Raw genomic sequence first — 56818 nt, 5'->3', positions numbered from 1 at the left:
GCCTTCTCGGCCTTCTACCGCTACCTGCGCGAGGATTTCGGCGCCGATGCGGTGCTGCATTTCGGCACCCACGGCGCACTCGAATTCATGCCGGGCAAGCAGACCGGCCTGTCCGATGCCTGCTGGCCGGAGCGCCTGATCGGAGCCCTGCCGAACCTCTACCTCTACGCCGCCAACAACCCCTCCGAGGGCATGATCGCCAAGCGCCGCTCGGCCGCGACCCTGGTGAGCTACCTGACCCCGAGCCTCGCCCAGGCCGGCCTCTATCGCGGGCTGATCGACCTCAAGGCCTCGATCGAGCGCTGGCGCTCCCTGGAGCCCGAGGCGGAAGCCGAGCGCAAGGATCTCGCCGAGCTGATCCAGAGCCAGGCCGGCGCCCTCGACCTCGTCCCGGCGGAGCCGATCTGGGCCGACGATTTGGCGCCGAAGGTGCTCTCCCTCGGCCTCGCCGTGTCCGAACTCGAACACACCCTGATCCCGCACGGTATGCACGTGGTCGGGCAGGGCACGCCGCCCGAGGAGCGGATCGACCTTCTGCTCGCCCTGGCGGAGGCCTCCCATGGCCTCATTCCGGAGCGGGCCGGAATCGCGTCGCTCGTCTCCGGCGAGTCGATCGATGCGGCTTTGGCTGCCGCCGGCCTGCCCCTCGACGAGACCCATCGGGCTGCCTTCGCTTCCTTGCGCGAGACGGACGGGCTGCTCGCCGAGGACTACGAGATCCCGGCCTTGCTGCGGGCCCTCGACGGCCGCTTCATCGCGCCGGTGGCCGGCGGCGACCTCCTGCGCAACCCCGCGGTGCTGCCGACCGGCCGCAACCTCCACGGCTTCGATCCCTACCGCCTGCCCTCCGCCTTTGCGGTGGCCGACGGCACCCGCCAGGTCGCCAGGCTCCTCGCCCGCTACCGCGACGAGGGCGCGCCGGTCCCCGAGAGCATCGCGCTCGTCCTGTGGGGCACCGACAACCTCAAGAGCGAGGGCGGCCCGATCGCCCAGGCTCTCGCGCTGATCGGCGCCGCGCCGCGCTTCGACGGCTACGGCCGCCTCTGCGGCGCCAGCCTGATCCCCCTGGAGACGCTCGGCCGTCCGCGCATCGACGTGGTCGTGACCCTCTCGGGCATCTTTCGCGATCTCCTGCCCTTGCAAACGAAGCTTCTCGCCGAAGCCTCCTATCTCGCCGCGATCGCGGACGAGCCGGCTGAGCAGAACTTCGTCCGCAAGCACACCCTCGCGCACATGGTCGAGCACGGCATCGACATCGAGACGGCGGCGCTCCGGGTCTTCTCGAACGCCGAGGGCACCTACGGCGCCAACGTCAACAGCCTCGTCGAATCCGGCCGCTGGGAGGACGAGGACGAGATCTCCGAGACCTTCTCGCGCCGCAAGTCCTTCGCGTATGGCCGCAACGGCAAGCCGGCGGCGCAGCGGGCCCTGATGGCGAGCGTGCTCGCCAAGGTCGACCTGGCCTACCAGAACCTCGACTCGGTCGAGGTCGGCGTCACATCCGTCGACCATTACTTCGACGGTCTGGGCGGAATGGGCCGGGCGGTGGCGAAAGCCAAGGGCGAGGCCGTGCCGATCTTCATCAGCGACCAGACCCGCGGCGAGGGCAAGGTCCGCTCCCTCGAGGAGCAGGTCTCGCTCGAGACCCGCACCCGCATGCTCAACCCGAAATGGACCGAGGGCATGCTGGGCCACGGCTACGAGGGCGTGCGCCAGATCGAGGCGCATCTCACCAACACCATGGGCTGGTCGGCGACCTCCAACGCCGTCGCGCCCTGGGTCTACCAGCGCATCACCGAGACCTACGTCCTCGACCCCGAGATGCGGGAACGGATGGCGGCCCTCAACCCCACGGCGTCGGCCAAGGTCGCGCAGCGGCTCATCGAAGCGCACCAGCGCGGCTTTTGGACCCCCGATGCGGAGACGCGAGACGCGCTCGACCGTGCCGAGGAGGAACTCGAAGACCGTGTCGAAGGCATCACAACAGGAGTGGCCGCATGAACATCGCGATCCGGAATCCCATCGCGAGTCGCCAGCCGGAAGGCAGCGTCCAGGTCGAGCTCGACCCCACCCTCAAGATCGGAACCGCCAAGGTCTTCGCCGTTTACGGCAAGGGTGGCATCGGCAAGTCGACGACCTCGTCGAACCTGTCGGTGGCCTTCTCGAAGCTCGGCAAGCGCGTGCTGCAGATCGGCTGCGATCCGAAGCACGATTCGACCTTCACGCTGACGAAGCGCCTCGCGCCCACCGTCATCGATGCCCTGGAGGCGGTGCAGTTTCACTCCGAGGAGCTGCGCGTCGAGGACTTCGTGGCCGAAGGCTATAACGGCGTCATGTGCGTCGAGGCCGGCGGCCCCCCCGCAGGAACCGGGTGCGGCGGCTACGTCGTCGGCCAGACGGTGAAGCTCCTCAAGGAGCATCACCTTCTCGAGGACACCGACGTCGTCATCTTCGACGTCCTCGGCGACGTCGTCTGCGGCGGCTTCGCCTCGCCGCTCCAGCACGCCGACCAGGCGCTGATCGTCACCGCCAACGACTTCGACTCGATCTTCGCGATGAACCGCATCGTCGCCGCGATCCACTCGAAATCGAAGAACTATCCGGTCCGGCTCGGTGGCGTCATCGCCAACCGCTCGGCCAAGACCGACGAGATCGATCGCTTCAACGCGGCCGTCGGCCTGGAGCGGATCGCCCACTTCCCCGACCTCGACGTGGTCCGGCGCTCGCGCCTCAAGAAGTCGACCCTGTTCGAGATGGAGCCGACGCCGGAGCTGATCGCGGTGACGGACGAGTACATGCGCCTCGCCGCCCATCTTTGGGCCGGCGGCAAGCCGCTCTCGGCGATGCCGATGAAGGACCGCGACCTGTTCGAATTCCTCGGCTTCGATTGAGCGGAGACGACACCATGACCACCGCCTCCTACGCCGAGCGGCGCACGCAGCTCACCACCTATTTCGACCGCACCGCGGCCGATGCCTGGGCGCGGCTCACCTCCGACGCCCCGGTCTCCAAGATCCGCGCCACTGTGCGGGCCGGGCGCGACACGATGCGCTCGACCCTGCTGTCCTGGCTGCCCGCCGACCTCACCGGCCTGCGCATCTTGGACGCCGGCTGCGGCACCGGCGCGCTCAGCATCGAGGCGGCCCAGCGCGGCGCCGAGGTGGTGGCGATCGACGTCTCCCCGACCCTGGTCGGCCTCGCCAAGGAGCGGGCCGACGCGATCCTGGGACCGGGCCGCGTCGATTTCCGGGTCGGCGACATGCTCGATCCCTGGCTCGGCCGCTTCGACCACATCGTCGCGATGGATTCGCTGATCCACTACAACGCCGCCGACATCGCGCGGGCGCTCGCCGAGCTCGGCCTGCGCACCGACGGCTCGGTGGTGTTCACGGTGGCGCCGCGCACCGCGCTCCTCACGGTGATGCACGCGGCGGGCAAGCTCTTCCCAAAGGCCGACCGGGCGCCCGCGATCGTGCCCATCACCGAGGGCGCGCTGCGCCGGCGGATCGGCCAGGAGGCCGTCCTGAACGGCTTCACGGTCGGGCGGACGCACCGGGTCAATAGCGGCTTCTACCTGTCGAACGCGATCGAGCTGAAGCGTGTCACCCCTTCCTGGCCGAAGGGAGGAGAGCGCGCGCAATGAGCATCGGCGCTCCCATCACCCGTGCCCTGATGCGGCTCGGCCCCGGCATCCTGCCCTTCGCGGACGCGGCGACTGCCGAGTTGCCGATGGGCCGGCTCCTGCGTCTGGCCCTCTTCCAGGTGACCGTCGGCATGGCCGCGGTGCTGCTCATCGGCACGCTCAACCGGGTGATGATCGTCGAGCTCGACGTGCCGGCCTGGATCGTCGCCGTGATGCTGTCGCTGCCGCTCGTCTTCGCACCCTTGCGGGCGCTCGTCGGCTTCAAGTCCGACACCCATCGCTCGATGCTCGGCTGGCGGCGGGTTCCCTACATCTGGTTCGGAACGCTGCTGCAATTCGGCGGCCTCGCGATCATGCCGTTCTCGCTGCTGATCCTGTCGGGCGACACCACCGGACCGGCCTGGCCGGGCCATGTGGCGGCGGCGCTCGCTTTCGTCATGGTCGGAGCGGGGCTCCACACCACGCAGACGGTGGGCCTCGCCCTCGCCACCGACCTCGCCCCCGCCCATGCCCGTCCCAAGGTGGTCGCGCTCCTTTGCGCCATGCTGCTCGTCGGGATGGTGGTGAGCGCCGTCGTCTTCGGCCTTGCCCTCGCCAATTTCTCGCCCGTGCGGCTGATCCAGGTGATCCAGGGCGCGGCCCTCGTCACCCTGGTGCTCAACGGCATCGCCCTGTGGAAGCAGGAGCCGCGCGATCCCTCGCGGACGGCGAGGTCCGCGCCGCGCCCGGCCTTCTCGGAATCCTGGGCGGCCTATGCGGGCAGCGGCCTCGCCCGCCGTCGCCTCGTGGCCACCGGGCTCGGCACTGCCGCCTTCTCGATGCAGGACATCCTCCTCGAACCCTATGGCGGCCAGATCCTGCGCCTGCCGGTCGCGGCGACCACGGCGCTCACCGCGCTGCTGGCCCTGGGCGGCGGCATCGGCCTCTACCTGGCGGCACGCTGGCTCAACCGGGGAGGGGACCCATTCCGTGTCGCCGCCTCCGGCGCGGTGGTCGGTATCGCGGCGTTCTCGGCGGTGGTCTTCGCCGCTCCGCTCTTTTCGGCACAGCTCTTCGCGTCCGGCGTCCTGCTGATCGGCCTCGGCGGCGGGCTCTTCGCCCACGGCACGCTCACCGCCTCGATGGCGAAGGCCGGGCCGGAGGAGATCGGCCTCGCGCTGGGCGCCTGGGGCGCGGTGCAGGCGAGTGCCGCCGGCGTCGCCATCGCGGCGAGCGGCATCCTGCGCGACGTCACCTCGCATCTCGCCCTCTCGGGGGCGCTCGGCGAGGCCCTGAACGATCCGGCCACCGGCTACCTGGTGGTCTACCACATCGAGATCGCTCTGCTTTTCGCGACCCTCGTGGCGATCGGCCCGCTGGTGCGGGATCACGCCGCCCGCCGGCCGGGGGCACTCGCCCTGGCCGCGGCCCACCCGAATCCATCACGCTGATGATCAGGTTCAGCAGCAACTTTTCCAAAAAGTGGCGTCCACTTTTCGGGTCCGTGTCCGAGAGAGCCAGGAGGAAATCCGATGCCAAGAGGTGAATTGACCGGCTACATCGACGTGGCGCAGGTCGTCCTGTACGCGTTCTGGATCTTCTTCGCGGGCCTCGTCTTCTACCTGCGCCGCGAGGACCGCCGCGAGGGTTATCCCCTCGAGAACGAGGTCGCGGGCCGCCTGAAGCGCCCCGACCCGATCCTGATCCCGGATCCGAAATTCTTCTACCTTTCCAATGGCGAGGTGAAGTCTGCGCCGCAGACCGACACGCAGCCGGCTCGGAACTACAAGGGCTACAAGCGCGAGATCTGGCCCGGCGCGCCGATGGAGCCCGAGGGCGACGGGATGCACGACGCGATCGGTCCCGGCGCCTATGTGGACCGCGACGACCATCACGACCGCACCTGGGACGGCGAGTACCGCATCGTTCCGCTGCGGGTCGCCCACCACTTCGTCGTCCATGAATCCGGCCCGAACCCGATCGGCCGCGAGGTCGTCGGCGCCGACCGCAAGGTCGCCGGTACGGTGGCGGACCTCTGGGTCGACCGCGGCGAATCGATGATCCGCTACTACGAGGTCGAACTCGCCGAGGGCGGCCGCCGCGTGCTGATGCCCAACACCTTCTGCAAGCTCGCGCTGTTCACGGGCGTCGTTCAGACGGAAGCTTTGCTGGCGCATCAATTCGCCGACATCCCCGGCACCAAGGATCCCGATTCGGTGACCCTCTACGAGGAGGAGCGGATCATGGCGTTCTTCGGCGCCGGCACCCTCTACGCCACCCCCTACCGCCAGGAGGCGATCCTGTGAGCAAATCGGTGAGCCTGCCCCCGAACGCCTTCGACGCACCGCCCGGCCTGCCGGGTCCCCTGCCGGCTGGCGAGCACATCCTCTGGCAAGGCCGGCCCTGCGCCTTCGGAATCACCTTCCGGGCGCTCCATGTCGGGCTCGTCGCCGCCTGGTTCGCCGGCCTCGCCGCCTTCGCCGGCCTGCCGTACATCGCCGCAGGCGATCTCGTGGGGGCGGCGATCACCGTCGGCCCGACCCTGGGGCTCGGCGCCGGCGCCATCGCGCTCCTCGCCCTGATCGGCTGGCTGTCGGTCCGCACCACCACCTACACGATCACGAACCGGCGGGTCGTCATGCGCGTCGGCATCGCCCTGCCGATGACCCTGAACCTGCCCTTTGCCCTCATCGAGACCGCCGGCCTGCGCCGGTTCCGCGACGGCAGCGGCGATCTCCCGATCCGGTTGCGTTCTGGCAACCGAGTGGCCTACCTTCACCTCTGGCCGCACGCGCGGCCCTGGCATGTCAGCCGGCCCGAGCCGATGCTGCGCGCGATCCCGGATGCCGGGACCGTGGCGGCGATCTTAGGCAGGGCCATCGCCGCCTCGCTGGAACAACAAGAAGAGGCGGTAAGCCCGGTGATCGTCTCGCGCCACCGCGGCGCGTCCCGTCCACCGCGCCTCGCCGCCGCGAGCTAGGGAGAGGGTCCGATGAAGGACGGGGCCGAGGCTGGCCCGATTCCCCGCCTGCTCCTGATGGGAGCGGCAGGGCTGATCGGTTTCACGGTGCTGGCGGTGGCGGTCGGCCGCGAGGGCGGCGTCGGCCTCACGGCGATGCCGCCGGCCCAGGTGGTCAAGGCCGTGGAGATCCGCGCCGACGATCAGGACGACGGCTCCATCACGATCCGCGACGACCGCAGCGGCGCGCTCCTCGCCCGCGTCGAGCCGGGGCAGGACAATTTCATCCGCGCGACCCTGCGGGGCTTCGCGCAGTCGCGTCTCCGGGAAGGCTTGACCCGTGAGAAGCCGTTCCGCCTGACCCGCTACGACGACGGCAGCCTCGAACTCGACGACGTGGTCACCGGCCGCAAGGTCAATCTCGGGGCCTTCGGCTCCACCAACGCACAGGCCTTTGCCCGGCTGATGCCTGCGGATGCGGGGGTGGTGCGATGATCGGTTGGGCCATGGCGCTCGGGCGGCGCACCGTCGAGGTGCCCTGCACCGTCGAGATCGAGCAGACGCCCGAGAGCCTTCATGCTCACGTCACCCTCGATGCCGCCTTCGAGATCGAACCCGGTGACGAGGTCCAGGTCCACGATTCCCCGACCTCGGTCCCGTATGGCGAGCGCCTCGTCGTCGCGCGCAAGGCCACCGTGACGCGGGCCGGACCGATCGAGCGGATCTGGACCAAGCTCGCCGGCCATCTCGAACTCACCGAGCTTTACGAAGTCAGCTTTTCAGAGAGGAGGCGCCTGTGAACGTCTCGATCCAGCATCAGACATCCAAGGGGGCTCAGCCGAAGTACCCGCTCAACGAGGGCACCAAGGCCGCGCAGGAGACGACCTTCCTGTCCCCGCGCTTCTACACCACCGATTTCGTCGAGCTCGACCGCACCGATGTCGAGCCCGTACGCGAGCAATGGGACATTCTCATCGCCGAGCTGAAGGCCGATCCGAACAAGCGCCACTTCATCCGCAACGAGGAGTTCGACATCGACATGTCGGGCCTCGATCCGGATCTGCGCAAGGAGTTCATGGACTTCCTGGTCTCGTCGATCACCGCCGAGTTCTCGGGCTGCGTGCTCTATGCCGAGATGCGCAAACGGGCCAAGAACCCCGATATCCGCGAGCTGTTCGGCCTCATGAGCCGCGACGAGGCACGCCATGCCGGCTTCATCAACGACGTGCTCAAGGATTTCGGCATCGGCGTCGACCTCGGATTTCTCACCAAGTCGAAGAAGTACACCTTCTTCCGGCCGAAATTCATCTTCTACGCGACCTACCTCTCCGAGAAGATCGGCTACGCCCGCTACATCACGATCTTCCGCGAGCTCGAGAAGAACCCGGACAAGCGCTTCCACCCGATCTTCAAGTGGTTCGAGAAGTGGTGCAACGACGAGTTCCGCCACGGCGAGGCCTTCGCCCTGCTGATGCGGGCGAACCCGAAGCTGACGACGGGCGTCAACCGCTACTGGATCAAGTTCTTCCTGCTCGCGGTCTTCGCGACGATGTATGTGCGCGACCATTGCCGGCCGCATTTCCACAAGGCGCTCGGCGTCGATCCGACGGAGTACGACTTCAAGGTCTTCCAGATCACGTCCGACATCTCGAAGCAGACGTTCCCCCTGACGCTCGACCTCGACAATCCGCGGTTCAAGGCGGCTTTGGACCGGCTGCTGGCCTGCTCGAACGGCATCGCCGACGCCAAGGCGCAGGGCGGGATCGTCGGCAAGATCAAGCACGGCGCCTGGATCGCGGCCTCGGCGATCAACTTCGTGCGGCTCTACGCCATCCCCACCATCGACAACCCGATGCCCGCCGAGATCCGCCTCGAGCCGGTCTGGTAGCGTGGGCGCCTATGCGGTCCCGGCGCTCTACGCGATCGTGGTCTGGTGGTTCTCCACCGGCCTGATCCTGCTCCTCGACCTCAAGCCGCGGCATACCCACCCGTGGAGCATGGCGGCGGCGACCGTGGTGCTCGCCGGGGCCATCTGGGCCATCGCCAAGAGCGCATCCGACGCGAGCGAGACCGGGGCCTACATCGCCTTCACCGGCGCGCTGCTGGTCTGGGGCTGGCAGGAGATGAGCTACTATATGGGCTTCGTCTCCGGCCCGCGCACCACCGGATGCCCGCCGGGCACGCGGGGCTTTGCCAAGTTCCGGGCGGCGGCGGCCACGAGCCTGTGGCACGAGGCAGCGATCGTCGCCGGGGCGCTCGCGATCCTGGGCATGACCTGGGACGAGCCCAACCGATTCGCGCTCTGGACCTACCTCGTCCTGTGGGGGATGAACCTCTCGGCGCGGCTCAACATGTTCCTTGGGGTCCGCAACCTCAACGCCGAATTCCTGCCGGCGCACCTGAGTTACCTGTCCTGCTTCCTGACACGTAAGCCGATGAATCTGCTGTTCCCGGTGTCCGTGAGCGTCGGTACGGCGCTCACCGTAGCGATCGGGATCGCCGCCCTGGATGACCTCGCCATGCCGCACGAGGTCGTGGGCCTCACCATCCTGACCACGATGGTGGCGCTCGCCACCCTGGAGCATTGGTTCCTCATGCTGCCGCTGCCGGCCGCTGCCCTGTGGAACTGGAGCCTTCCGGCTGCCAAGGCGACGCCGTCGTCCTCCGAGGCCGCTCCCCTCGCCTCCCGCGACGTCCCGTAGAATTTCGCCGCTTGTGCACCGCGCCCGCAGGCCTTTTTCAGGTCGGGCAAAAAAGTGCTGGCAAAATCGAGTTCTGGAATTATTGTCATCGAATAGCGTCAAGCTAGGTTGACACAAACAGCCGCTCGGTGGGGAAGGGAATGCCATGAACTACGAGACATTCTTCGGTGACGCACTGGATGGCCTGCACCGCGAGGGCCGCTACCGGGTCTTCACCGATCTCGAACGTCACAATGGCCGGTTCCCTCACGCGACCCATCACGCCCCAGGTGGCGAGCGTCCCGTCACCGTCTGGTGCTCCAACGACTATCTCGGCATGGGCCAGAACCCGGTGGTGCTCGGCGCCATGCACGAGGCGCTCGACCGCTGCGGCGCCGGGGCAGGCGGCACCCGCAACATCTCGGGCACCAACCATTACCACGTGCTGCTCGAGCAGGAGCTCGCCGACCTCCACCGCAAGGAGGCGGCGCTCCTTTTCACCTCGGGCTACGTCTCGAACTGGGCGGCGCTCGGCACCCTCGCGGGCAAGCTCCCCGGCTGCGTCGTGCTCTCGGACGAGGGCAATCATGCCTCGATGATCGAGGGCATCAAGGCCTCCAGGGCCGAGCGCCACATCTTCCGCCACAACGACCCGGAGGATCTCGACCGCAAGCTCCGCCTGATCGATCCGTCACGGCCGAAGCTCGTCGCCTTCGAATCGGTCTACTCGATGGATGGCGACATCGCCCCCATCGCCGAGATCTGCGACGTGGCGGAAGCGCACGGCGCGCTCACCTATCTCGACGAGGTCCATGCGGTCGGCCTCTACGGGACACGCGGCGGCGGCATCTCCGAACGCGAGGGCCTCGCCCACCGTCTCGACGTCATCGAGGGCACCCTCGGCAAGGCTTTCGCCGTCCATGGCGGCTACATCACGGGTTCGACCAAGCTCTGCGACTTCGTCCGCAGCTTCGCCTCGGGCTTCATCTTCACGACCTCGCTGCCCCCGGCCGTGGCTGCCGGTGCCGCGGCAAGCATCCGCCACCTCAAGCAGAGCGGCACCGAGCGCGCCCGGCATCAGGAGCGGGTCGCGCAGGTGAGGGCACGCCTCGACGCAGCCGACATCCCCTACCTGCCGAACGACAGCCACATCGTGCCGGTGATGGTCGGCGATCCCGTGCTGTGCAAGGCGATCTCCGACACGCTGCTCGACGAGTTCGGCATCTACGTCCAGCCGATCAACTATCCGACGGTTCCGCGCGGCACCGAGCGCCTGCGCATCACCCCATCTCCGCTGCACAGCGACGCCGATATCGAGCACCTCGTGGGCGCGCTCTCGGCGATCTGGGGCCGGATGGGCGTGCAGCGCGCGGCGGCGGAATGATCAGAACCCTCCCCCCTCTGCGGGGGAGGGTGCCTCGCGGATGCGAGGCGGGAGAGGGGATCGCGACCGCTCCGAAGAAGGCAGTGCTCCCCTCATCCGACCCGCTTCGCGGGCCACCTTCTCCCGCGGAGGGGAGAAGGCTATGCAGAGGCGGCCGCCCGGCATCCCCGACCCGTTCAAGAGCATTCGCATCAGCGTGACCACCTTCCCCTTCTCGGCCATCGTCGGACAGGACGAGATGCGCCGCGCGCTGCTGATCGCCGCCGTCGACCCATCCGTCGGCGGCGTCCTGGTGTTCGGCGACCGCGGCACCGGCAAATCCACCGCGATCCGAGGGCTGGCTGCCCTGCTGCCGAAGATGAAGGCGGTGGTCGGCTGCCCCTATTCCTGCGATCCCGCCAAGCCGGCGGAGGGCTGTCCCCATTGTGCGATGGCAGCGGGCAAGCGCGTCTCGCACCTCGTCCCCGTCCCCGTCATCGACCTGCCGCTCGGCGCCACCGAGGACCGGGTCGTCGGCGCCCTCGACCTCGAGCGCGCCCTGACGCTCGGCGAGAAGGCGTTCGAGCCCGGGCTGCTGGCGCGGGCCAATCGCGGCTTTCTCTATATCGACGAGGTCAACCTCCTCGACGACCACCTCGTCGACCTGCTCCTCGACGTGGCGGCTTCGGGAATCAATACCGTCGAGCGCGAGGGATTGAGCGTGCGCCATCCCGCCCGCTTCGTCCTCGTCGGCTCCGGCAACCCGGAGGAGGGGGAACTGCGGCCCCAGCTCCTCGACCGCTTCGGCCTCGCCGTCGAGGTGACGACGCCGACCGATCTCCCGACCCGCATCGACGTCGTGCGCCGCCGCGATGCCTACGAGCGCGACCCGGCCGGGTTCTGCGCCGCCTACGAGAAGGCGGACGGCGCCATCCGCAAGCAGCTCACCGCCGCCCGTACGCGCCTGGCCACCCTCACCGTCCCGGACGAGACCCTGGAGGCGGCCGCCCGCCTCTGCCTCACGCTGGGAACCGACGGGTTGCGCGGCGAGCTCACCCTGATGCGCACGGCCCGCGCGCTCGCGGCCTTCGAGGGCGCCGGGACGGTGGGGATCGACCATCTCACCCGCATCGCGCCCTCCGCCTTGAGGCACCGCCTGCGCCGCAACCCCCTCGACGAATCGGGCTCGACCGCGCGGGTGGCGAAGGCTGTCGCCGAGGTGTTCGGGCCGTGAGGGGGACGGCTCCTCGATGAGCGATCCCTGGCACGACGCCCTGCGCGTCGCCCGCCTCGTCGCGGAAGATCCCCATGGCTGCGGCGGCGTGCTGGTTCGGGCGGGAGCGGGGCCCGTGCGGGATGCCTGGCTCCAAACCCTGCGCGACGCCTTTCCTCGCGACGCGCCATGGCGAAAACTGCCCGGCGGCATCGCCGACGACCGGCTGATCGGCGGGCTCGACCTCGCCGCGACCCTGAGCGCCGGCCGACCGGTATCGCAGCGCGGGTTGCTCGCCGAGGCCGATGGCGGCCTGGTCGTCGTTCCCATGGCCGAGCGCCTGCCCGCCGGCACCGCCGCGCGCCTCGCCGCCGCCCTCGATACCGGAACCGTGCGGGTGGAGCGCGAAGGCCTCGCCGAAACCCGCGCCGCCCGATTCGGGCTCATCCTTCTCGACGAAGGCATCGGCGAGGACGAGCGGGCGCCGGAGGTGCTGGCGGAACGGCTGGCGTTCCGGATCGATCTCACGGCGGTGAGCTGGCGGGATACTCACGTCCACTCTTCCGACAGGGCTAGCAGTCCGGCACATTTGTCCCGATCGCCACCTCATCCCGAGGTGCCCGCGTCAGCGGGCCTCGAAGGAGGGCTCCAGGGCCCGATGCGCTCCCTCGACGCCTCCGCTTCGATACGGCACCTCGGGATGAGGGCGGAAGGGACGGGAGAAGGGTCCGGCGAGGACGCCGTCGCCGCCCTGTGCCAAGTGGCCGCCGCGCTCGGCGTGATGTCCCTGCGTGGGCCGCTGCTGGCCGCCCGCGTCGCCCGGATCGCCGGGCGGCTCGGGGGCAGGGACGCGCCGGTGGAGGCCGACACGATCGAGGCGGCTCGCCTCGTCCTGGCGCCGCGCGCCACGCGCCTGCCTCCATCGCCAGAGGACGCCGAACAGCCGCCGGAGGAGCCCGCAGAGAAATCCGGCCCGGATCCAGCCGACGGCGAGGCTTCGGCCGACAGCGACAACCAGACCACCACGGCCCTCGACGAGCGGGTGGTCGAGGCGGCGCGCGCCGCGATCCCCGCCGGCCTGTTGGCGCAGCTCATGGGCGGCCCGCGCCCGCGTGCCCCCAAGGCCGGCCGCATCGGTGCCGCCGCGGCGTCCGCGCGAAGCGGACGTCCGGCGGGCTCGCGCCCCGGCGATCCCCGCAGCGGCCGCCTCGCCCTCGTCGAGACCCTGCGCGCCGCCGCTCCGTGGCAGCGTCTCAGACGCCAGGACGGCGAGGGGCGGCGCATCAAGGTGCGGCCCGAGGATATCCGCCTCACCCGGTTCAAGCTGCGCACCGAGACGACCACGATCTTCGCCGTCGACGCCTCCGGCTCGGCCACCCTCGAACGGCTGGCCGAGGCCAAGGGCGCCGTCGAGCTCCTGCTCGCCGAGGCCTATATCCGCCGCGACAAGGTCGCCCTCGTCGCTTTCCGCGGGAGCGGGGCCGAGCTCGTTCTGCCCCCGACCCGCTCGCTGGTCCGGGCGAAACGCGGCCTCTCCGCGCTGCCGGGCGGAGGCGGCACGCCGCTGGCCAGCGGCCTCGACGTCGCGACGCAGGTGGCCTTGAGCGTCCGGCGCGGTGGGGGAACGCCGGTCCTGGTGATGCTCACCGATGGGCGCGCCAATATCGCGCGCTCGGGCGAGCCGGGCCGTGCCAAGGCCGGGGCCGATGCGCTGGGCGCCGCCGCCGCCTTCCGCGCCACCGGCATTCGGGCGATCTTCATCGACACTTCGGCTCGGCCGCAGGAATCCGCCCGGCGCCTCGCCGCTGCCATGGATGCCCGCTACCTCGCCCTGCCCTATGCCGATGCCGGGCAGGTCAGCGGCGCCGTCAAGGCCCTCGGCGAGGAGGCGCGATGAGCGATCGCCCGAACTGGGAGCGGGACGGCGGCGACTGGCCGAACCGCAGCGCCAGCCGTTTCGTCGAGGCGGCCGGCCTGCGCTGGCACATTCAGGAGATGGGGCCTGAGCAGGCACCGACCCTCCTCCTCGTCCACGGCACGGGCGCGGCGACCCATTCCTGGCGTGCCCTGGCGCCGCTGCTGGCCAAGGACTTCCACGTCCTCGCCCTCGACTTGCCGGGCCACGGCTTCACCGATCCGCTGCCGTCCGGCCGGCTCTCGCTGCCTGGCATGGCCGCTGCGCTCGGGAGCCTTCTCGACGCGCTCGGCGTCGCCCCGGCCATCATGGTCGGGCATTCGGCGGGGGCAGCGATCCTGGCGCGGATGTGCCTCGACGGCCGTTCGGCCCCGCGCCTCCTCGTCGCCCTGAACGGCGCCTTGGCCCCGTTCCCGGGCCTCGCCTCGGTGCTGTTCCCGAGTCTGGCGCGGATGCTGTTCCTCAACCCGGTCACGCCGCGCATCTTCGCATGGAGCGCCGACCAGCCGGCGGTGGAGCGCCTGATCCGCGGCACCGGCTCGCGCCTCGACGCTCAGGGCCTCGACCTCTACCGCCGCCTGTTCCGGTTTCCCGGCCATGTGGCGGGGGCGCTCGGCATGATGGCGAACTGGAACCTCGCCGCCCTCGACCGCGACCTGCCGCGCCTCGCGGTGCCGACGCTGCTCATCGTTGGCGGGACCGACAAGGCGATCGCGCCCGAGACCGCCTTCAGCGTGCAGAAGCGCATTCCCGGCGCCAAGGTGGAGCTGCTGCGCAACCTCGGCCATCTCGCCCACGAAGAGGCGCCGGACATGGTTGCGGGCGTCATCGTGAATGCGGCGCGAGGGGCAGGGGTCCTTTCAGTGCATGACCCGGCAGATCTTCAGTAGGCGGTGATCACATCGGCCTTTCGGTCGAAAACACCCCTTGCGCCAGGGAATTTGACACTGATAGTGTCAGCTTATGTTGACACTCGCCGACATGCCCTCCGCCCAGACGTCGCCCCGGACCAAGCCCCATGCCGTGGTGATCGGCAGCGGGTTCGGCGGGCTCGCCGCCGCCATCCGCCTCGGAAGCCGGGGCTACCGCGTGACGGTGCTGGAGCGCCTCGATCAGACAGGCGGCCGGGCACGCGTCCACCGGCAGGACGGCTTCACCTTCGATGCCGGCCCGACCATCGTCACCGCGCCGTTCCTGTTCGAGGAGCTCTGGACGCTCTGCGGCCGGCGGATGGAGGACGACGTCACCTTGGCGCCGATGCTGCCCTTCTACCGCATCCGCTTCGAGGACGGCGCCACCTTCGACTATAGCGGCGACAAGGCGGCGATGCGGGCCGAGGTGGCGCGGTTCTCACCCGAGGATGTCGCCGGCTATGAGCGCTTCATGGAGCGCAGCCGCGAGATCTGCGAGCTCGGCTTCGAGCAGCTCGGCCACGTGCCCTTCGGAAAGGTCACCGACATGCTGCGGATCGCCCCGGCGCTCCTGCGCCTGCAGGGCCATCGCAGCGTCTACGACGTGGTGGCCAGCTACATCCGCGACGAGCGCCTGCGCACGATCTTCAGTTTCCACCCGCTCCTCATCGGCGGCAGCCCGTTCCGGGCGAGCGCGATCTACTGCCTGATTGCCCATCTCGAACGGCGATGGGGCGTCCATTTCGCGCTGGGCGGCACCGGCCGGCTGGTGGACGGCCTCGTCGGCCTCATCAAAGGGCAGGGCGGCGCCCTGCGCTGCGGGGCCGACGTGGCGCAGATCCGGGTGGAGGCGGGCAAGGCCCGCGGCGTGACCCTCACCGGCGGCGAGCGGATCGACGCCGACATCGTGGTCTCCAACGCCGATTCCGCCTTCACCTACAAGCACCTGCTACCGCCCGGCCGTCGGCGCTGGAGCGAGTCGAAGTTGAAGAAGGCCCATTCCTCCATGGGCCTGTTCGTCTGGTATTTCGGGACCAACCGGAAATACGGGGACGTCGCCCACCACACCATCATGATGGGGCCGCGCTATCGCGGGCTGATCGACGACATCTTTCGAAAAAAGCATCTGGCGAAGGATTTCAGCCTCTACCTGCATCGGCCGACCGCCACCGACCCGCTGCTCGCGCCGCCCGGATGCGACGCGTTCTACGTGCTCTCGCCGGTGCCGAACCTCGATGGTGGCCAAGATTGGAGCGTCGAGGCGGAGCCCTACCGCCAGGCCATCGAACGCCATCTCGAAGCGACCCTGCTGCCCGGCCTGTCGGAGGCCCTGGTGACCTCCAAGGTGACGACGCCCCAGGATTTCGCCACCGACTTCCTCAGCATCCGCGGCTCCGGTTTCGGCCTCGAACCGGTGCTGACGCAATCGGCATGGTTCCGGCCGCACAACGCGTCGGAAGATGTCGCCAACCTCTATCTCGTCGGCGCCGGCACCCATCCGGGTGCGGGCCTGCCTGGCGTCCTCTCCTCTGCCAGAGTCCTCGATTCCGTGGTGCCGGATGCTCGTGTCTTCGCTTGATGGTGGTTCGATGACGCGGTCCCATGCCGGGGCCGCCGACCATGCCGCCTGCCGCGCGGCGATCCGCACCGGCTCCCGCAGCTTCTTCGCCGCCTCGGCCTTGCTTCCCGCCAGCGTCAGGCGCCCGGCCTACGGGCTCTACGCCTTCTGCCGCCTCTCCGACGACGCCGTGGACGAGACGGCGCAGCAGAACCGCGCCGCCGCCGTAGCCCGGCTCTCCGAGCGGCTCTCGCTCGCCTATTCCGGCCGTCCGCGCGATGCGGCCGCCGACCGGGCCCTCGCCGACATCGTCGCCGAGTTCGAGATCCCGCAGGCGCTTCCCGCCGCCCTGATCGAGGGCCTGTCCTGGGACGCGCAGGGCCGGCGCTACGAGACGCTCTCGGACCTCACCGCCTATGCGGCGAGGGTCGCGGCGAGCGTCGGCGCGATGATGACGCTGATCATGGGTGCGCGCGACCGCCTCGTCCTGGCGCGGGCCTGCGACCTCGGCCTCGCCATGCAGCTCACCAACATCGCCCGCGACGTCGGCGAGGATGCGAGAGCCGGGCGCCTCTACCTGCCGCTGGCCTGGCTGCGCGAGGCGGGCATCGACCCCGACGCGTTCCTCGCCGATCCCGTTCTCACGCCGGAACTCCAGGGCCTCGTCGCCCGGCTCCTCGCCGTGGCGGACGCGCTCTATGAGCGGGCGGAGGCGGGCATCGCCGAATTGCCATCGGGCTGCCGCCCGGCGATCCGTGCCGCGAGGCTTATCTATGCCGAGATCGGGCGCGATCTCGAACGGGCTGGCCACGATTCGATCGGCCGCCGCGCCAGGGTACCGGGCCGGCGCAAGGCCGTCCTGATGGCGCGGGCGCTGTTCCCCTTGAGCGAAGCGAGGATCTGCGCCGAACCGGCCTTGCCGGAGGTCGCCTTCCTCGTCGAGGCGGTACGCCCGCCGGAGGAAGCGCCCCGTACGGTGCCCTGGTGGAACTTCCCCGGACAGGTCGTGCGCGTCCTCGACCTTATCGAGGTGCTGCGCGAGCGTGATGCCTTCGCCCGCGAGGGGGCCTCGCCCCTCTCGCCGTGACGGACCCGATCGTCGCCTTCTTCGATATCGGGCTCGTCTTCTCGATCCCGCTCGGCCTGGCGATCTGGCAGCTCGTGGTGCTCAAGCGCAGCATGAGGCGGGATCGGGAGGAGGCGGAGCGAGCCTCCACCTGTGACCCTCCCCCCTCTGCGGGGAAGGGTGCCTGCGAAGCAGGCGGGAGAGGGGACCGCGACCCGTCCGGATAATCCGGTGCTCCCCTCTCCCGACCCGCTACGCGGGCCACCCTCTCCCGCAGAGGGGAGAGGGGTATCCGCGCTGAATGTCGGCTGTTCTCACGCCATCGCGGTCTTCAGGTGCTCGTCGACCTTGTCGAGGAAGCCCGTGGTGGAGAGCCACTTCTGGTCCGGCCCGACGAGGAGGGCGAGGTCCTTCGTCATGAAGCCCTTCTCGACCGTGTCGACGCAGACCGTCTCGAGGGTCGTGGCGAACTTCGCCAGATCCGCGTTGCCGTCGAGCTTGGCCCGGTGGGCGAGGCCGCGGCTCCAGGCGAAGATCGACGCGATGGAGTTGGTCGAGGTCTCCTTGCCCTTCTGGTGCTCGCGGTAGTGCCGCGTCACCGTGCCGTGGGCGGCCTCGGCCTCCACGGTCCGGCCGTCGGGGGTGAGCAGCACCGAGGTCATCAGGCCGAGGGAGCCGAAGCCCTGCGCGACCGTGTCGGACTGGACGTCGCCGTCGTAGTTCTTGCAGGCCCAGACGTAGCCGCCCGACCATTTCAGCGCCGAGGCGACCATGTCGTCGATCAGGCGGTGCTCGTAGGTGATGCCGAGGGCGGTGAAACGCGACTTGAACTCGGCCTCGTACACCTCCTCGAACAGGTCCTTGAAGCGGCCGTCATAGGCCTTGAGGATCGTGTTCTTGGTCGAGAGATAGACCGGGTACTTGCGGTTCAGGCCGTAATTGAGCGAGGCGCGGGCAAAGTCGCGGATCGAGTCGTCGAGGTTGTACATCGCCTGGGCGATGCCGGGAGAGGGGAACCTGAATACCTCCTTCTCGATGACCGTGCCGTCCTCGCCCTCGAACTTGATCGTCAGCCGGCCCTTGCCCGGCACCTTGAAGTCGGTCGCCTTGTACTGGTCGCCATAGGCGTGGCGCCCGACCACGATCGGCTGGGTCCAGCCCGGCACGAGGCGCGGCACGTTCTTGCAGATGATCGGCTCGCGGAAGATGACGCCGCCGAGGATGTTGCGGATCGTGCCGTTGGGCGACTTCCACATTTCCTTGAGGTTGAATTCCTTCACCCGCGCCTCGTCGGGCGTGATGGTGGCGCATTTCACGCCGACGCCATGGCGCTTAATCGCGTTGGCCGCATCGATCGTGACCTGGTCGTTGGTGGCGTCGCGGTGCTCGACACCCAGGTCGTAATAGTCGAGGTCGAGGTCGAGATAGGGGTGGATCAGCTTGTTCTTGATCTCGCTCCAGATGATGCGGGTCATCTCGTCGCCGTCGAGTTCGACGACCGGGTTCGCGACCTTGATCTTCGACATGATCCTCAGAGCCTTTCTCACCGCGCGGCCGGTGAGGCCGCGCTCCCGCGTGGCGCGGTCATAGCGCGGCGCAACAGGACGCGAAACCCGTGCCCGTGACAGATCGCGGCCGGCGTCCGGAGAGGGAAAATCGGCAGCGCCCCTGGACATCCGACCTCCGGCCGGGAATGTGCTGCCCGATCGGACGAAGAGGACAGATTCATGAGCGAGCGCATCATCCTGCGGGCCGGCGAGGCCCTGGTCGCCGGCGGGCCGCCGAACACCGCGGCCGAGCCCGAGGTCATCATCGGCGAACTCGATGGGCCGGTGGGCACGGCTCTCGCGACGCTGACCGGCGACCAGGTCGTCGGCCATAGCCGCGTCTTCGCTCTCCTCAACACCGACATCATGGTTCGGCCGGTGACGCTCTGCGTCTCGAAGGTGAGCGTCGAGACCTCGAAATACACCTCTATCCTGATGGGCACGGTGCAGTTCGCCATCGCCAACGGCGTGCTCGACGCCGTCCGGGCCGGCTACATTCCCAAGGAGAAGGCCAACGACCTCGGGATCATCTGCTCGGTCTGGCTCAGCCCCGGCGTGATCGAAGCCGAGACCGTCGACCACAAGGCCTTGTTCGAGATCCAGCGCAAGGGCATGACGGAGGCGATCCGCAAGGCGATGACCAACGAGCCTTCGATCGACTGGCTTCTCGAGAACCAGGACAAGATCATGCACAAGTATTACCAGATGGGCCTCGACGGAAAGATCTGAGCGAGCGCGTCCTCCCATGTCGGACCAGTCAGGGGAGAGGGGGGCGATCTTGGCCCCTCCGGTGGTCATCCTCGTCTCGCCGCAGCTCGCGCAGAACATCGGCATGGTGTCCCGCGCCATGGCGAATTTCGGGCTCACAGAGCTGCGTCTCGTCGCCCCGAAGAACGGCTGGCCGATCAAGGGCGTGCGCGAGGCGGCCTCCGGGGCCGTCGCGGCCCTCGACGGGGCGAGCATCTATGCGACCCTCCCCGAGGCCATCGCCGACCTGCACTACGTCCTCGCCACCACGGCGCGTGAACGAGGGCAGATGAAGCGGGTGATGGCGCCCGACGAGGCCATGGGCGAGGTGGCGGCGAGGACCGGGCATCCGAACCGGCAGCGGGTCGGTATCCTGTTCGGGCGCGAGCGGGTCGGGCTGCACAACGAGGAGGTCTCGCTCGCCGACGCGATCGTCACCTTTCCGGTCTCGCCGGATTTCCCCTCCCTCAACCTCGCCCAGGCGGTGCTGCTCCTCGGCTACGAGTGGCGCCGCGCCGCCGGGCTCGGGCGCCTGCCCTTCACCGGCGAGATGCTGGCTCCGCCCGCCACCCGCGAGGCCATGCTGTCGCTCTTCTCGAGCCTCGAAGCCGCGCTGGAAGCGGCTGGCTTCTATCCGCCCGAAAAGCGCGAGATCATCGCGCGGAACATGCGGGACATGCTGCACCGCATGGCGATGACCGAGCAGGACGTGCGGACACTGCGAGGCGCGCTGCGTGCCCTGACGCGAAAGCACGGCAATCCACCGCAAACTTAACTCAGATAATACTCTTTTCTGCGACGCTCCGCTCGATGTCTACCGATCGACTCAGAGTCATAGGTGGCGAGTTTGCCGCTCCCGAGCGCGAGGCCGCGTTCCAGTCCGAACGTCTTCCGGAAACGCGGCATCATGCCCGACTGACCTTCGTCCTCGCGGCCTTCGTCTATACGCTGGTCGTGATCTCCGACTGGCTCTACGCCGATCGCGGGCTCTTCTGGGACATGCTGCCGCTCCGGCTTGCGATCATCCTGATGTCGGTCGGGTCGTTCCTGGCGGCGCGGCACGTCGCGACATTCTCGCGACTCCAGTGCATCCTCCTCGTCTGGTCCATGGTCACGACGGCGGCCGTGACCGGCCTCTGCGCGTTGCGCCCGTCCATCGCCCCCTTCGTCACGCTGATCCTTCCCGCGCTCTACCTGCTCGTCCTCCCCATGAGGTTCTGGTGGACGTTGATCAGCGCGCTGGCCTGCGCGGCAGCCCTCCTCTCGCTCCCCAGCGTGCAATCGACGTTGATGACGCTTTTCATACCTCTCGTCGTCGTCGATGCCGCCCTTGCCGCACTCCTGATCCGCGGAAACCGGCTGAGGCGGATGGAATGGTTGGCGGTGGAAGCCCGACGTCGCGCCAACGAAGACCTGGCCGATAGCCGGCGCCTCTTCGAGATCATGTTCAAGGCCGTACCGGTTCCCATCGTCGTCTCCCGGCAGCGGGACGGCCGGATCATAGACGCGAACGATGCCGCCTTCGCTTTCTTCGGCTTTCCCAGGCAGACAGATCTCTCGACCTTCCGGACTCACGACCTGATCGGTCCGGCGGAGCGGCGTCGAGTGCAGAAGCTTTTGGACGCGGACGGTCTCATCCAATCCGTCGAGGTGAGCGTCAACGGCGTCGGAGGCGAGCGCCATGACATCCTGCTCTCCGTCGCCAATGTCGACGTGCAGGGCTCCCCCTGCACGATCTCGAGCCTCGTCGACATCACCGACCGTAAGATCGTGGAGGAGCGCATTCGACAAGCCGCGCACCACGATACCGTCACCGGCCTCCCGAATCGCGCCCTGTTTCAGACCACTCTCCAAAGCGAGATCGCGCGGGCGCAGGCGGCGGGATCGCGCCTCGGCCTGATCCTCATCGATCTCGATTCGTTCAAGGAGATCAACGACACCCTCGGCCACGCGGCCGGCGATACCGTACTCAAAGAGGTGTCCCGGAGGCTGAAGCGCGCGGTCGGCGAGGGCAACCTCGTCGCACGGCTGGGAGGAGACGAGTTCGTCATCGTCGTCTCGGACGGGGGCAGCAGGGGGGCAGTCTCCAGGGAACGCCTGAAGGCTCTCGCGGAGACGATCCTCGACCATCTCGATCCGGCTCTGCCGCTGAACGGCCGCCTCGTCACGCCGAGGGCGAGCCTGGGGCTCGCCCTCTTCCCTGACCATGCCGACAATGGCGCGGACCTGTTCGGCAATGCCGACTTGGCGCTGTATTCCGCCAAGAGGGCTGGCGGACGACGCGCGACCCTCTTCGTCCCCTGCCTGAAGGTAGAGACCGAAGCGCGCCTCACCATCGCGCGCGAGATGCGTGTCGCATTGGACGAAGGCGGCCTGGTGCCGTTCTACCAGCCTAAGGTCGATCTTCGTGACGGTAGGGTCGTTGGCTTCGAGGCGCTGGCGAGGTGGCAGCATCCGAGCCGAGGACTGCTGACGCCGGCCGATTTCATAAGCGCCTTCGACGATTCCGAGATCGGCTTCGCCGTCGGCCATTGCCTGATGCGCCAGATCTGCGCCGACATCGCCGCCTGGATCGCGCAGGGGCTCGACCCAGGTCGCGTCTTCCTCAACCTGTCATCGGCCCAGTTCGCCCAGGATGACCTCGCGCGAACGATCTTCGGCGAGATCAGGAGAGCGGGTATCAGTCCCGATCGCATCGGGATCGAGGTCACCGAGACCGTCCTCCTCGGCGGCCAGGGCGACCGCGTGGCATCGGTTCTCGATACCCTGCGGGCCGGTGGCCTCGGCATCGCACTCGACGATTTCGGCACCGGCTATGCTTCGCTCACGCATCTCAAGCAGTTCCCGGTCAGCGAGATCAAGATCGACCGCAGCTTCGTGCGCGACCTCGAACGCGACTCGAACGACGCGGCCATCGTGATGGCGGTCCTCCATCTCGGCCGCAGCCTGGGCCTCGCCGTGACGGCGGAAGGCGTCGAGACCGAAGCTCAGGCCCGGTTCCTGATGGATAATGGCTGCGATCACGCGCAGGGCTACCTCTACGCCAAGCCGATGGCGCAGAGCCGGGTCCAATGGTTCCTGCAGAACCGCCCCGATATCCTCGGGACCGCCGGCATGGACGAGGACGTGCTGCTGATCGCCTGATGGGAACCCTGTGGTCTCAGTTCACCTTGGCGAGGGCCTGCTCGATATCGGCGATCAGATCCTCGACGTTCTCGAGACCGATCGAGAGGCGGACCGTCTCGGGCCCGACCTGCGAGGCCCGCTTGTCGGCCTCGCTGAGCTGCCGGTGCGTGGTGGTGGCCGGATGGATCGCAAGAGACTTGATCTCGCCGATATTGACGAGATGCGAGATCAGTTCGAGGGAGGTGATGAAAGTCTTGGCTGCCGGCTCGCCGCCCTTCAGGGCGAAGGTAAATATCGAACCGGGCCCCTGCGGCGTGTAGCAGGCGGCAAGCGACTCGCCGGGCTGGCCGGGCAGCGCGGGATAGCTCACCCATCCCACCGCGGGATGATCCTTCAGGAAGGCCGCGACGGTCCTGGCGTTGGAACAGTGCCGCTCCATGCGCAGGGGCAGCGTCTCGATGCCGGTGAGCGTCAGGAAGGCGTTCATCGGCGACAGGCCGGGCCCGAGGTCGCGCAGGCCGAAGAGGCGGCAGGCGACTGCGAAGCTGATCTCGGGAAAACGCTCGGTAATGACGAGGCCGTCATAGTCGGGCCAGGGCTCGGTGATGAGGTTGTAGCGCGGGCCCGCCGCCTTCCAGTCGAATCGGCCGGCATCGCAGATCATGCCGCCGATCGTCTGGCCCGAGCCTCCGAGGAACTTCGAGGTCGAGTGGATGACGATGTCGGCGCCGTACTCGATCGGGCGGATCAGCGCGGGGGAGGCGAGGGTGTTGTCGACGACGAGCGGCAGGTTGTGCCGCTTGGCGACTTCCGCGATGCCGACGAGGTCCATCACCGTGGCGCAGGGATTGACGATGGACTCGCAGACGATGGCCTTGGTCTCGGGCGTGATCTGCGCCTCGAAATCGGCGGGTGCCAGGCCGGCGGCGAATTGCGGCTTGAGGTCGTAGCGGCCGTCGAGCCGGCGCATGAGGCCGAGCGAGCCGCCGAACAGGCGCGGCGAGGCGACGTAGGCGTCGCCGCTCTTCATCAAGGTCATCAGGACGAGGAGCAGGGCCGATTGGCCCGAGGACACGGCAATCGCCGCCTTGGCGCCCTCCAGAGCCGCCACGCGCCGCTCCAGGGCTGCAACGGTGGGGTTCGAGCCGCGCGAGTACGAGAAACCGGTCTTGCGCATCGCGAAGATGTCGGCGGCCTGTTCCGTCGAATCGAACACGAAGCCGTTCGTGAAATAGATCGGCTGCACCCGCGCCCCGGTGGAGGGATCGGGCGCCGCGCCGGCATGGACGGCCTGCGTGGCGAAGCGGTGTGGGTGGGTCTCGGGGGCCATCGGGGCCTTCCGTCGGTGGGAGAAGTCTCAGGCGGCGCGTCTGGCGAAGGCCCGCAAGGTCCGCACCAACGTCATCGGCTCGTAGGGCTTGGGGATGAAGCGGGCGCCGTCCGGCATGTCGTTCGGGCCGGGCGTCCCCATCCCGGAGACCACGAGGACGGGAATCGTCGGCCAGCGCCGGGCGACGAGGCGGGCGAGGGCGAACCCATCCATGGAGCCCTGCGGCATGTCCACGTCGGTCATCAAGACGCCGACGTCGTCGCGGTTCTCCAGAACCTTCAGTGCCTTATCGGCATGGGCCGCCTCGACCACCTCGAAGCCGGCATCGGCCAAGGTGTCCGCCGCTTCCATCAGGAGGAGGCCATCATCTTCGACGAGGAGGACGACGGGAGGCGCGTCTGAGTTGTCTGTCATCAGGTCTCGGCTGATCCCGCTGTGACCGTTGGGCGGGGCCTATTCCCCGATCTTCCCGGCGTCAAGAAGGGCGACCCCGGCCGGTTCCGTCACGGCCCCGCGACCGGACCGGCACGAGACGGACGTATGTGGATGGCCGCATGAGCGCCAAGCCGGTCAAAGCGGCGAGGATCAGGCTCCATGTCAGCACCTCGTTCAGCCCGTCAAAACCCGTCATGTCGGTCTCTCCCTGGACAATCTCGCCGCGCCGTCACCAAGGTGGCGGCGAGCCGGTTAACCGTCCGTTAAGCCTTCAAGGCCGCGTCGAGATCCTCGATGAGGTCGGCCGGATCCTCGATGCCGACCGAGAGGCGCACGACTTCCGGCCCGGCGCCGGAGGCCGTCTTCTGCGCGTCGGTGAGCTGGCGATGGGTGGTCGATGCGGGGTGGATCACCAGCGAGCGCGTGTCGCCGATATTGGCCACGTGCGAGAAGAGCTGGAGGTTCGCCACGAGCTTCACGCCCGCGTCGTAGCCGCCCTTGAGCCCGAGCGTGAACACCGCGCCGGAGCCGAGCGGCGTGTAGCGCTTGGCGAGGTGGTGATAGCGATCGGTCTCCAGGCCCGGGTAGCTGACCCATGCCACCGCCGGATGCTTCGACAGATGAGTGGCGACGGCGAGGGCGTTGTCGCAATGGCGCTGCATCCTCAGCGGCAGGGTCTCGATGCCGGTGAGGATGAGAAACGCGTTGAAAGGCGAGAGCGCAGGCCCGAGATCGCGCAGGCCGAGCACCCGGATCGCGATGGCGAAGCCGAAATTGCCGAAGGTCTCGGATAGAACCATGCCCGAATATTCCGGGCGCGGCTGGGACAGCATCGGGTAGCGGTCGTCGCCGGCCCAAGGGAAGGTGCCGCCGTCGACGACGAGGCCGCCGATGGAATTGCCGTGGCCGCCGAGGAACTTCGTCGCCGAGTGGATCACGATATCGGCGCCATGTTCGAAGGGGCGGATCAGGTACGGCGTCGCCATGGTGTTGTCGACGATGAGCGGAATGTTGTGCCGCCGGGCGATCGCCGAGAGAGCGGCGATGTCGGTGATGACGCCGCCGGGGTTGGCGATCGATTCGCAGAAGATCGCTTTGGTGCGGGGGGTGATGGCGCGCTCGAACGAGGACGGATCGTCGGTATCGGCCCAAACGACGTTCCAGCCGAAGTTCTTGTAGGAATGGTTGAACTGGTTGATCGAGCCGCCATAGAGCTTGTTGGCGGCGACGAACTCGTCGCCCGGCTGCATCAGCGCGTGCATCGTCAGGAACTCGGCAGCGTGGCCCGAGGCCACCGCCACCGCCGCGGTGCCGCCCTCGAGAGCGGCGATGCGCTCCTCCAGCACCGCGTTGGTCGGGTTGGTGATGCGCGAATAGATGTTGCCGAAGGCCTGCAGCCCGAACAGCGAAGCGGCGTGATCCACGTCGTCGAAGACGAAGGACGTCGTCTGGTAGATCGGGGTCGCCCGCGCGCCCGTGGTCGCGTCGGGGGCGGCGCCGGCATGGATCGCCAGGGTATTGAAGCCGGGCAGGCGGTCGGTCATGCAATCCTCCTCGCGCGTCCGCGTTAACGAACGCTGGTTCTTTATGCCGGACGCGGCGGCGCGGTCAAGGCGCGGTGGAACCGCATCGAGCTCCTCCGATTGACGGCGACGGACAACCGGAGAACCGCATGGCCGACGATCACGATACGACCGGGCAGGAGAAGGTCTGGACCGAGTTCAAGGACGCCGTCAACATGACGGCTTCGACGCTGGAGACGTTCCTCGAAACGCAGGAGAGCCGCTCGGTTGGCCAGAAGTCATCAGAGGGCGCCGAGTCCACCGGCCATGCGGAGGGCCGGCGCATCGTGACGATCCTGCGCAAGACGAAGTCCGAACTCGATGAGGAAGACTTCGCGCACATGCGCAAGGTCGTCGGCTACGTGCACCGCCATCTCAAGCAGGGCGGCCCAAAGGACGCGGACAAGATGAAGGACTCGCCCTGGCGGCTCTCGCTGATGAACTGGGGTCACGATCCGATGAAGGACTGACCTCCCTTTCAAGGAAACGGACCGGGCGCTGTTCCATCGGCCAAAGCTCGGCTAATGCGCGGCCCATGACCGCGCCCGTCCCCACATCCCGCATCCTCATCGCCAGCTTCGTCGGCACGGCGATCGAGTTCTACGACTTCTACATCTACGCCACGGCCGCGGCCCTGGTGATCGGGCCGATCTTCTTCCCGCCGGGCGATCCGGCGGTGCAGACGCTCGCGGCCTTCGCGACCTTCGCCATCGCCTTCATCGCGCGGCCGATGGGCGCGGCGTTCTTCGGGCATTTCGGCGACCGGGTCGGGCGCAAGGCGACGCTGGTGGCCTCGCTGATGATCATGGGGCTGTCGACGGTGCTGATCGGCTGCCTGCCGTCCTATGCCACCGCCGGCTGGTGGGCACCCGCGGCCCTCTGCGTGCTGCGTTTCGGCCAGGGCCTGGGCTTCGGCGGCGAATGGGGCGGCGCGGCCCTGCTGGCAGTGGAGAACGCGCCGCCGGGCCGACGGGCGCTCTACGGGATCTTCCCGCAGCTCGGGGCGCCGATCGGCTTCATCGCGGCCAATCTCGGCTTCCTGGCTTTGGCAGTCTCCTTGAGCCCGGAGGATTTCCAGACTTGGGGATGGCGCCTGCCGTTCCTCGCATCGGCGGTGCTGGTCGGCGTCGGCCTCTATGTCCGGCTGAAGCTCGCCGAGACGCCGGCCTTCGAGGCGGCGATGGCGCGGTCCGCCCCAGAGCGTGTGCCCCTGGCCATCGTCTTCACCCGCCACCTGCGCGCGACCATGCTCGGCACCTTCGCGATGGTATCGTGCTACGCGATCTTCTACCTGTCGACGGTCTTCGCCCTGAGCTACGGCACGACGACGCTCGGCTTCAGCCGGCCGACCTTCCTGCTGTTCGAATGCATCGCCGTCATCTTCATGGCCCTGGCGATCCCGGTCTCGGGCTGGGCGGCGGACCGCTACGGCCGGCGCCCCGTCCTCCTCACCGGTCTCGCCTTCACGGCCTTTCTCGGGCTGCTGCTCGGCCCGATGCTCGGGAGCGGGGAGGGGGCCAAGGTCCTCGGCTTCCTCTGCCTCGGGCTCTTGGCCATGGGCTGGCTGTTCGGGCCCATGGGGGCGCTCCTGCCCGAGCTGTTTCCGACGCGGGTGCGCTATACCGGCGCTTCGGTGAGCTACAACCTCGCCGGTATCCTCGGCGCCTCGGCCGCTCCTTACCTGGCACAGCAGCTCGTCGCCTGGGGCGGGATCGGCTGGGTCGGGCTCTACCTCGCCGTCGCGGCGGGTTTGAGCTTCATCGCGGTGTGGATGATGCAGGAGACCGCGCGCGGCGCGTTATAGGCCTCACGCCGCCCAGGGCTTGAGGGCGTCCGGCGTCATCATTCCGCGGCTGCCCTCGACATTCTTGGCGACCCCGCGCGAGACCCTGATCCCCTTGGGGTAACCCGTGCGGGCCCGGTAATTGCCGATCGGCGGCAGCGGCACCGCGGTCGAGCGCATCAGCCGATCGGCGCAGACGGCGTCCAGGGCGGTGACGCCGGCCACGGCAGCGGCGGCGAGGAGGAGGTTGTCCTTCTTCGGATTGCCCTCGTAGGCGGCGGCCAGGGTCGCGAGGTCGAGGGCATCGCCCGCGACGCGGCCCCAGATCCAGGGCGTCGGGTCGTCGGAGGTCAGGATGCCGATGCCGGTGGCGACCTCGCGCGCACCATAGGCCTGGACGAGCCCCTCCTGGCCGCGCATCCCGAGACCCCGGGCGAGGGCCTTGGGAGCCAGGAGCTCGACGAGGCCGAGGCCGATGGAGAACCAGCCAAGGCCGCGCGCGAGCGCATCGGTGGCCGTATCGGGATGACCGCGACGGGGGGAACGGGGACCTTCGTAGCGCATGGGATTTCTCCTCGACGATGGGGGCAGGCATCCCCTCTCCCCGCCTGGAAGAGAGGGAAGAGGGGCAAGTGCGCCCTTAAGGCTTGATCACGACCTTGATGCAGCCGTCCTTCTTGTCGCGGAACGTCTTGTACATCTCGGGACCGTCTTCGAGCCCGACCCGGTGGGTGATGACGAAGGACGGGTCGATCTGGCCCTCCTCGATCCGGCGGACGAGGTCGCCGGTCCAGCGGTTCACGTGGGTCTGGCCGGTGCGGATGGTCAGGCCCTTGTTCATGACCATGCCCATCGGGAACTTGTCGATCAGGCCGCCATAGACGCCGGGAATCGAGAGGGTGCCGGCAGAGCGGCAGACATAGGCCATCTCGCGCAGGACATGCGGGCGATCGCTCTCCAGCATCACCGCCTGCTTGGCCCGGTCGACCATGGAATCGATCGTCGCCGTGGCGTGGGCCTCCATGCCGACGGAATCGATGCATTTCTCCGGCCCCTTGCCGGAGGTCATCTGGTTCAGGCGCTCGATCACGCTCTCGTCGGAGAAGTTGATGGTCGAGGCGCCGCCGGCCCGCGCCATCTCCAGGCGCTCGGGCACGTTGTCGATGCAGATGACGTGCTTGGCCCCGAGCAGGATCGCGGAGCGGATCGCCATCTGCCCGACCGGGCCGGCGCCCCAGATCGCCACCGTGTCGGTCGGCTCGATGTCGCATTGCACCGCCGCCTGCCAGCCGGTCGGGAAGATGTCGGACAGGAACAGCACCTGCTCGTCGGTGAGGCTGTCGGGCACCTTGATGTGGGTCGCGTCGGCATAGGGTACGCGCAGATACTCCGCCTGCCCCCCTGGATAGCCGCCGGTGAGGTGGGTGTAGCCGAACAGGCCCGCCGTGGTGCTGCCGAACACCTTGGAGGCCATGGCCTTGTTGCGGTTCGAGCGCTCGCAGACCGAGAAGAAGCCGCGTTTGCACTGGTCGCACTCGCCGCAGATGATCGTGAACGGCACGACGATCCGGTCACCCTTCTTCAAGGCACCGTTGATTCCTTTGCCGACCTCGACGACCTCGCCCATGGTCTCGTGGCCCATGATGTCGCCCTTCTCCATGCCGGGCATGAAGTGGTCGTAGAGGTGAAGGTCGGAGCCGCAGATGGCGCAGGCCGTGACCTTGATGATGACATCTCGGTCCTGCTCGATCTCGGGATCGGGAACCGTATCGCAGCGGATATCCTGCGCGCCGTGCCAGACGAGTGCCCTCATGATGTGTTCTCCCCGCTGCGCCGTTGGGTGGCGTGTGTGGAGAGAACATCCTGAGACGGAGCTATGTTTCGCGTTGGGGAGGCAGCGCAGAAGTGGCCGGAGCGGCATTCCCGCCCCGGTCTAACCCCGCTCGATCGTCAGCCGCTGTACGCCCTTGCCGCCAAGCACGGGCTTCCTCGCGCTGATGATCCGCGAGTTCACGCCCGACCACCCGATCTCGCCCGAGAGCCGCCCGTACTCGATCTTAGGGCAGCGGTTCATCACCACGGTCACGCCTGCGGCCTCCGCGCGGGCGGCGGCTTCGTCGTCTCGGACGCCGAGCTGCATCCAGATCACCTTGGGCAGGACCGGAAGCGCGAGGGCCTCGTCGACGAGACCGCCGGCGGCGTCCGAGCTGCGGAAGATCTCGACCATGTCGATAGGGCCGGGCAAGTCGGCGAGGCGGGCCACCACCGGCTTGTCGAGCAGGGTCTGGCCGGCGAGGCCCGGATTGACCGGGGTGACGTCGTAGCCGCGGCTGAGGAGGTATTTGAGCACGATCCAGCTCGGCCGGGCCGGGTTCGACGAGGCGCCGACGAGGGCGATGGTGCGGGTGCGCGTCAGCAGCCCGCGGATCATCGCGTCCGGATAGGCGATCTGGCGGTGGTCGAGATTTCGGGTCGGATGGCTCATGGTGCCGACTTGTCGGGCATTGCCGGGCGTGCTGCAAGATCGAGGCATGAGCACCCCACCCCTGATGTCGCTGGACGAGACCGTCGCGTTCCTCGAGCGGGAGTTCCCGCAGATGCACCATGGCGGGCGCTCCTACCATCTCGAAGCGGTCGGCCCCTTGAGCGCCACCATGCGGATGGACCACCACGACCGCTTCCTGCGCCCCGGCGGCACCGTCTCGGGTCCTGCGATGATGGCGCTGGCCGATCTCGCCCTCTATGCCGCGATCCTCGCCAATATCGGCCCCGTCGGCCTCGCGGTGACGACGAACCTGAGCTTCAATTTCTTGCGCAAGCCCGGCCCGACGGGGCTCGTGGCCGATGCGAGGCTGTTCAAGCTCGGGCGGCGCCTCGCGGTCGGCGAAGTGCTGATCACCGAGGCGGGCTCGGAGGACCTCGTCTGCCACGCGACGGGAACCTACTCGATCCCGCCGGAGAAGGCCGGCAGAGTTACCCCGATCCGCTAGCCAAGGGCATTCACCGCTCTGCAGGGAAGGATGCCTAAGTCGCCCCCGTCCGGAGCCTCTCCTTCGCCTCGGCAGCCAACGCCGACAGGGTGCCCGGTGGTAACCCTGCTGCGGCCTGGAGCTGCGCGCCGATCAGCGCCGCACCCAAGGCACTCGTCAGCAAGGTAGCGGCAACAACCCCGGCACACTCCGCCTTCGAGTCCGCACCCGCCGGCTCATCGGCCCGCAGGGTCTCCACGCGGGGCTCGTCGGCCTCGTGGCCGCCACCGGATTGACCCGCGCGGTCAAGCGCGTCACCGTCGTCGACCAGGAGCCGGAGCAGAATGTCGGCGGTCAGACGTTCTGGTCGCTTGGCGGCCTCTTCCTCGTCGATTCTCCCGGGCAGCGGCGCCTGCGCATCCGCGATTGCCTCGATCTCGCCCGACAGGACTAAATGGGCTCGGCGGGGTTCGACCGCGACGAGGATCGTTGGCCCCCGAGAGGCCCCATGCGATGCTCGATCCGGCCCACGGCCCCCTCATCGCCGCGCGCATGAACATCCTCACCCGCAAGATTCTCAGCCGCAAGACCCTCAGTTGCAAGACCTTCGGCGGGCTCAACACCGGCCTCGATTCCCGTGTCTTCGGGCAGGACGGCGCGATCATCGAGGGGCTCTACGCGTTCGGCGAGGTCGCGGACTTCGGCGGCATGCAGGGCTATGGCTTCGCTCGAGTGCACCTTCCTCGGCGGGTGCCACTTCTCGGGGCGCCAGGCTGGCCGGGCGGCGGCGAAGGGGCCGCCGCCTCGCGATTGAGCCGGGGATGACGCCCTGGAGTGAAGGGCGGATCGTGGTATGCCGAAATGGCAATCTCGGGAGCCGCTGCGCGAAAGGGTGACCATGCAGGCAAGACCGATCGGCCGCTCCGGCCTCTCCGTGGCGCCGCTCTGCCTCGGCGGCAACGTCTTCGGCTGGACCGCCGACGAGGCGACCTCCTTCGCGATCCTCGATCGCTTCGTGGAGTCCGGGCTGAATTTCATCGATACCGCCGACGTCTATTCGCGCTGGGCCTCAGGCCATCAGGGCGGCGAATCCGAGACGGTGATCGGCAACTGGTTCAAGCGAAGCGGTCATCGCGAAAAGATCGTGCTCGCGACCAAGGTCGGGATGGATATGGGGCAGGCGGGCAAAAATGACCCCGGCAAGGGCCTGTCCGCCGCACATATCGAGCACGCGGTCGAAGCGTCGCTGCGCCGCCTGCAGACCGACCGGATCGACCTCTACCAGTCGCATCTCGATGATGCCGCCACACCGATCGAGGAGACGCTGGCCGCCTACGAGCGCCTGATCAAGGCCGGCAAGGTCCGGGCGATCGGCGCCTCGAACTATTCCGCGGCTCGCCTGCGGCAGGCTCTCGACGTCGCCAAGGCGCGATCCCTGCCGCGCTACGAGTGCCTGCAGCCCGATTACAGCCTCGCCGAACGCGCCGGCTACGAAAGCGAACTCGAGCCGCTCTGCCGGCGCCAGGGGATCGGCGTCATTGGGTATTTCTCCCTCGCCGCCGGCTTCCTCACCGGAAAGTACCGCTCGCCCGATGCCGCCGAGGGCCGGGCGAGGGGCGGCAACGTCCAGAAATACCTCAACCCGCGCGGCTTCGCCCTCCTCGACGTTCTCGACGGAGTCGCGGCCGAGCACGGCGCAACGCCGGCCCAGGTGGCGCTCGCCTGGCTCATCGCCCGCCCCGGCGTGACCGCGCCGATCGCCAGCGCGACGTCGCTGGCCCAACTCGACGAGTTGATCGGGGCGGTATCGCTGACCCTGTCGGCCTCCGCCGTCGATCGACTGTCGAAGGCGAGCGCGGGCGGCATTCGCGTCTAAGGAAAGCGCGTCTGCACACGCCCAAAAACAATGCAATTCCAAGGGATCACCCCTATATAAGCCCAGCTGACGAATCGCAGGCGCGCCCATGGCTTGAGCCGGGGCACCACAACCAAGCAAAGACCCGCCTGCCTGAGGAACTTCATGTCCGACAACAACCACGACGACGCTTCCCGCAACCTTGCGTCCACGGCCTATGGCGCTGAATCGATCCGGGTCCTCAAGGGGCTCGATGCGGTGCGCAAGCGCCCCGGCATGTATATCGGCGACACCGACGACGGCTCTGGCCTCCACCACATGGTCTACGAGGTGGTGGACAACGCCATCGACGAGGCGCTGGCCGGTCACGCCGACCTCGTCACCGTGACGCTGAACGCCGACGGCTCGTGCACGGTCTCCGACAACGGCCGCGGCATTCCCACGGACATCCACAAGGAGGAGGGGGTGTCGGCAGCCGAGGTCATCATGACCCAGCTCCATGCCGGCGGTAAGTTCGACCAGAACTCCTACAAGGTCTCCGGCGGCCTGCACGGCGTCGGCGTCTCCGTCGTCAACGCCCTGTCGCAATGGTTGCGCCTGCGCATCTGGCGCAACGGCAAGGAGCACGCGATGGAGTTCCGCCACGGCGATGCGGTCTCGCCGCTCAAGATCGTGGGCGACGGCAACGGCCGCCACGGCACCGAGGTGTCGTTCCTGCCCTCGACAGACACCTTCACGATGATCGAGTTCGACTACGGCACGCTGGAGAAGCGCCTGCGCGAGCTCGCCTTCCTCAATTCCGGCGTGCGCATCGTGCTCACCGATGCGCGCCATGCCGAGCACAAGCGCGAGGAGCTCTATTACGAGGGCGGCATCGAGGCTTTCGTGCGATACCTCGACCGCTCGCGCAAACCCATTGAAGGCATGACGAAACCCGTGATGGTGCGGGCCGTGCGCGACGACATCCGCGTCGAGGTCGCCCTGTGGTGGAACGACTCGTTCAACGAGACCGTGCTGCCCTTCACCAACAACATCCCCCAGCGCGACGGCGGCACCCACATGGCGGGCTTTCGCGCCGCGCTGACCCGCCAGATCACCGGCTATTCGGAATCCTCCGGCATCGCCAAGCGCGAGAAGATCACGCTCACCGGCGAGGATTGCCGCGAGGGTCTCACAGCGGTGATCTCGGTGCAGGTGCCGGATCCGAAGTTCTCGTCGCAGACCAAGGACAAGCTCGTCTCCTCCGAGGTCCGCCCGGCCGTCGAGAACGTGCTCAACGAGGGCCTGTCGAACTGGCTCGAGGAGAACCCGACCCTCGCCCGCTCGGTGATGGCCAAGGTCATCATGGCCGCCTCCGCTCGCGAGGCGGCGCGGAAAGCCCGCGAGACGGTGACCCGCAAGGGCGTCCTCGATATCGCCTCGCTGCCCGGCAAGCTCGCCGATTGCCAGGAGCGCGACCCGTCGAAATGCGAGATCCTGCTGGTGGAGGGCGATTCCGCCGGCGGCTCGGCCAAGCAGGGCCGCGACCGCGCCTTCCAGGCGGTGCTCCCCTTGCGCGGCAAGATCCTCAACGTCGAGCGGGTGCGCGCCGACCGCATGCTGTCCTCGGCCGAGATCGGCACGCTGATCACGGCGCTCGGAGCCGGCATTGGCCGCTCGTCCACCGACCGCGAAGGCTTCAACCCGGAGAAGCTGCGCTACCACCGCATCATCATCATGACCGATGCGGACGTGGACGGCTCGCACATCCGGACCCTGCTCCTCACCTTCTTCTTCCGGCAGATGCCGGAGGTGATCGAGCGCGGCCACCTCTACATCGCCCAGCCGCCGCTCTATAAAGCCGCCAAGGGTAAGACCGCGATCTACCTCAAGGACGAGCGCGCGCTCGAGGACTACCTCATCGATGCGGGCGTCGACGGCGCGGTGCTGCGCCTTGCGTCCGGCGCGGAGTTCGGCGGATCGCAGCTCAAAGCCCTCGTCGAGGAGGCGCGCCAGTTCCGCGGGCTGATGCAGGCGCTCCATACCCGCTACGACCGCGCCATCGTGGAGCAGGCCCTCGTCGCGGGCGCCTTCCGGACCGACGCCGCCGAGGACCCTGCCAGGGCGGAGCCACTGGCCACCGAGATCGCGCGCCGCATGGACCGGATCGCCGAGGATATCGAACGTGGCTGGGAGGGAACGGCCCGGGATGGCGGCTACGAGTTGAGCCGCACTCTGCGCGGGGTGCGCCAGGTCTCGACGCTCGACGCCACGCTCATCGCCTCGCAGGAGGCACGGCGCCTCTCGGACCGGGCCGAGCACCTGCGGGAGATTTACGACGAGCCGGTCACCTATGCCCGCAAGGGCGAGGAGACGGTGCTGCACGGCCCCGTCGGCCTGTTCGAGGCGGTGATGGCCTTCGGTCGCAAGGGCCTCCAGCTCCAGCGCTACAAGGGCCTCGGCGAGATGAACCCGCAGCAGCTCTGGGAGACCACCCTCGACAGCGAGGTTCGCTCACTGCTGCAGGTCAAGATCAAGGACACCCAGGATGCCGACGACCTCTTCGTCAAGCTGATGGGCGACGTGGTCGAGCCCCGTCGCGAGTTCATCCAGGACAACGCCCTCAGTGTGGCGAATCTCGACGTATGATCGCCGCATGTGCAGGAGCCATCATGCGGGACGACCCTCTTTGACGGGACAGCGCGTATTTCGTCCCGTCGCGTAGCCGTGACAGGCTTCCATTCGCTCGCCGGCGCGCTCACATGGACTAATGGCTCATGAGGCAGCAGATCGGGGCCTCCTGGAGGAGCTTTCGGGTCACGCTGCCGAACATCATCTCCCGCATGCGCGAGTGGCCGTAGGCTCCGGCGATGATCAGATCCGCATCCACCCGCTTGGCGATGGCGAGGATGTCCGAGGCGACCCCGGCATGGGAGCCGGGATGCGAGAGGATCGTCGCGGCCACGCCATGTTGGGCGAGGTGCTCCACGACGTCTCGTGCGCCGGACTGCTCGGGTTCGGCCCCGACTGCGACCACCGAGACCTCGTCCGCAGCTTTGAGGAAAGGCAGCCCGTCCCAGAGCGCGCGGTGCGCCTCCCGCGTGTCCTTCCAAGCGACGACGATCCGGCGCGCGGCAAGGCTATCGACATGCGGCGGAGCCACGAGCACGGGCCGGCCAATCCGCAGGATCAGTTCGCCGGGCTCGATGCTGCAGCACCAATCGTCGTTGTTCTCCTCATCGTACCGATTGACGACCACGACATCCGCCGCCCTCGACTGCTGCGTCAGGTACGCCATCGGGTCAATTCGCGCCGTCCGGCACTCCGGCCTCGTCAGCTTTGAGGTGAGCGTCCGGAACTTTGTTTCGACTTGTGCCAGGTCGTCGGCCACACGCCGGTACGCCAGCTCTATGGTCTCGGTGTTGATGTAAGAGCCCTTGCCATAGAACTTCGCCGGCAAGGTCGGCCGGGCAGCGATCCCGATCAGCCGGGCGCCGAAGCGATCCGCCACGCTGGCGCCGATCTTCAGGCGGCCCATCGAACATGAGCCGAGGTCGAGGGGGACCATCACTGTGGCGAAAGCCATGGCGACCTCCATCCGCCTGGCATGCATTGATCGGCGGGTTCACTCCCGCATGCGCCCAAGCCCGACAATCCTACTCCCGCTCGTCGCGCTTCGCGAGTGTTTCGCGATTCGCAGCGCCCAGGTCACGCAAGCATACGCGGCACATGCATCATCGCGGTTGCTTGGCGACGTGGAGCGTCGCTTCTTCGTCATGACATCGGATCTGAAGAGGGGCGGCGAGGCTGACGAACGTCGATCCGACGTGAGGCCGGCAAGGTGATGCGGGACCTCGCCCGCGCTCAAGCGCGTTCGGCAGACGGTTCGGCGTCGGACGCGTCAGCGCCCACTACCCCGCATGCTCCTTTGCCGGCAGGTTCGGCCCATATCCTCATAACCGGCAGGACAGCGGCGGACGCAGGCCCCAGCCGCATACTTGAGCGGCGGCCTGCAGGCTCTGCTGAAGCGCTGTTCCTGGAACAGGAAGTCCTTGGCCGGGCTCTGCGCGATCGCGGGAACCGGGGTGCTTATCGGGACCACGACGGCCGCCACGAGGGCACCATAGAGGAAGCGAGTCATCGATCGTCCTGGGTCCTGAGGCTCGACGTCAGCCAACCTGCGCGATCCGGTTTGGTTCAATGGCTGACGTTCTCCGAAAGCACGGAACGCGGGACTCTCTCGGTCACCGCCTCCTCGGTGAACTTGGCTGCGGCTGTCTCGCCATCCTCCCGCCGGATCACCTCGCCGAGTTCGACTGCCCGGCGGCGGATCGATAGGTCGTCCGTTGCGGCGACCACCTCGGCGAGGCGATCCGCCGACCAAGCCCTCCCAGGAAGTGCGGGCGGACCGGTGCCCAATGCCGCGACGCGTTCCCTCCAGAAAGGGTGCTCGCCGAAGAACAAGCAGAAGCACCTCCTCCTGCAACTTGCCATCCGCTGCAGAGCAACAGCCTTCCGTAGCCCGAGAGCATGCTCGAGATCGCAGGCAGCGTCTGGGAATGGACATTCCTGCCCGGACCCCGGTGAGCCGTGCAGACACACCGTCTTTCCGCATCCGCCCGGATTTTCGCAGGAACAGGCGACTTCGAATGAACCTTGGCCTTCGGCGGCGGTTGAGAGGCAAGCTGAGCCATTGGGCAAGCTCTCTGACCGAGGAGTGGCATCGTGGATCTGACAGGACGGTTCTGGTTCAAGCGAACCTGGGGCGGCAGGCTGATCCTGCTGGTGGAGGAGAAGAAGCCTCGCCGCAGACTGTTCTCCAAGGGCGTCCCGGAGTTCAAGCTGCGCTGGCGCGAGGCCAAACTCCTCGATTTTGCTGACCCTGCCTTGAGCTCCCTCGTCGATCTCGGGAGGCAGCAACGTCACGGCGCCTCGGCATCGAAGATCGGCGGTCCGCGCCTGGTTCCGGTGCCCGCTGCCGCGTAAGGCTCGATCAGCCGAGCCGGTTTCGCCCTCTGCGTCGGCCGATCCGGCGCAGCTTCATGGCGAGCTGTTGCATTTTCGTTCTCGAGCCTTGCCACATTTCGACTGTTGCTGCTGACGCAGCGGTTAGAGTCGTATCGGGCGCCGGTTCTTCGGGCATCCAGAACCCCGAAGACGGGGGTATGCCAAGCTACGCAATCGCTTCACGGGTGAGATGATCGCTCCTGCCCGGCAGCCAGCCGAGTATGCTGTCAGGGGTATGGGGTCCACCTTACGATGAATGTGTCCGAGCCCGCTTTTGCCGCCGTGAAAACCGATCGTCGGCTTCGGTGTACTCGAAAGACGGCCGAAACCGTCACCAGGTGACGCTGTAGGCGAGTTCCACCGTGCGTGGGCGCCCGAGCAACCAGTTGGTGCCGACGCCGTTCACCGCGTTGCCCCTGATCGCGTAGACCTCGTCGAAGAGGTTGTAGACCCGCAGGGACAACCGCGACTCGCGCGACACCTGATGGTCGAGGCCGGCATTGACCAGGGTGTAGGCCGGCCGCCGGGCGTTGTTGCCGAAATCGCTGAAGGTCTCTCCCACGTATTGCAGGCCGATTCGTGCCTCCCAGTCGCGCGCAAACGCGTAGTTGATCCACAGATTGCCGATGCGCTCGGGCACGTCGATGGGCTGGCGCCCGGCATAGGAAACGACGGCGCCGCCGACAGTCTCGTTGAAGTCGTCGTACTGGGCGCGGAGGACGGCGAGGTTGGCGTCGACCCGCCAGGCTTCGGACAGGTGCACCGCGAGTGCCGCCTCGAACCCGTGCGAGGATTGCCGGCCCACTTGCGTCGAGATCGTCGGTTGGCCCGGCACCGTCGAGATCAGGTTGTCCTTGACGATGCGGTAGCCGGCCAGGGTCCATTCCACCGCGCCCGCGAAAGCCACGCCTTTAGCCCCCACCTCGACCTGCTGCCCGGTGGACAGTTGGAAGCCGGCCAGATTCTGCGAGAGTGAGATCAGGCTGCCGACGGGATCGGTGGCGGTGGCGTATTGCGCGTAGAGGGCCGTGTCGGGGGTCGGGTTGTAGACGGCGCCGAAGCGGTAGCTCAGGGCACGGAAATCCTTGTCGAAGGCGGCGCCTGTGACGAGGTTGGTGCGATGCAGGCTCGGAGCGTCGTAGCGCCCGCCGGAGAGCAGAGAGAGTTTTTCGGAGAGGATCAGCCGGTTCTCGGCGAAGACCGAAGCTTGGTCAGTGCTGGTGGCATAGGCCGGTCTCGCCCGGCCGGCGGCGGGGAACCCGCCCGGATCGTAGGCGAACGGGCTCACGCTGGTAGTCGTGTCGAAGTAGAAGTTGTTCGTGTGGGTGAAGGCGATGTGGTTGACGTCGAAGCCGGCGACGAACTCGTTGCGAAATCCGAAGAGATTGCCCCGGAAGGTCGCGTCGAAGCGGTTCCCGACCTGCTCCTGCTGGTGGTAGATCTCAAGGTAATCCGAGCGGTCGATCAGTCCCGTCGAGCGGTTGAAGGCGTATTGCTCGACGTCGCGCCAGTGGCGGCGGCTCCGCAGGCGATAAGCGGTGTTGCGGATCGTGACGTCGGCCGAGGGCGACCACTCGGTCTTCAGTTGCGTCCAGTTGTCGGTCCAGAGGATCTTGGCGTCGCGGACGTTGTAGTTTTTGAACCGAGTGGATTCGAATATCCTGCCGTTCACCAGGGGCGTGCCCCAGTATCGGACGGGCTCCTGGTAGCCGAAATCGTGGGAGAGCGTGAAGGCGAGGTCGGGGCTCGCCTGCAAGGTCACGGCGCCCGAGACCGCAAGATTGCGGAAATCCCCGTCGGGCGAGAGCCAGCCGCCGGCGCGGTTGCCGCTGACGTTCAGCCGATAGGCCACTGCATCGCCGATCGGGCCGCCGGTATCGAGGGCCAGCCGGGCAATGCCGTCGGAGCCGAGCGCCGCGCGGGCTTCATGGATCGGGGTGAAGACCGGCTTCTTCGTCACCACGTTGACGACGCCGCCGATCGCCCCATCGCCGTAGAGCACGGAGGCCGGGCCGCGCAGGACCTCGATGCGCTCGACGTTCCAGGTGTCGAACGGGAACGTCACGGTCCCGGCCCCCACGAACAGCCTCGTGCCGTCATAGAGTTGCTGGATCGAATTCGGTCCGGCGAAGCCCCGCGCCGTAAACGCGCCGTTGCCGTTGCCGGGATCGGCGATGGTGGTGATGCCGGTGGCGTTCTGCGACACCGCCTCGGCGACGCTGTTCTGGCCGCGAAGGCGCGTCGTCTCCCCGGCGATCACGTCGACGCTCGCGGGTGTCTCGATCGGCGCGAGGCCGAGGCGGCTGGCGCTGCGGCTCGGCGCGCGCAGGTTCAGACCCTGGCCAGGGACGCCCGGGCCGGCGACCGACAGGGTGTCGAGGGTGACGGCCTCCTGCGCCAAGGCAGGAGGCGCCGCCAGGGCCGAGGTCAGGAGAACGGCACGGCCGAGGCGAGGATGGCGCGAGAGAATGATCAAGGGGACAACCGAGTGGAACGCAGGCAGACGCCGTGCTGCACCCATACAAGATATAATGTTATACTGTTACACAATTCTCACGGGCAGCGCGTTTCCCTCGACGAGGGTTTGGCGCCATCGCGGCAGCGATGGAGAATGCGACACAATAAACAGGCTGTCTGGCATGGTGGGTGACGGCATGCGCGCCTGAGCGCTGTGGTGGCACGTCACCGCGAACGAAGCCGGACAGCACGCGCGAGGCGCACGATCCGACACCCCACCAGGACACCCCGCCCGATGCGTTCCGCGTGTGACCACGGCTGACGGCAGGTCTCCTGGCTCACGGGTCACCGCCCTCTCATCGTCTTCCCAGGTGAGACACCCAGTGACGTGTTGATGATGGGCTCGCCGCTTACAGTTGCGGGGGCAGCCGTGGCATCGGAGCCAAGCTCCTCACCGCGTTCCCTTTTGATCCTCGTCGCGAGGAACCGTCACGGCCAAGGTAACTGATGGGCGAAGCCCGCGTCAACGATCGCCCGTCTTTCGCTGCGGATAGCGGCCAGCGACAAGGTCGGCTGCCGTACAGTACCGAGTAAGTCTCGTCCCGGTCATGATCCGGTCACCTTCGCATCGGAAGGTGAGGCGAACAGGCGGATGCCGGAGCGTGTTTCCGGCCGCGTGGCGGGCGCGTCGAGGCGAGCGCCCTGGGGAAAGAATGGATGACGAAGCGATCGACGATCGACCGGCCCTGGCGGTCTGCCGCCCTTCTGGCCGCCACGACGCTGGCGATGCTGCCTGGCGCCGCGCTGGCGGCTCCCGCCGATCCAAGCGGCACCTGGTTGACGGAGGACGGCCGTGCCCGCATCCGCGTCGAGAAATGCGGTCCGCAGGAGAAGAACGTCTGCGGCTACGTGGTCTGGCTCAAGGTGCCGCTGAACGACAAAGGCCAGCCGCGACTCGACTTCAAGAACCCCGATCCGAAGAAGCAGGCCCGTCCCTCCCTCGGTCACCAGCTCATCATGGGCCTGAAGCCGAACGCCGATTCGCGCTTCGAGGGGAAGATCTACAATTCCGAGGAAGGCAAGTACTACGACGTCACCATCTGGACCGAGCAGCCCACCGAACTCTCGATCCGCGGCTGCATGCTGGCGATCCTCTGCGGATCGCAGACCTGGACGCGGGTGAGCGACGTGGCACCTGGCCAGCTCACCGGCCCGACGAATGGTCCGGGCGGTCCGCGCCCCGACGCCGAATGGGCGCCGAAAGTCGCCCCCGCGGCAGCCGCCGCGCCTGCTGCGACGACCGGGACGGCCAAGCCCGCCGCCGCAGCCCCGAAGCCGGCGGCTCCGAAGCCTGCTGCCGCGCCGCCGGCCGAATGAGGGTTGACCAAGAGGATCGAGATGGCCTTCGGATCGTCCGGCGGCGCCTCTCGCTCCTCAGTCAATCAGCGCCGAGTAGCTCAGCACCCGCAGCTCCCGTCTGATCGGGAGAGCCGAGGACGGGATGAGCTGCGCGAGCATGACGACCGAGAGGTCCTCTGCCGGGTCGATCCAGAACGAGGTGCTGGCAAGACCACCCCAGGCCGCCTCGCCCGGCGTACCGACGATCTGGGCGCGGGCCGGGTCGAGCATGATCGAGAATCCGAGGCCGAAGCCGATGCCCGTATAGGACGACTCGGAGAAGCGCGGCTGACCCATCGCGGCAAGATCGCCTCCCAGGTGGTTCATCAGCATCAGGTCCACGGTCTTGCGCCCGAGGAGGCGCATGCCGTCGAGTTCGCCCCGACCGAGCAGGAACCGGCAGAACCGCAGGTAGTCCGAGGCCGTCGAGACGAGGCCGCCTCCGCCGGAGGCCAGGGGCGGTACTTTCGCAAACCGCGTCTCGACGCTGTCGTCGTAGAGTTTCAGGGTCCTGTCGCGGAACAGGCTGTAGGTGGCGGCAAGCCGCGACAGCTTGTCGGCCGGCACGTGAAAGTCGGTATCGACCATGCCGAGCGGTGCGATCACGCGCTCGCGCAGGACATCGCCGAAATCGCGATCCGATACCACGGCGACGAGGTGGCCGAGGACGTCCGTGGCGACCGAGTAGTTCCATTCCTTACCCGGCTGGGAAAGAAGCGGCTGGTTTGCGGCCCGCCGCACCACCTCGGCGAGGCTCGCCTCCTGGTTCTCGCCGAAATCGACGCCGTTCTGGCGGTAGAGGGCGTCGACGAGGGTCGCCTCCATGAAGCCGTAGGTCAGCCCGGACGTATGGGTGAGGAGGTCGCGGATCGTGATGGCGCGCGAGGCGGGCTCGGTGTCGTACCTGGCGCGGCTCCCGCCGGTGAGGACCCGCATGTCGGCGAATTCGGGAAGGAAGCGCGCGACCGGGTCGTCGAGCTGGAAGCGGCCCTCCTCGTAGAGCATCATCACCGCCACCGAGGTCAGCGGCTTGGTCATCGAGTAGATGCGCACGATGGTGTCGGCCGCGAACGGCTTCTTGCGCGCGACGTCCGCAAGTCCGTGGGCGCGGAAGAACGCCGTCTTGCCGCGCCGAGCGATACTCACCGAGAGGCCAGCGAGCCTGCCCGTATCGACGAGGCCAAGCATCCAGCCATCGATCCGTTCGAGCCGATCCGAGCAGAGGCCGACGGCCTGCGGGTCGATCTCGATCATGTGTCCGCTCTCATTTCCGCGATCCGCCAAAGCCCCGCTTTAGCGTTCCCATCACAGCTGACCAAGACGCCGCGACCTCACCATCCCATCGTCCCCGGCCCACCCTTGAAGGGCCCGCGAATGGAGGGCGTGATCCAGCCGCCGTAGAACCCGCCGGGCTGTGGCAGGACGGGAACGCCGCCCACGAAGCATCCATCCATCGGGCCGGCATAGAAGGCGATGTAGCCGGCGATCGCCAGGAAGCCCGGTGTCGGGTCAGGATAGGCCCAGGCGGCCCCCTCTATTCTGCGAGAACCGGTATCGAGGTCGAACAGCACGGCCCGTCCCTTCCACTCGCAGATCCCCGCCTTGCGCGGTGGCCCAAGGAGGTCCGCGGCAAGATCGGCGGGCGGGAAGTAGTAGGTCGGCGGATGGCTCGTCTCGAGCACGCGGAACCCCGCCATCGTGGCGGCGACGTCCCGCCCGTCGAGGACGACGCGCAGGCGCTGCGTCACGAGCTCCAATCGCGGAGGCCGAGGATAATTCCAGACGCTCTCCTCGCTAGGGCCGATGGGATCGGGTTCAGGGTGCATGGTCTCGTCCTCGGCGCCATGGCGGCACTGTCGGAGATAGCGCGACACCTCGTGGGTGAAACCGTTTGCCGTCGCCGCGGGGCATGCTAGCGCAGCTTGCGACAGACCGGAGCGCCGCCCTTGACCGAGTTCGCCCTGTTCCTCGATTTCGACGGCACCCTCGTCGAGATCGCGCCCAAGCCCGATCAGGTCCGCGTCGACCCTGCGTTGGTTCCGGCCTTGGCGCGACTGCGCGAGCGCCTCGGCGGGGCGCTCGCCATCGTCACCGGGCGGCCGATCACCGTCATCGACGGCTTCCTCTCACCACAACGTTTCGACGTCGCAGGCCTGCATGGCGTCGAGCGACGATTCGGCGGCACTGTCAGCGGCGGGCGTTCGGAGGATCATCCGGCCCTGCGCGCCCGCATCCCGGGCCTCCATGCAGTTGTGGAGCCTCTGGAAGCGGTCCTGATCGAGGACAAGGGTGCCTCGGTGGCCGTGCATTGGCGCCTCGCGACCCCCTCGGACGCTGCGCGCGCGCAGACGATCGTCGAGGAATTGGCCACCGACCTCGGTCCGGGATACCGGCTGCAGCTCGGAAAGGCCGTGGGCGAGATCGTCCCAGCCTCGGCGACGAAGGGAACCGCGATCCGTGCATTCTCAGCCCGGGAACCCTATGCTGGGCGCCGGGCGATCTTCCTCGGCGACGACCTGACCGACGAGCGTGCCTTCGCCACAGTGAACGAGGATGGCGGGGTGAGTGTCCGGATCGGCTCGGCCGACACCATCGCCACGCGACGCCTCGCCGACCCGGCGGCGGTGCGGAGTTTGCTCCTCGGCTGGGCCGATGGGGCGACGATCGATCCCGACGCGCTGCCGGCGGCCTGAATCACGAAGGCGGTCACTGCCACGCCAGGAGACCACGCCAGGAGAGCCCATGTTCGAATTCCCGGTCCTCGTCGGCGATATCGGTGGCACCAATGCCCGGTTCGGCATCGTCCCCGAGGCCGGCGCGCAGCCGCGACTTCTCGTCCATCTCGAGACCGCGGCGTATCCCGACCCCAGCGCGGCGATCCGCGCCGCGCTGTCCCGCGAGTCGGGGCCGCGCCCGCGATCGGCCATCCTGGCGGTGGCGGCGCGGGTCGACGGGCCGGAAGTCCGCCTCACCAATGCCTCCTGGGTCATCGCAGGCGAAAGGATCGGCGAGGATTTCGGGTTGTCGCGGGCGGTGGTGGTGAACGATTACGTCCCGGTCGCCGCCGGCGCGGCGAGCATCGCGCCGGATGCCCTCACGGTCATCGGGCCGCGTCTCGATACGGCAGCGGGAACGCGGCTCGTGCTCGGCCCCGGCACGGGGTTCGGCGCCGCGGCCCTGGTCCCCTATGCCGACCGCCTCGCCATCGTCTCGACGGAAGCAGGGCATACCGACCTCGGCCCCGCCGACGATGACGATCTCGCCGTCTGGCCGGCGCTGCAGCGCGTGGAGGGGCGTGTCACAGTCGAGACGCTGCTCTCGGGACCCGGTCTCGCGCGTCTTCATGCGGCCCTGCGCCAAGTCAGGACCGGCCGAAGCGAGGCACCCGCCGATCCCGCCCTCGTCACCGAACTGGGACTGAACGAAACCGACCCGGACGCCGTCGAGGCGCTGTCATTGTTCGCCAAGCTCCTCGGCCGGGTCTGTGGCGACCTTGCGCTGACCTTCCTCGCCACCGGCGGCGTCTACATCGGCGGCGGGATCGCGCCGCGGATCGTCCCAGTGCTGGAGCGAGGCGGCTTCCGCAAAGCCTTCGAAGCCAAGGCTCCGTTCGCTGGTCAGATGCGGGAGATCGCCACCAGCGTCATCGCGCTGAAGGATCCGGCACTGACGGGCCTCTCCGCCCTCGCGAGCCGCCCGGATGTCTTCGTCTATCATGGACAGATCTGGCAGCGCGGCCAGCCTGCACAATGAATTCAATAATACGTGCGGTTCGAGGCATCATTGGTCCTCTCGCAGGGGGAACAATTCATTACTCGGTCAGGGAAACCTCGCATCAAAATTCGGCAGTCAGCTTCACCATAGCGGATTTTTAACATAGTTGGGTCGAAGGTGGCTGCGCCCCGAGATCCAACATGCCACCCAGAACCTCCGACGATTCACCAAGCATTGCGGCCGACTGGTTCTGGGAAACCGGCGCGGATCTCCGGCTGACCTATGTGTCGCCGAAGGCCGAGGCTGCGCTGGGCTACCCTGCCGCAGAACTCCTCGGCCTCGCCTTCGGCGACATATCGGACACGCAAGCCTGGAGCGAGTACCGCCAGGCTTGCGCCGCCCGGCGGTCGTTTCGCGACGTCTTCGCGCCATGGAGCGAGGGCCTGGCCGGTACGCGCTGGATCCGGATCAGCGGCGAGCCGCGCCTGGCGGACGATGGAACATGGCTCGGCTTCCGCGGTGTCGGCATCGCGGTCGAGCCCAATGCGGCCGCGAACCGAGCGCGAAGCGCACAGGCACGGCTGATCGAGCAGAACCGTCTCTTCGACGCCGCGCTCGAGAACATGAGCCAGGGCCTGTGCATGTTCGACCACGAGCAGCGGCTGATGGTCTTCAACAGCCGCTATTGCGAGATCTTCGGGATTCCGGCGGCTGCCCTGCGGGTCGGGATGACGCAGGTCGAGCTCATCGAGCAATTGTTCGCTCGCAATACCTACGCCCTTGAGGAGACCGTCGAGCGGTTGCAGGCGAATGCGCAGACGTCCATCCAGTCCGGCGGAACGATCGCCGCCCAGCGCGTCCTCGCCGACGGCCGAACCGTGTCGGTGCTGCATCGGCCCATGACGGGTGGCGGCTGGGTCGCGACCTTCGAGGATGTCACCGAGCGCAGGAAGAGCGAGGAGCGGATCGCCCACCTTGCTCGCTATGACGCCCTGACCGACCTTGCCAACCGGAGCGCGCTTTATGAGACCACGTGCCGCCTCGCCGACGGAGTGAGGCATCAGGGCGGCGTGATGGCGGTGTTCGCGTTGAGCCTCAGACGCTTCAAACTCGTCAACGACGGTCTCGGCGCACCCATCGGAGACCTCCTGCTTCGGAGCGTTGCCCATCGGCTGCGTTCGATGACCACCGGCATCGATACGGTCGCGCGGGTCGGGGGCGACGAGTTCGCGGTCATCCAGCTCTTCCCCAGCGAAGCCGAGGCGTTGGCCTTCGCTCCGAGCCTGATCTCCAGCCTCCAGATGCCGTTCGTCGTCGCGGACGAGACCGTCACGATCGGCGTGAGCGTCGGCATTGCCTTGTGGGACCAGCGCGATGGCGCGATCGATCATGTCCTCAAGAATGCCGGACTGGCCATGGACAGCGCCAAAGCGGATGGCGTCGGCAGCCTGCGCCTGTTCGAGCAGGAGATGGATGCGAGCGCGCGCGAGCGCAGCACCATGGAACGCGACATCGACGCAGCGTTCAGCCTCGGCCAGTTCGAGGTCCATTATCAGCCGATCCTCGAGATCGAGAGCCGAAGCATCATCGGGCTCGAAGCCCTGGTACGCTGGCGTCACCCGATCAGAGGCCTTGTCAGTCCAGGAGCGTTCATCCCAGTCCTCGAGGAGAGCGGCCTCATCGTCCCGCTCGGCCAGTGGGTGCTCGATCAGGCCTGCCATGACGCAGCGGGATGGCCGGGGGAGGCGAACATCGCCGTCAACGTCTCGGCCGTTCAGCTGCGCCACGCCGACTTCGCATCGGCGGTGATGGCGTCACTCGCCGCCAGCGGCCTCCCGCCCCATCGGCTCGAACTCGAGATCACCGAAAGCGTGCTCCTCGACGAGGGCGACACCAGCCACGAGACACTTCATCGCCTGCAGCGCGCCGGAATCCGGATCTCGATGGACGATTTCGGCACCGGCTATTCCAGCATCAGCTACCTGCGCCGGTTCCCCTTCGACAAGATCAAGATCGATCAGTCCTTCGTACGGGACGCACCCCGCAAGGCGGACGCTCTCGCCATCGTCCGCGCCATCGTCGGGCTCGGTCAGAGCCTCGGGATCCGCACCCTCGCTGAAGGCATCGAGACCGAGGAGCAACTCGCCGTGATCCGGGCCGAAGGCTGCAGCGAGATGCAAGGCTTCCTGTTCAGCGCGGCTCGGCCGGCCGCCGAGATCGCCGCGATGCTCGGAACGCAGGAGCCCCTGACGAAGGCGGCGTGACCGTCCGTCAGATTCCGTCGCCCGCGACTTCGCGGGCGACGGCGCGGTAGCCGATGTCGCGACGGCAGAACCCCTCCGGCCAGTCGATCCTGCTGATGGCGGCATAGGCCCGTGCTTGCGCCTCCAGGATGCTCGCCCCGAGCGCAGTGACGGCGAGCACGCGACCGCCATCGGCGAGAAGCCGGCCGTTCTCGGCTCGGGTTCCGGCCAGGAACACGATGACCTCGTCATCGATCACGTTGTCGAGGCCGCGGATCTCGGAGCCGCGCACCACCGTGCCGGGATACCCGGCCGCCGCCATCACCACGGTGAGGGCCGCGCGATGGGGATCGAAGCCGACCTCGACGCCCGAGACATCGCCGTCGCAGGCGGCGACGAGCGCCGGCACGAGATCGCTCGTCAGCCGCGGCATCAGCACCTGCGCCTCGGGATCGCCGAAGCGCGTGTTGTACTCGATGAGCTTCGGACCGTCGGCAGTGAGCATCAGGCCGGCATAGAGGATGCCGGTGAAGGGGTTGCCGCGCTCGCGCATGCCCTGAAGCGTCGGCGCGATGATCGTCTCCATCACCGTGCGCTCGATCTCCGGCGTCAGGACGGTGGCGGGCGAATAGGCGCCCATGCCGCCCGTATTGGGACCGCGGTCACCGTCGAAGACCCGCTTATGGTCCTGCGCCGTCCCGATCGGAACGGCCCTGGTACCGTCGCAAAGGGCAAAGAAACTCGCCTCCTCGCCGAACAGGCATTCCTCGACGACGATCTCGGCGCCGGGCTCGCTCAGCATCGTCCGAACCGCAGCCTCGGCCTCGCGCAGCGTGTCGGCGACGACGACGCCCTTGCCGGCGGCGAGCCCGTCGGCCTTGACCACGATCGGGACGCCGCGTTCGCGCAGATAGGCAAGGGCCGGCTCGACCTCGCGGAACCGCGCGAAGGCAGCGGTCGGAATGCCGTATTCGGCGCAGAGGTCCTTGGTGAAGCCCTTCGAGCCTTCGAGTTGCGCAGCGGCCCGCGTCGGTCCGAAGGCGCGGATCCCGGCGGCCCGGAGATCGTCCACGAGTCCCGCCACCAGCGGCACCTCGGGGCCGATCACCACGAGGCCAACACCCTCCTGGCGGCAGAAGGCCGTGACGGCGGCATGGTCGGCGACGTCGAGATCCGGCCTGTTCCGTCCGAACGCTGCCGTCCCGGGGTTGCCCGGCGCCGTGAACAGGCACCTGCAGTAAGGGCTCCCGGCGAGGGCGTAGGCGAGGGCGTGCTCTCGCCCGCCGGAGCCGATGAGGAGGATGGCCATGGACGAAAGGGTGGTGGGCGAAGGGCTCATGGGCTTGAGGGTTTTGCCCAAAAGCCGGCGGATGGAAAGGCCGTTATCCGTGGAACGGTCCGTACTCGGTCACGATTTCCCAAGGGGTCGCCAGACCCAGAACTCCGGCAGCATCGATCGTCAGGCTCCCATGCAGGATGAAGAACCGGGCGAGCCCGGCGCGCAACGCCGACGCATCGACAGTGCGACCTCAAGCAGCCTCGTTCAGACGATCGCGATCGTCGCGGCCGGCGCCTGGGCAGTCTACACCTTCGTCTACGAGGCGAGGATCAAGCCGAGCCTCGCCCCGCCGGCCGTCTCTGTTACGACGAACCTCACCAAGGCCGGCGAAAAGGACGACAAAATCGCGATCCGCTCCACCGTCACACGGACCAATGTCGGCCAAACCGGCGTGCGCGTGCTCGGACTCACCTACAACGTCGTCGGCATCCGAGCGCGTTTCGAGCCGAAGCGGCCCGACGCCCTGGCGACGCATCTCGCGCAGCGCAGTGTAGTCGACGAAGCCCGCGACTACGTCCTGTCCGATCCCGGCGAAGTCATCCTGCGCCAGGGTGTCCTCTTCGCAGGCGCCGCCGATGGTCCGGCCCCGGCCTCCGACCTAAACCCCGGTGAGGCCGTCTCCCGAGACCTCATCGTCTATGCGGATCGCTCGAAGTTCGATTCGATACGCTTCAAGGTCGGGCTCGCCTACGGCAAGATCGACGAGACCCCCGTACCTCTTCGGTTCGCCAGCGATCAGGGCGACGAGATCGCGGTGGTCCCGAAGGCCGACTGCGCCACAGATGCGGCCGTATGCCAGCGGCTGAAAACGACGGATTTTGCCACCGAGTTCTCGCTCTGGTGATCCGCCGAGCCGGTCCTCTGGAAATTTCGCTCGGCTTCGAATGTGGGCCGGGAACGATGACGGCAGGATGCGAGTTTCTCTGCGTCATGCCAGGATGTCGCAGTCCACTCCCGAACTCGACGGTGCCGCGAAAAGGCGGCGGGTTCAGGCTGTCGCACTGCTTGATCGATTGGACGCCCCCGCCACGGGCGGCCAATGACAACCGCTGGATGACCACGAGGGTGGTCTGGCCCTGGGCCGTGGCCATCGGTTTCGCGCCCATCGTGTCGGCGGCCGTGATCCTGGCGCTCTCGTTCTGAGGCTCGAACGCCGGAGCTTCCCCTTTACGCAGGCCACCCGCCGGCCCTAGCGTCCGTGCCATGTCACCCGTCCCGTCTCCAGCATCCCTTCAGGCCTCCCAGGCCCAGACCAATACCCCCGAATGGTCGGTGGGAGACCTTGCCTCCGCTCTGAAGCGCACGCTCGAGGGCGCGTTCGGGTTCGTGCGCCTGCGCGGCGAGATTTCGGGCTATCGCGGCCAGCACGGCTCCGGTCACGCCTATTTCTCCCTGAAGGACGGCAACGCGCGGATCGATGCCGTGGTCTGGAAGGGGACCTTCAACCGCCTGCGGCAGAAGCCGAAGGAGGGTCTGGAGGTCGTCGCTACGGGCAAGATCACGACCTTCGCCGGCAAGTCCTCCTACCAGATCGTCGTCGAGACCCTGGAGCCGGCCGGCATCGGCGCCTGGATGGCGCTGCTCGACGAGCGCAAGCGGATGCTGGCGGCGGAAGGGCTTTTCGCACCGGAGCGCAAGCGGGCGATTCCCTACCTGCCGGGCGTCGTCGGGGTCGTGACCTCCCCCACAGGTGCGGTCATCCGCGACATCCTGCATCGTCTCGCAGACCGATTCCCGCGGCCGGTCCTGGTCTGGCCGGTGCGGGTGCAGGGGGAGGGGGCAGCCGAGGAGATCGCCGCGGCCATCCGGGGCTTCGACGCGATCGAAAGAGGCGGGCGGATCCCGCGGCCCGACGTGCTCATCGTCGCCCGCGGCGGCGGCTCGATCGAGGACCTCTGGGCCTTCAACGAAGAGGCGGTCGTGCGGGCCGCTTCCGACTGCACCATCCCGTTGATCTCGGCTGTGGGCCACGAGACTGACACGACGCTGATCGACTTCGTCTCCGACCGCCGCGCGCCGACTCCCACGGGAGCAGCGGAGATGGCGGTTCCGGTTCGCGCAGACCTCGTCGCAGAAATCCGCGACCTCGGCACCCGCCAGAACGAGTCGATCGAGCGGCGGCTCGCGCGCGAGGCACGCGAGCTGCGCGCCCTCGTCAGAGCCCTACCAGGGCCGGAAGCGGTGCTCGGTGCCAAGCGCCAGCGGCTGGATCTCGCCGAGGCCCGGCTGATGCCGGCGCTCGCCGGCAATGCCCGCGGCCATCGCGCCCGCTTCGCTCGGCTCATCGAGCGGATCGGGCGCCATCCGCCGGCCCTGGCCCTGGCCCTGGCGCGCGGACGACTGAGGCTCGTCGCCGACAAGCCCCGCGACGCCCTGCGCTATTCCACCTACCGCAAGCGCGAGGCCCTGTCGCATTTCGGCGGACGGCTCGTTCTGGCCCGCGAGACGCATCTCGGCCGAGCGCGGGCCGGGCTCGTGCACGACGGCGACCGCCTGGAGGCCTTGGGTGGTCGCCTGAACGCCGCGGCCACGCGTCTCGGCGAGCGTCGCCGCGACCGACTGGGGGCCCTTGGAGGGCTTCTCGGCTCCCTGAGCTACCGGGCCGTGCTCGCACGCGGCTTCGCCCTGGTGCGCGATGCGACCGGCGACCCGGTGCGGCAGGCCGGCGGCCTCGGACCGGCGCAGAGCTTCACCCTGGAATTCGCCGACGGCACCGTCGGGGCCGTCACGGAGGGTCGGGCGGGCGAAACGCCAGCGCGCAGCCGGACGAAGCGGCAGCTCAAGCCCGTGGCGCCCCAGGGTTCGCTTTTCTGATTTCCCCTCAGCCCCTGGCGCGGACCATGCTTTCCGAGCGGGTGGTTGACGGAAAGAGAGCAGCCGGCGCATGGGACCACCGCTGCCGCCACGCTCACGCTCGGTACGGCGGACGTGCTCTAAGGGCGCGACCGCTCGCGGGCGGCCGACAGCCACGAAGGAGAGGCGATGACCACCACGATCGATAGCGGCCAGAAATTGCATCTCGTCTTCGGCGGCGAGCTGGAAGATCTCGACGGGGTCGACTTCAAGGACCCGAAGAACCTCGACATCGTCGGCATCTTTTCCGACTATGCCTCGGCACAGGCGGCCTGGAAGGCCAAGGCGCAGGCGACGGTCGACAGTGCACAGACGCGCTACGTCATCGTGCATCTTCATCGCCTGCTGGCGCCTTGACCTGTGGGCAACACCCATTCCACTTCGGTCAATGCCCTTCGTGAAGGCATTGTGACGCCCCCTGGCCGCTGATATGAGCGCGGGCGTCGCCGGACAGGGTGACGGGCCGCGTCGGTCGGCCCGCAAACCGGTTCGAGCAACGGATCTGGTGGACCGTCGGGCGCCGTCCACGCCCGCCGGGGTGAGGACACTGGTAGGAAGCCCCGGCATGAAATCCTCGATCAAGATCATCGCCGGGAATGCGAGCCGCCCGCTCGCCGAGGCGATCGCCGCCTATCTCGAGATCCCGCTTGCCAAGTGCATGGTCCGGCGCTTCGCCGACATGGAGATCTTCGTCGAGCTGCAGGAAAACGTGCGCGGCGAGGACGTGTTCATCGTCCAATCCACCTCCTACCCCGCCAACGATCACCTGATGGAACTGCTCATCATGATCGATGCAGCCAGGCGCTCCTCGGCCCGGCGCATCACGGCCGTGATCCCATATTTCGGTTACGCCCGGCAGGATCGGCGCACCTCGGGCCGTACCCCGATCTCGGCCAAGCTCGTCGCCAACCTCATCACGGAGGCCGGCGCCGACAGGGTGATGACCCTCGACCTCCATGCCGGACAGATCCAGGGCTTCTTCGACATCCCCACCGACAACCTCTTCGCCGCCCCCGTGATGGTGCGCGACATCAAGGAGCGGCTCGACCCGACAGCCTGGATGGTGGTCTCGCCCGATGTCGGCGGCGTGGTCCGCGCCCGCGCCATCGCCAAGCGCATCGACGCGACGCTCGCCATCGTCGACAAGCGCCGGGAACGCCCCGGCGAGTCCGAGGTGATGAACATCATCGGCGAGGTCGAGGGCCGCTCCTGCATCCTCGTCGACGACATCGTGGATTCCGGCGGCACCCTGGTGAATGCGGCCGAGGCGCTCCTGAATGCCGGTGCCAAGGATGTCTCCGCCTACATTACCCATGGGGTTCTCTCCGGCGGCGCGGTCTCGCGGATCGCGGCCTCGCGGATGAAGGAACTCGTCATCACCGACTCGATCCAGCCGACGCAGGCCGTGAAGCTCGCCCGCAACATCCGCGTGGTGGCGATCGCGCCGCTGCTCGGCGAGGCGATCGGCCGGACGGCGACGGAATCGAGCGTGTCGAGTCTGTTCGCCTGACCACCACGTCTTCGGGGCGAGCCGCTCCGATCGCCCCGACACGCCGACCCGAGACCGGGCGAAGGCTCTGACGCTACGGAACCGGCCCCGTTTGTTGGTTCAAGTCGAAGTCAGCAGGACGAAACGGAATTGCATCGGGCCCGTGCCAGCCTGTATAGGGGCGCTTCCCTATTGCAGCGTTGAGACGGGATGCTGCCGGCCAGGATGGCCGGAGCGAACGCCGCCCTGTTTCACGGCGCGAGCGCCCGTCCGCGCGAACCTCGTTGGAGTTGCCCGATGTCCCAGGGTCCGCTGATGCCCAAGGCGACCGCCGTCTGGCTGGTCGAGAACACGTCGCTCGCCTTCGAGCAGATCGCCGATTTCTGCAAGCTGCACCCGCTTGAAGTGAAGGGCATCGCCGACGGCGAGGTCGCGGCGGGTATCAAGGGCCTCGATCCGATCACCACCGGCCAGCTCACCCGCGACGAGATCGAGAAGGCGCAGAAGAGCCCGGACTACAAGCTCAAGGTCGCGGTCTCCAAGGTGAAGCTGCCTGAGGTCAAGCGCACCACCAAGGGCCCGCGCTACACGCCGCTCTCGCGCCGCCAGGATCGGCCGAACGCCATCCTCTGGCTGCTGCGCAACCATCCCGAACTCAAGGATGCGCAGATCATCCGGCTCGTCGGCACCACCAAGTCGACGATCCAGCAGATCCGGGATCGCACCCATTGGAATTCCAGCGCGCTCCAGCCGATGGACCCGGTGACGCTCGGCCTCTGCACGCAGATCGACCTCGACTTCGAGGTGCAGCGCGCGGCCAAGGACCGTCCGGCCACCATGCCGGCGGATGTGGGCGCCAGCCTCCTGCCTACCGAGATCTCGACGGCGCCGGAGCCTGAGGACGAGGGCGACCATCATCGCAACGAACGCGACGAGCGGCTCAACGCGGATTCGGTCTTTGCCAAGCTCAAGGGCATGCGCAACGCTCAGGACGAAGACGAGGACTGATCAAGGTTGGAACGCGGACCGTCTGGAGGCCTGGCTATTGCCCTCCAGACGGTTCTGGCTACGCCATTTCCGAGCTGGGCTCGCCAAGTCTCGAAAATTGTCTGATACTGGCCCGCCGCACAGGGCGCGGGGACCGTATCAGGAGCGCCCCATGGACTCTCCGGGACAGGACATCGACGCAGGCGCGGTTCTCGATCCGGGCACTCGGACCGGTTCGGCAGCCCTTCAGGGGTATGGCCTCGACGGACCCGGAGATCGATCGGTCGTCGGCGAGCCGGTCACCCTCGCCGAATCCCTGATGTCGGATGCCGGCTGGAGCGCCGCGAATTTCGGCGATGGCGGTTCCAACCCGCCTTACCTGCGCATCGGCGGCAAGCTCTGGGTGACGCTGACCGAGTACGAGCCATGCTTCTCGTCTTTCCATCGCGACCGGATGCTGTTCCGCTCCAAGGTCTCGATGACCGAACATCTGGCCCAGTACGGCGAGATCATGATCGACCCCCTGGCCTTCGAGGATTGCTACGGCCCCGGAGAGGGCACGGATGCGGCCTTCCCGTTCGGCGCCTGGCTCGAGATCCGGGAGGTCGGCTTCACCGGCCTCAGCCTGTGGGGCCGACGCCACGGTCCCGTCTTGCTGCCGCTCGAGCCCCTGGCCGTGGCGGCTGCGGTCTGGCTGCGCCGCGCTGGGGTCAAGCCGGCGGTTCTGCTCTGAGCGCCTCGGCGGGCGCGGGATCGACGATCATGCAGCCATGCGCGAAGATGGCGCTGGCTTTCCCGTTGGGAGGACGAGCCTGATCGTCGTCCCTTCTCCCTCGCGGCTGGCGATGGTCGCCTCACCCTCGCAGGTCCTGACGAAACGAAGGACCTGGTTCAAGCCGAGCCCCGTGCCTTTTCCGACCTCCTTCGTGGTGAAGAACGCATCGAAGGCCTGAGCCGCGACTTCGGGCGGCATGCCCGGCCCGGTATCCGTGACGTCGATGACGATCCTCGGCTCGTTTCCGCTCGCTTCGGCGGCGCTCACGCGCGTGGCGATCGTGAGCGAGCCGCCCTTCGGCATCGCGTCGCGGGCATTGACCGCGAGGTTGAGCAGGGCGTTCTCCAACTGGTTGGTGTCGACGAGCAGGGATGGCAGATCCGGCGCGAGATCGAGGGTCAGCGTGATCTGACCGCCCAAGGTGGTGCGCAGCAGTCTCGCGAAGGTCTGGATCAGCCGGTTCACGTCGGTTGTGATCGCAGACGGAGCCTGCTGCCTCGCGAAGGCAAGCAGCATGTGGGTCGTCTCGGCTGCTCTCTCGGCCCCGGAAATCGCGTCGCGCACGCGGCCCAGCAGTTTGGGGTCGTTGTGGAGCTGCCGCTCGATCCATTCGAGATTGGCCATCACGACGTTCAGGAGGTTGTTGAAGTCGTGGGCGATCCCGCCGGTGAGCTGGCCGATCGCCTCCATCTTCTGCGATTGGCGCAGCTGCGCCTCTGCGGCCTCGCGGGCGCGCACGGCCTCCTCGCGCGCGAGATGCGCCTCCGCCTGGACGATGTTGGCGCGGGACTGGCGGCCCAGGGTCCATAGGATCAGGAGGATCGCGATGATGCACAGGGCCGTGGCGCCGACGCCGAAGAAGGCCTCCCGGGTCCAGTCCTTGAGCACCTCGTCACGGGTGCGAGTGACGTTGATCACCATGGGATAGCCGGTGATGGCGCGGGTCGCGACGAGGCGAGCGGCGCCGTCGATGGCATCCGAAATCTCGTAGTAGCCGCCCTGCTGCGCCATGATTTCGGGCGCGAAGGCCTCGATCTTGAACTGCCGTCCGCCTCCGGCGATCGCCGGCTCGCGGGTCAGCAGGGTTCCATCCTGGCGCCACAGGCTGATGGCGGATTGGCCGCCGAGCTTGAGCGAGCGGTAGAAGCTGTCGAAATAGTTCAGATCGATCGCGCCCATCACCAGCCCGAGGAAGCGCCCATCCGCTCCGACGAGGCGCCGCGACAGATAGATGGTCCAGGTTCCGGTCCCCCGGTTCTGAACCGGCTCGGTCACGAACGGCTCGATCACCGCGTTGTCACGCAGCCGCGCGAAGTAGTCCCGGTCCGACAGGTCGATGTCAGGGATAGGGAAGTAGCGCGAGAAGTTGAGGAGGCGCCCATCGGCTCCGACGACGGTCACGGCGTCGAGCTGGGGGATGCCGGCGGTCTTGGCCTTGAGGCTGTCGTGGGTCTGTCGGCCGGTCGCAAGAACCAAGAAGCTCTCGCTCGTCAGGGGCTCATCGCCCGTGAAGGACTCGATGACGTTGCGCAGAACGAGGTCGACGCTCTGCATCGCCCGCGCCGTCTCCTCTGCGAGGACGGTGTTCAGTGTGAGCAGTTCCCGGCGGGTCTCGAGAAGCTGCTTCGCCCGCATCTCCGTGATGACGAACGTCGCGCCCCCGATGAGGCAGAGGGTCACGAGGACCCCGACCACGACCAGCCTACGCGAGAGGAGACGGCTCGCCTGCCGCAGGTTTGCGATCGAGGAAACGCCGTCCCTCGCCGCCGGCTCATCTCGCATCTCCGGCATCCTCCACTGGTCCGCTCATCGCTTCGGGATCACGGCAACCCATATCCGGATGAACCGAAGAAAGGCGAAATCAGAAACGAGAAATCCGGATAATCTGAGTGACCGTTCGAAGAGAGTAAATAGGTGACCGCGATGGCATTGGAA

At 67.8% G+C, this 56818-nt stretch carries 52 protein-coding genes, 2 pseudogenes and 1 riboswitch (1 of these 55 cut by a window edge); of the genes and pseudogenes, 38 read left to right on the top strand and 16 right to left on the bottom strand.

The features are described 5' to 3' along the window. The 17 genes from K2Y56_RS09765 to K2Y56_RS09685 all read left to right on the top strand — a co-directional run. Positions 1–2001, top strand: the 3' portion of a protein-coding gene (locus tag K2Y56_RS09765) for a magnesium chelatase subunit H (RefSeq protein WP_292507179.1). Its footprint begins 1710 nt before the window's first position; only the last 2001 of its 3711 coding nucleotides appear in the window; its start codon lies off the left edge, out of view; its stop codon occupies positions 1999–2001. Then, positions 1998–2891 carry a ferredoxin:protochlorophyllide reductase (ATP-dependent) iron-sulfur ATP-binding protein gene (gene bchL / locus K2Y56_RS09760; protein WP_292507178.1) on the top strand — a complete coding sequence of 298 codons (894 nt, stop codon included), beginning with the start codon at positions 1998–2000 and terminating at the stop codon, positions 2889–2891. The genes K2Y56_RS09765 and bchL overlap by 4 nt, the downstream gene beginning before the upstream one ends. A 14-nt stretch (positions 2892–2905) precedes the next feature. Beyond that, positions 2906–3643: a magnesium protoporphyrin IX methyltransferase gene (gene bchM, locus K2Y56_RS09755; RefSeq protein ID WP_292507177.1), complete on the top strand. Its 738-nt coding sequence runs from the start codon at positions 2906–2908 to the stop codon at positions 3641–3643. Then, the gene (locus K2Y56_RS09750) at positions 3640–5073 is read left to right on the top strand and encodes a BCD family MFS transporter (RefSeq protein WP_292507176.1); all 1434 of its coding nucleotides are present in this window, start codon (positions 3640–3642) and stop codon (positions 5071–5073) included. Before bchM ends, K2Y56_RS09750 begins: the two co-directional genes overlap by 4 nt. Before the next feature lie 81 nt (positions 5074–5154). Continuing rightward, a complete protein-coding gene (puhA, locus tag K2Y56_RS09745; protein WP_292507175.1) occupies positions 5155–5928 on the top strand; it encodes a photosynthetic reaction center subunit H in 774 nt (257 codons plus the stop codon). Then, positions 5925–6602, top strand: a complete 678-nt coding sequence (gene puhB / locus K2Y56_RS09740; protein WP_292507174.1) for a photosynthetic complex putative assembly protein PuhB — start codon at positions 5925–5927, stop codon at positions 6600–6602. The genes puhA and puhB overlap by 4 nt, the downstream gene beginning before the upstream one ends. 12 nt (positions 6603–6614) lie before the next feature. Then, positions 6615–7076, top strand: a complete 462-nt coding sequence (gene puhC / locus K2Y56_RS09735; RefSeq protein WP_292507173.1) for a photosynthetic complex assembly protein PuhC — start codon at positions 6615–6617, stop codon at positions 7074–7076. After that, positions 7073–7381 carry a hypothetical protein gene (locus K2Y56_RS09730; protein WP_292507172.1) on the top strand — a complete coding sequence of 103 codons (309 nt, stop codon included), beginning with the start codon at positions 7073–7075 and terminating at the stop codon, positions 7379–7381. The genes puhC and K2Y56_RS09730 overlap by 4 nt, the downstream gene beginning before the upstream one ends. A gap of 8 nt (positions 7382–7389) precedes the next feature. Continuing rightward, a complete protein-coding gene (gene acsF, locus K2Y56_RS09725; protein ID WP_292507274.1) occupies positions 7390–8469 on the top strand; it encodes a magnesium-protoporphyrin IX monomethyl ester (oxidative) cyclase in 1080 nt (359 codons plus the stop codon). Between the two features lies 1 nt (position 8470). After that, positions 8471–9283: a putative photosynthetic complex assembly protein PuhE gene (gene puhE / locus K2Y56_RS09720; RefSeq protein ID WP_292507171.1), complete on the top strand. Its 813-nt coding sequence runs from the start codon at positions 8471–8473 to the stop codon at positions 9281–9283. A gap of 145 nt (positions 9284–9428) precedes the next feature. Then, entirely contained in the window at positions 9429–10646 is a 1218-nt protein-coding gene (gene hemA / locus K2Y56_RS09715) for a 5-aminolevulinate synthase (RefSeq protein ID WP_292507170.1), read from the top strand. Positions 10647–10842: 196 nt separating this feature from the next. Next, complete coding sequence (gene bchI / locus K2Y56_RS09710; RefSeq protein ID WP_292507273.1) at positions 10843–11859, top strand: magnesium chelatase ATPase subunit I; 1017 nt, start codon at positions 10843–10845, stop codon at positions 11857–11859. Between the two features lie 16 nt (positions 11860–11875). Beyond that, entirely contained in the window at positions 11876–13735 is a 1860-nt protein-coding gene (locus K2Y56_RS09705) for a magnesium chelatase subunit D (protein WP_292507169.1), read from the top strand. Next, a complete protein-coding gene (gene bchO, locus K2Y56_RS09700) occupies positions 13732–14643 on the top strand; it encodes an alpha/beta fold hydrolase BchO (protein ID WP_292507168.1) in 912 nt (303 codons plus the stop codon). The genes K2Y56_RS09705 and bchO overlap by 4 nt, the downstream gene beginning before the upstream one ends. A gap of 73 nt (positions 14644–14716) precedes the next feature. Beyond that, positions 14717–16243, top strand: a complete 1527-nt coding sequence (locus K2Y56_RS09695) for a phytoene desaturase (RefSeq protein ID WP_292507167.1) — start codon at positions 14717–14719, stop codon at positions 16241–16243. Positions 16244–16253: 10 nt separating this feature from the next. Next, positions 16254–17309, top strand: coding sequence for a phytoene/squalene synthase family protein (locus K2Y56_RS09690; RefSeq protein ID WP_292507166.1), 1056 nt, complete (start codon positions 16254–16256; stop codon positions 17307–17309). Beyond that, positions 17306–17515 (top strand): hypothetical protein, encoded by a 210-nt coding sequence (locus tag K2Y56_RS09685; protein ID WP_292507165.1) that lies wholly within the window; start codon positions 17306–17308, stop codon positions 17513–17515. Before K2Y56_RS09690 ends, K2Y56_RS09685 begins: the two co-directional genes overlap by 4 nt. An 87-nt stretch (positions 17516–17602) precedes the next feature. Here the strand turns inward: K2Y56_RS09685 and K2Y56_RS09680 are convergent, their stop codons facing one another. Continuing rightward, the gene (locus tag K2Y56_RS09680; protein ID WP_292507272.1) at positions 17603–18814 is read right to left on the bottom strand and encodes an NADP-dependent isocitrate dehydrogenase; all 1212 of its coding nucleotides are present in this window, start codon (positions 18812–18814) and stop codon (positions 17603–17605) included. Between the two features lie 201 nt (positions 18815–19015). On the opposite strand from K2Y56_RS09680, the gene K2Y56_RS09675 reads away from it, so the two are divergent. From K2Y56_RS09675 to K2Y56_RS09665, 3 genes are read left to right on the top strand one after another with little or no spacing between them, the layout of a single operon-like run. Then, the gene (locus K2Y56_RS09675) at positions 19016–19564 is read left to right on the top strand and encodes a formaldehyde-activating enzyme (protein ID WP_292507164.1); all 549 of its coding nucleotides are present in this window, start codon (positions 19016–19018) and stop codon (positions 19562–19564) included. Positions 19565–19613: 49 nt separating this feature from the next. Then, positions 19614–20357: an RNA methyltransferase gene (locus tag K2Y56_RS09670; RefSeq protein WP_292507163.1), complete on the top strand. Its 744-nt coding sequence runs from the start codon at positions 19614–19616 to the stop codon at positions 20355–20357. Between the two features lie 35 nt (positions 20358–20392). Beyond that, positions 20393–22726, top strand: coding sequence for a bifunctional diguanylate cyclase/phosphodiesterase (locus K2Y56_RS09665; protein ID WP_292507162.1), 2334 nt, complete (start codon positions 20393–20395; stop codon positions 22724–22726). Positions 22727–22742: 16 nt separating this feature from the next. Here the strand turns inward: K2Y56_RS09665 and K2Y56_RS09660 are convergent, their stop codons facing one another. From K2Y56_RS09660 to K2Y56_RS09645, 4 genes are all read right to left on the bottom strand, one after another. After that, positions 22743–24038, bottom strand: a complete 1296-nt coding sequence (locus tag K2Y56_RS09660) for an aminotransferase class I/II-fold pyridoxal phosphate-dependent enzyme (RefSeq protein WP_292507161.1) — start codon at positions 24036–24038, stop codon at positions 22743–22745. Positions 24039–24065: 27 nt separating this feature from the next. Further along, complete coding sequence (locus K2Y56_RS09655; RefSeq protein WP_292507160.1) at positions 24066–24452, bottom strand: response regulator; 387 nt, start codon at positions 24450–24452, stop codon at positions 24066–24068. Between the two features lie 61 nt (positions 24453–24513). Continuing rightward, complete coding sequence (locus tag K2Y56_RS09650; RefSeq protein ID WP_292507159.1) at positions 24514–24669, bottom strand: hypothetical protein; 156 nt, start codon at positions 24667–24669, stop codon at positions 24514–24516. Between the two features lie 67 nt (positions 24670–24736). Then, the gene (locus K2Y56_RS09645) at positions 24737–26017 is read right to left on the bottom strand and encodes an O-acetylhomoserine aminocarboxypropyltransferase (protein ID WP_292507158.1); all 1281 of its coding nucleotides are present in this window, start codon (positions 26015–26017) and stop codon (positions 24737–24739) included. Positions 26018–26145: 128 nt separating this feature from the next. Between K2Y56_RS09645 and K2Y56_RS09640 the strand changes: the two genes are divergently transcribed. Continuing rightward, positions 26146–26505 carry a DUF3140 domain-containing protein gene (locus K2Y56_RS09640; RefSeq protein ID WP_292507157.1) on the top strand — a complete coding sequence of 120 codons (360 nt, stop codon included), beginning with the start codon at positions 26146–26148 and terminating at the stop codon, positions 26503–26505. A 65-nt stretch (positions 26506–26570) separates the two neighbouring features. Continuing rightward, complete coding sequence (locus K2Y56_RS09635) at positions 26571–27839, top strand: MFS transporter (protein ID WP_292507156.1); 1269 nt, start codon at positions 26571–26573, stop codon at positions 27837–27839. A 3-nt stretch (positions 27840–27842) separates the two neighbouring features. On the opposite strand, the gene K2Y56_RS09630 is transcribed toward K2Y56_RS09635, so the two are convergent. From K2Y56_RS09630 to K2Y56_RS09620, 3 genes are all read right to left on the bottom strand, one after another. After that, positions 27843–28382 (bottom strand): cyclase dehydrase, encoded by a 540-nt coding sequence (locus K2Y56_RS09630; RefSeq protein ID WP_292507155.1) that lies wholly within the window; start codon positions 28380–28382, stop codon positions 27843–27845. Positions 28383–28458: 76 nt separating this feature from the next. Further along, the gene (locus tag K2Y56_RS09625; protein ID WP_292507154.1) at positions 28459–29631 is read right to left on the bottom strand and encodes a zinc-dependent alcohol dehydrogenase; all 1173 of its coding nucleotides are present in this window, start codon (positions 29629–29631) and stop codon (positions 28459–28461) included. Between the two features lie 120 nt (positions 29632–29751). Continuing rightward, complete coding sequence (locus K2Y56_RS09620) at positions 29752–30303, bottom strand: CoA-binding protein (RefSeq protein WP_292507153.1); 552 nt, start codon at positions 30301–30303, stop codon at positions 29752–29754. 46 nt (positions 30304–30349) lie between these two features. Here K2Y56_RS09620 and K2Y56_RS09615 point away from each other — a divergent pair, with 46 nt between their 5' ends. The 5 genes and pseudogenes from K2Y56_RS09615 (at position 30350) to gyrB (ending at position 35270) form a co-directional block, all read left to right on the top strand. Next, on the top strand, positions 30350–30808 hold the full coding sequence (locus K2Y56_RS09615; RefSeq protein WP_292507152.1) for a PaaI family thioesterase: 459 nt from the start codon (positions 30350–30352) through the stop codon (positions 30806–30808). A 217-nt stretch (positions 30809–31025) separates the two neighbouring features. Next, positions 31026–31238: pseudogene (locus K2Y56_RS09610) on the top strand (FAD-binding protein); the annotation flags it as partial. 50 nt (positions 31239–31288) lie between these two features. After that, positions 31289–31601 (top strand): annotated as a pseudogene (locus K2Y56_RS09605) (FAD-binding protein); the annotation flags it as partial. A gap of 84 nt (positions 31602–31685) precedes the next feature. Further along, complete coding sequence (locus K2Y56_RS09600; protein WP_292507151.1) at positions 31686–32663, top strand: aldo/keto reductase; 978 nt, start codon at positions 31686–31688, stop codon at positions 32661–32663. Between the two features lie 144 nt (positions 32664–32807). Continuing rightward, positions 32808–35270: a DNA topoisomerase (ATP-hydrolyzing) subunit B gene (gene gyrB, locus K2Y56_RS09595; protein ID WP_292507150.1), complete on the top strand. Its 2463-nt coding sequence runs from the start codon at positions 32808–32810 to the stop codon at positions 35268–35270. Positions 35271–35388: 118 nt separating this feature from the next. On the opposite strand, the gene K2Y56_RS09590 is transcribed toward gyrB, so the two are convergent. The 3 genes from K2Y56_RS09590 to K2Y56_RS09580 all read right to left on the bottom strand — a co-directional run bounded on the left by K2Y56_RS09590 (position 35389) and on the right by K2Y56_RS09580 (position 37085). Next, on the bottom strand, positions 35389–36207 hold the full coding sequence (locus K2Y56_RS09590) for a universal stress protein (RefSeq protein WP_292507149.1): 819 nt from the start codon (positions 36205–36207) through the stop codon (positions 35389–35391). A gap of 315 nt (positions 36208–36522) precedes the next feature. After that, positions 36523–36762: a hypothetical protein gene (locus K2Y56_RS09585; RefSeq protein ID WP_292507148.1), complete on the bottom strand. Its 240-nt coding sequence runs from the start codon at positions 36760–36762 to the stop codon at positions 36523–36525. 56 nt (positions 36763–36818) lie between these two features. After that, a complete protein-coding gene (locus K2Y56_RS09580; RefSeq protein WP_292507147.1) occupies positions 36819–37085 on the bottom strand; it encodes a hypothetical protein in 267 nt (88 codons plus the stop codon). Between the two features lie 261 nt (positions 37086–37346). Here K2Y56_RS09580 and K2Y56_RS09575 point away from each other — a divergent pair, with 261 nt between their 5' ends. Continuing rightward, the gene (locus K2Y56_RS09575) at positions 37347–37607 is read left to right on the top strand and encodes a hypothetical protein (protein WP_292507146.1); all 261 of its coding nucleotides are present in this window, start codon (positions 37347–37349) and stop codon (positions 37605–37607) included. Between the two features lie 352 nt (positions 37608–37959). Here K2Y56_RS09575 and K2Y56_RS09570 read toward each other — a convergent pair whose 3' ends face one another. Further along, on the bottom strand, positions 37960–39999 hold the full coding sequence (locus K2Y56_RS09570; RefSeq protein WP_292507271.1) for a TonB-dependent siderophore receptor: 2040 nt from the start codon (positions 39997–39999) through the stop codon (positions 37960–37962). A 391-nt stretch (positions 40000–40390) separates the two neighbouring features. Next, a riboswitch (cobalamin riboswitch) is annotated at positions 40391–40591 on the bottom strand. 280 nt (positions 40592–40871) lie between these two features. On the opposite strand from K2Y56_RS09570, the gene K2Y56_RS09565 reads away from it, so the two are divergent. Continuing rightward, complete coding sequence (locus tag K2Y56_RS09565) at positions 40872–41462, top strand: DUF2147 domain-containing protein (protein ID WP_292507270.1); 591 nt, start codon at positions 40872–40874, stop codon at positions 41460–41462. Between the two features lie 57 nt (positions 41463–41519). Here K2Y56_RS09565 and K2Y56_RS09560 read toward each other — a convergent pair whose 3' ends face one another. After that, positions 41520–42737, bottom strand: coding sequence for a serine hydrolase domain-containing protein (locus tag K2Y56_RS09560; RefSeq protein WP_292507145.1), 1218 nt, complete (start codon positions 42735–42737; stop codon positions 41520–41522). Between the two features lie 77 nt (positions 42738–42814). Next, positions 42815–43309, bottom strand: coding sequence for a DUF427 domain-containing protein (locus tag K2Y56_RS09555; protein WP_292507144.1), 495 nt, complete (start codon positions 43307–43309; stop codon positions 42815–42817). A gap of 120 nt (positions 43310–43429) precedes the next feature. Between K2Y56_RS09555 and otsB the strand changes: the two genes are divergently transcribed. The 3 genes from otsB (at position 43430) to K2Y56_RS09540 (ending at position 47461) form a co-directional block, all read left to right on the top strand. Continuing rightward, positions 43430–44176 (top strand): trehalose-phosphatase, encoded by a 747-nt coding sequence (gene otsB / locus K2Y56_RS09550; protein WP_292507143.1) that lies wholly within the window; start codon positions 43430–43432, stop codon positions 44174–44176. A 49-nt stretch (positions 44177–44225) separates the two neighbouring features. Next, on the top strand, positions 44226–45236 hold the full coding sequence (locus tag K2Y56_RS09545) for a glucokinase (RefSeq protein WP_292507142.1): 1011 nt from the start codon (positions 44226–44228) through the stop codon (positions 45234–45236). A gap of 161 nt (positions 45237–45397) precedes the next feature. After that, complete coding sequence (locus tag K2Y56_RS09540) at positions 45398–47461, top strand: EAL domain-containing protein (protein WP_292507141.1); 2064 nt, start codon at positions 45398–45400, stop codon at positions 47459–47461. Positions 47462–47468: 7 nt separating this feature from the next. Here K2Y56_RS09540 and purD read toward each other — a convergent pair whose 3' ends face one another. Then, positions 47469–48749 (bottom strand): phosphoribosylamine--glycine ligase, encoded by a 1281-nt coding sequence (purD, locus tag K2Y56_RS09535; RefSeq protein WP_292507269.1) that lies wholly within the window; start codon positions 48747–48749, stop codon positions 47469–47471. 160 nt (positions 48750–48909) lie between these two features. On the opposite strand from purD, the gene K2Y56_RS09530 reads away from it, so the two are divergent. The 6 genes from K2Y56_RS09530 to K2Y56_RS09505 all read left to right on the top strand — a co-directional run bounded on the left by K2Y56_RS09530 (position 48910) and on the right by K2Y56_RS09505 (position 54841). Then, entirely contained in the window at positions 48910–49623 is a 714-nt protein-coding gene (locus K2Y56_RS09530; protein ID WP_292507140.1) for a hypothetical protein, read from the top strand. A gap of 359 nt (positions 49624–49982) precedes the next feature. Beyond that, positions 49983–51593, top strand: a complete 1611-nt coding sequence (xseA, locus tag K2Y56_RS09525; RefSeq protein ID WP_292507139.1) for an exodeoxyribonuclease VII large subunit — start codon at positions 49983–49985, stop codon at positions 51591–51593. Between the two features lie 168 nt (positions 51594–51761). Continuing rightward, positions 51762–51989 carry a DUF4170 domain-containing protein gene (locus K2Y56_RS09520; RefSeq protein ID WP_292507138.1) on the top strand — a complete coding sequence of 76 codons (228 nt, stop codon included), beginning with the start codon at positions 51762–51764 and terminating at the stop codon, positions 51987–51989. Positions 51990–52197: 208 nt separating this feature from the next. Beyond that, complete coding sequence (locus K2Y56_RS09515) at positions 52198–53142, top strand: ribose-phosphate pyrophosphokinase (protein WP_292507137.1); 945 nt, start codon at positions 52198–52200, stop codon at positions 53140–53142. Positions 53143–53418: 276 nt separating this feature from the next. Further along, the gene (locus tag K2Y56_RS09510) at positions 53419–54129 is read left to right on the top strand and encodes a cell cycle transcriptional regulator TrcR (protein WP_292507136.1); all 711 of its coding nucleotides are present in this window, start codon (positions 53419–53421) and stop codon (positions 54127–54129) included. Positions 54130–54280: 151 nt separating this feature from the next. Next, positions 54281–54841 carry a hypothetical protein gene (locus K2Y56_RS09505; RefSeq protein WP_292507135.1) on the top strand — a complete coding sequence of 187 codons (561 nt, stop codon included), beginning with the start codon at positions 54281–54283 and terminating at the stop codon, positions 54839–54841. A gap of 27 nt (positions 54842–54868) precedes the next feature. Here the strand turns inward: K2Y56_RS09505 and K2Y56_RS09500 are convergent, their stop codons facing one another. Beyond that, positions 54869–56665, bottom strand: a complete 1797-nt coding sequence (locus K2Y56_RS09500; RefSeq protein WP_292507134.1) for a hybrid sensor histidine kinase/response regulator — start codon at positions 56663–56665, stop codon at positions 54869–54871. Positions 56666–56818 lie beyond the last annotated feature (153 nt).

It is taken from the genome of Methylobacterium sp., from assembly GCF_019745455.1.
Taxonomy (GTDB): Bacteria; Pseudomonadota; Alphaproteobacteria; order Rhizobiales; family Beijerinckiaceae; genus Methylobacterium.
Note: the sequence above shows the minus strand (reverse complement) of the source record. Positions and strands in the feature narration are given on the sequence as shown.

Bases quoted from the DNA above. Each gene is read 5' to 3' on its own strand.
- K2Y56_RS09600 (WP_292507151.1), top strand. From the start codon at position 31,686: ATGCAGGCAAGACCGATCGGCCGCTCCGGCCTCTCCGTGGCGCCGCTC.
- bchM (WP_292507177.1), top strand. From the start codon at position 2,906: ATGACCACCGCCTCCTACGCCGAGCGGCGCACGCAGCTCACCACCTAT.
- puhA (WP_292507175.1), top strand. From the start codon at position 5,155: ATGCCAAGAGGTGAATTGACCGGCTACATCGACGTGGCGCAGGTCGTC.
- K2Y56_RS09730 (WP_292507172.1), top strand. From the start codon at position 7,073: ATGATCGGTTGGGCCATGGCGCTCGGGCGGCGCACCGTCGAGGTGCCC.
- purD (WP_292507269.1), bottom strand. From the start codon at position 48,749: ATGGCCATCCTCCTCATCGGCTCCGGCGGGCGAGAGCACGCCCTCGCC.
- K2Y56_RS09585 (WP_292507148.1), bottom strand. From the start codon at position 36,762: ATGACTCGCTTCCTCTATGGTGCCCTCGTGGCGGCCGTCGTGGTCCCG.
- K2Y56_RS09630 (WP_292507155.1), bottom strand. From the start codon at position 28,382: ATGCGCTACGAAGGTCCCCGTTCCCCCCGTCGCGGTCATCCCGATACG.
- K2Y56_RS09510 (WP_292507136.1), top strand. From the start codon at position 53,419: ATGTCCCAGGGTCCGCTGATGCCCAAGGCGACCGCCGTCTGGCTGGTC.
- K2Y56_RS09565 (WP_292507270.1), top strand. From the start codon at position 40,872: ATGCTGCCTGGCGCCGCGCTGGCGGCTCCCGCCGATCCAAGCGGCACC.
- K2Y56_RS09690 (WP_292507166.1), top strand. From the start codon at position 16,254: ATGACGCGGTCCCATGCCGGGGCCGCCGACCATGCCGCCTGCCGCGCG.
- K2Y56_RS09660 (WP_292507161.1), bottom strand. From the start codon at position 24,038: ATGGCCCCCGAGACCCACCCACACCGCTTCGCCACGCAGGCCGTCCAT.
- hemA (WP_292507170.1), top strand. From the start codon at position 9,429: ATGAACTACGAGACATTCTTCGGTGACGCACTGGATGGCCTGCACCGC.
- K2Y56_RS09620 (WP_292507153.1), bottom strand. From the start codon at position 30,303: ATGAGCCATCCGACCCGAAATCTCGACCACCGCCAGATCGCCTATCCG.
- K2Y56_RS09500 (WP_292507134.1), bottom strand. From the start codon at position 56,665: ATGCGAGATGAGCCGGCGGCGAGGGACGGCGTTTCCTCGATCGCAAAC.
- K2Y56_RS09640 (WP_292507157.1), top strand. From the start codon at position 26,146: ATGGCCGACGATCACGATACGACCGGGCAGGAGAAGGTCTGGACCGAG.
- K2Y56_RS09635 (WP_292507156.1), top strand. From the start codon at position 26,571: ATGACCGCGCCCGTCCCCACATCCCGCATCCTCATCGCCAGCTTCGTC.
- K2Y56_RS09625 (WP_292507154.1), bottom strand. From the start codon at position 29,631: ATGAGGGCACTCGTCTGGCACGGCGCGCAGGATATCCGCTGCGATACG.
- K2Y56_RS09695 (WP_292507167.1), top strand. From the start codon at position 14,717: ATGTTGACACTCGCCGACATGCCCTCCGCCCAGACGTCGCCCCGGACC.
- K2Y56_RS09615 (WP_292507152.1), top strand. From the start codon at position 30,350: ATGAGCACCCCACCCCTGATGTCGCTGGACGAGACCGTCGCGTTCCTC.
- K2Y56_RS09540 (WP_292507141.1), top strand. From the start codon at position 45,398: ATGCCACCCAGAACCTCCGACGATTCACCAAGCATTGCGGCCGACTGG.
- K2Y56_RS09705 (WP_292507169.1), top strand. From the start codon at position 11,876: ATGAGCGATCCCTGGCACGACGCCCTGCGCGTCGCCCGCCTCGTCGCG.
- K2Y56_RS09505 (WP_292507135.1), top strand. From the start codon at position 54,281: ATGGACTCTCCGGGACAGGACATCGACGCAGGCGCGGTTCTCGATCCG.
- K2Y56_RS09515 (WP_292507137.1), top strand. From the start codon at position 52,198: ATGAAATCCTCGATCAAGATCATCGCCGGGAATGCGAGCCGCCCGCTC.
- K2Y56_RS09645 (WP_292507158.1), bottom strand. From the start codon at position 26,017: ATGACCGACCGCCTGCCCGGCTTCAATACCCTGGCGATCCATGCCGGC.
- K2Y56_RS09750 (WP_292507176.1), top strand. From the start codon at position 3,640: ATGAGCATCGGCGCTCCCATCACCCGTGCCCTGATGCGGCTCGGCCCC.
- K2Y56_RS09665 (WP_292507162.1), top strand. From the start codon at position 20,393: ATGTCTACCGATCGACTCAGAGTCATAGGTGGCGAGTTTGCCGCTCCC.
- xseA (WP_292507139.1), top strand. From the start codon at position 49,983: ATGTCACCCGTCCCGTCTCCAGCATCCCTTCAGGCCTCCCAGGCCCAG.
- bchL (WP_292507178.1), top strand. From the start codon at position 1,998: ATGAACATCGCGATCCGGAATCCCATCGCGAGTCGCCAGCCGGAAGGC.
- K2Y56_RS09650 (WP_292507159.1), bottom strand. From the start codon at position 24,669: ATGACGGGTTTTGACGGGCTGAACGAGGTGCTGACATGGAGCCTGATC.
- bchO (WP_292507168.1), top strand. From the start codon at position 13,732: ATGAGCGATCGCCCGAACTGGGAGCGGGACGGCGGCGACTGGCCGAAC.
- gyrB (WP_292507150.1), top strand. From the start codon at position 32,808: ATGTCCGACAACAACCACGACGACGCTTCCCGCAACCTTGCGTCCACG.
- K2Y56_RS09655 (WP_292507160.1), bottom strand. From the start codon at position 24,452: ATGACAGACAACTCAGACGCGCCTCCCGTCGTCCTCCTCGTCGAAGAT.
- K2Y56_RS09555 (WP_292507144.1), bottom strand. From the start codon at position 43,309: ATGCACCCTGAACCCGATCCCATCGGCCCTAGCGAGGAGAGCGTCTGG.
- K2Y56_RS09530 (WP_292507140.1), top strand. From the start codon at position 48,910: ATGCAGGATGAAGAACCGGGCGAGCCCGGCGCGCAACGCCGACGCATC.
- K2Y56_RS09560 (WP_292507145.1), bottom strand. From the start codon at position 42,737: ATGATCGAGATCGACCCGCAGGCCGTCGGCCTCTGCTCGGATCGGCTC.
- K2Y56_RS09590 (WP_292507149.1), bottom strand. From the start codon at position 36,207: ATGGCTTTCGCCACAGTGATGGTCCCCCTCGACCTCGGCTCATGTTCG.
- K2Y56_RS09680 (WP_292507272.1), bottom strand. From the start codon at position 18,814: ATGTCGAAGATCAAGGTCGCGAACCCGGTCGTCGAACTCGACGGCGAC.
- K2Y56_RS09675 (WP_292507164.1), top strand. From the start codon at position 19,016: ATGAGCGAGCGCATCATCCTGCGGGCCGGCGAGGCCCTGGTCGCCGGC.
- puhC (WP_292507173.1), top strand. From the start codon at position 6,615: ATGAAGGACGGGGCCGAGGCTGGCCCGATTCCCCGCCTGCTCCTGATG.
- K2Y56_RS09545 (WP_292507142.1), top strand. From the start codon at position 44,226: ATGTTCGAATTCCCGGTCCTCGTCGGCGATATCGGTGGCACCAATGCC.
- K2Y56_RS09520 (WP_292507138.1), top strand. From the start codon at position 51,762: ATGACCACCACGATCGATAGCGGCCAGAAATTGCATCTCGTCTTCGGC.